The sequence below is a fragment of the Streptomyces sp. NPDC002698 genome, from assembly GCF_042888945.1.
Lineage (GTDB): Bacteria > Actinomycetota > Actinomycetes > Streptomycetales > Streptomycetaceae > Streptomyces.
In genome coordinates this window covers 1-57,429 of the sequence record NZ_JBIAQM010000041.1, presented here as the reverse complement: position 1 = coordinate 57,429, position 57,429 = coordinate 1, and the positions used below count along the sequence as shown (strand labels likewise).

Below are 57,429 nucleotides of genomic sequence, written 5' to 3'. Positions count from 1 at the left end.
GCCGGCGCGCTCATCATGATCGTGCTGTACTCGGGCAGCGCGACCGAGGTCGCCCTCGGGGCGCTCGTCGGCGGACTCCTGACCGGGTTCGCCATCTACCTGCTCGCGTGGAAGCGGGGCGTGCACGGCTATCGCCTGGTCCTCGTCGGCATCGGCGTCTCCGCGATCGTCACGGCGGTCAACGGCTACCTCCTCACCAAGGCCGACCTCGTCGACGCGGCCCGCGCCGTCGTCTGGATGACCGGCTCCCTCAACGGCCGGGACTGGGCCCAGGTCTGGCCGCTGCTCATCCTGTGCGCCGTCCTCGTCCCCCTCGTCCTCGGCAACGCGCGCGGGCTGCGGATGATGGAGATGGGCGACGACGTGTCGTACGCCCTCGGAGTGAGCGTCGAGCGGACGCGGCTGCTGCTGATGGTGGCCGCCGTGCTGCTCACCGCGGGTGCCACCGCCGCCGCGGGCCCCGTCGGTTTCGTGGCGCTCACCGCCCCGCAGCTGGCCCGGCGGCTCACCCGGTCGCCCGGACCGAACCTCATGCCGTCGATGTGCATGGGCGCGACCCTGCTCGTCGTCGCGGACTGGGCCTCGCAGCGCGCCTTCGGCGCCGATCAGCTGCCGGTCGGCGTCGTGACCGGCGTCCTCGGCGGTGTCTACCTGCTGTGGCTGCTGGTCACCGAGCGCAAGGCGGGCCGGATATGAGCGGCCAGGCGGACCCGGCCGTGCGGGAACCGAAGAACGCGGCGCGGGCGAACGACCAGGCGCACGAGAACACCCCAAGGAGCACTGTGAACCGCCTGTCCGCCGACAACGTCACCCTCGGCTACGACCAGCGCGTCATCGCGGAGAAGCTGTCGGTGGAGATTCCCGACAACTCCTTCACCGTGATCGTCGGCCCGAACGCCTGCGGCAAGTCCACACTGCTGCGTGCCCTCTCGCGCATGCTGAAGCCCTCGGCCGGACGGGTGCTGCTCGACGGACAGGCGATCCAGTCGATGCCCGCGAAGAAGGTGGCACGTACCCTCGGGCTGCTGCCGCAGTCGTCGATCGCACCGGACGGGATCACGGTCGGCGACCTCGTCGGCCGGGGCCGCTACCCCCATCAGGGCCTGCTGCGCCAATGGTCCGCGGAGGACGAGCGGGTGGTGCAGGAGTCGATGGCCTCGACCGGGGTCGCCGAGCTCGCCGACCGCTACGTCGACGAACTGTCGGGCGGCCAGCGCCAGCGCGTGTGGATCGCGATGGCGCTCGCGCAGCAGACCCCGCTGCTCCTGCTGGACGAGCCGACGACCTATCTCGACATCCAGCACCAGATCGACGTCCTCGACCTGTGCGCCGAGCTCCACGAGACCCAGGGCCGCACCCTGGTCGCCGTGCTGCACGACCTCAACCACGCGGCCCGGTACGCCACCCACCTGATCGCCCTGCGCGGCGGCGAGGTCATCGCCGAGGGCGCCCCGAACGACATCGTCACGGCCGAGCTGGTCGAGGAGGTCTTCGGGCTGCGCTGCCAGATCATCGACGACCCCGAGACCGGGACACCGCTCGTGGTGCCCGCGGCACGCAAGGCCAGGGTCCCCGCCGCCGCGGCCGCTAGAGAAGGGTCCTGAGCCGGAACAGGTCGCGCAGGCCCGCCTCCAGCTTCACCCGGCCCGAGCCCCAGGCCCTGGCGAAGTTCAGCTCGCCGTTCACCATCGACACCAGGTCGTCGCCGCTCATGGTCAGCCGGATCTGGGCCCGCTCGGGAGGCGGGCCCTGGAGCGTGTCGAGGACCTCGATCCGGCCGCCCCTGAGACGGCCGACGAAGGTGATGTCCAGGTCGGTGATACGGCAGCTCAGCGAGCGGTCCAGGGCCGCCGCGGCGCGTACGTTCCCGTCGGCGCCCGCCATGTTGTCCGAAAGCCTGTCGAGTGCGGTGCGGCACTCCTCTGTCGTCGCCATCGTGATCGACGGTACCGCAGCCCTTCGCGGTAGCGTCGGGGCATGAACGTCTCAGTCCCCGAGGGCGAGCCTCCCGAGGCCATGGCGGAGCACGAGCCCGGCCCGGCCGCGCAGGCGGAACCGGAACCCGCGTACGACCCCGCCGCACCGGCCCCGCTGAACATCCCGCGTGTCCCGACGGGCCACGCCGACGTCGACGCCCGGCTCGACCGCCTCGCCGACGCCGACCACCTCGCCACGGACGGACACCTCGAGGTGTACGAGGATGTGCACCGGGGGCTGCGCGACGCGCTCACCGCGCTCGACGTCCGCCCGGGAGTCCCGGCTCCGGCCGGCCGCCCGGTCGGCGCCCCGCAATGAGATCCTTCGGGACACCCGGGAAACGTCCCGGGCGATCCTTTCCATCGCCGTACGACCGCAGGAGCTGAACCGAACGTGGCAGGAGTGGCACGCCGCCGCCTCGACGCCGAGCTGGTCCGCAGGAAACTCGCCCGCTCGCGCGAGCACGCCGGACAGCTGATCGCCGCGGGCAGGGTCAGCGTGGGCAAGACCCTCGCGACCAAGCCCGCCACGCAGGTCGAGACCGCCGCGGCGATCGTGGTCAGCAAGGACGACAGCGACCCCGACTACGTCTCGCGCGGCGGACACAAGCTCGCCGGCGCGCTCGCCGTCTTCGGGCCGCAGGGCCTGAAGGTCGAGGGGCGGCGGGCACTGGACGCCGGCGCGTCCACCGGAGGCTTCACCGACGTACTGCTGCGCGCGGGCGCCGCCCACGTCGTCGCCGTGGACGTAGGTTACGGACAACTCGCGTGGTCTCTCCAGAGCGATGAACGCGTCACCGTCAAGGACCGTACGAACGTACGCGAGTTGACGTTGGAGGCGATCGATGGGGAGCCCGTGGACCTTGTTGTCGGGGATCTGTCCTTCATCCCGCTCGGACTGGTGCTGCCCGCCCTCGCGCGGTGCACGGCGCCGGATGCCGACCTGGTGATGATGGTCAAGCCGCAGTTCGAGGTGGGGAAGGACCGGCTGGGCAGCGGCGGTGTCGTGCGCAGTCCGGAGCTGCGCGCCGAGACCGTGCGCGGTGTGGCGGGACGGGCCCGGGAGCTGGGGCTCGGAGTGAAGGGCGTGACAGCGAGCCCGTTGCCCGGACCGTCGGGCAACGTCGAGTACTTTCTGTGGCTGAGTGCCGGGGCACCCGAACTCGACCCGGCCGACGTTGACCGTGCAGTGGCGGAGGGGCCGCGTTGACACAGACCCGAGCTCGTACTGTTTTCCTGCTGGCCCACACCGGGCGGCCGGCAGCCATCCGCAGCGCCGAGCTGGTCGTCCAGGGGCTGCTGCGTTCCGGGATCGGCGTACGGGTCCTCGCGGCCGAGGCGGCCGATCTGCCGCTGCCGGCCGAGGTGGAGCTGGTCCAGGAGGCCACTCCGCAGTGCCTCGACGGCTGCGAGCTGCTCATCGTCCTCGGCGGTGACGGAACGCTGCTGCGCGGCGCCGAGTTCGCCCGCGCCTCCGGTGTGCCGATGCTCGGCGTCAACCTCGGGCGGGTCGGCTTCCTCGCCGAGGCCGAGCGCGACGATCTGGACAAGGTCGTCGACCGGGTCGTCACCAGGGCCTACGAGGTCGAGGAACGCATGACCGTCGACGTGGTCGTGCACCGCAACGGCGACATCGTGCACACCGACTGGGCGCTGAACGAGGCGGCCGTGCAGAAGGTGTCCGCCGAGAAGCTCCTCGAAGTGGTGCTGGAGATCGACGGGCGGCCCGTCACCGGGTTCGGCTGCGACGGGATCGTCTGCGCGACCCCGACCGGGTCGACCGCGTACGCCTTCTCCGCGGGCGGGCCCGTGGTCTGGCCCGAGGTCGAGGCGCTGCTGATGGTGCCGATCAGCGCGCACGCCCTGTTCGCCAAGCCGCTGGTGACCTCACCGGACTCGGTGCTCGCCGTGGAGGTGCTGCCGCACGTTCCGCCGGGCGTCCTGTGGTGCGACGGACGGCGGACCGTGGAACTGCCGCCGGGCGCGCGGGTCGAGGTGCGGCGCGGAGCCGTGCCCGTGCGGCTCGCCAGGCTGCACCACGCGTCCTTCACCGACCGGCTCGTCGCCAAGTTCGCACTGCCCGTCTCCGGATGGCGCGGGGCACCGCACTAGGGCCTGTCTGACAATTCCCGTCTGCCCGGCGACGCCATGCACGCGCTCTCGCCGCACCGGCCCCAGACCCGAGTACGTCCAGTACGCAGGTCCGGGGCCGGCACGCCGAGAGCACGCTCCCCCAAGCTCTCGGCTTCGCTCGAGCAGGGGGGACCCCCATGACGCCGCCGGGCCGCCCTCCGGGCGACGACGCGAATTGTCAGACAGGCCCTAGCCACACCCCCCGGCACCCGGTTCCGCCCGGGTGCCGGGCCGCCTCCGCGCGGGCCGTCGGCGAACGAGATCACCTCCGGAAGGTAACGCTCGGTTCTCTTTGCGGGGGGCGGCGTCGCACGGCGCCGGGAAAACCTCGTATGGTCGGGGACGTGTTGGAGGAGATGCGGATACGGTCGCTCGGAGTCATCGACGACGCGGTCGTCGAGTTGTCACCCGGCTTCACCGCCGTGACCGGTGAGACCGGTGCGGGCAAGACGATGGTGGTCACCAGCCTCGGGCTGCTGCTGGGCGGGCGTGCGGACCCGGCCCTCGTGCGGATCGGCGCCAAGAGCGCGGTCGTGGAGGGGCGGATCAGCGTACCCGCGGGCGGGACGGCCGTCGTACGGGCCGAGGAAGCGGGTGCCGAGCTCGACGAGGGCATGCTGCTGATCAGCCGTACCGTTTCGGCAGAGGGGCGTTCACGCGCGCACCTGGGCGGACGCTCGGTGCCGGTCGGCGTGCTCGCCGAACTCGCCGACGAACTCGTCGCGGTGCACGGCCAGACCGACCAGCAGGGGCTGCTCAAACTGTCCCGGCAGCGACAGGCCCTGGACCGGTACGCGGGTGACGCGGTCGCCGTGCCGCTCGCCAAGTACGCGGGTGCCTATCGCCGGCTGCGGGCCGTCTCGGCCGAGCTGGACGAGATCACGACGCGGGCGCGGGAACGGGCCCAGGAAGCCGACATGCTGCGCTTCGGACTCGACGAGATCGCGGCCGTCGAGCCGCGCGCCGGCGAGGACGCGGAGCTGGCGGCGGAAGCGGAACGGCTCGGGCACGCGGAGGCGCTGGCATCGGCCGCCACCGCCGCGCACGCCGCGCTGGCGGGCAACCCCGAGGACCCGGAGGGAATCGACGCGGCCACGCTCGTCGCGGGCGCCCACCGGGCACTGGAGGCCGTACGGTCGCACGACTCGGCCCTCGCCACGCTGTCCGGGCGCATCGGGGAGATCGCCATCCTGCTCGGCGACGTCGCGGGCGAACTCGCGGGTTACGCCGACGACCTCGACGCCGACCCGCTGCGGCTGGCGGCGGTCGAGGAGCGCAGGGCCGCGCTCACCCAGCTGACCCGCAAGTACGGCGAGGACATCGACGCCGTGATCGCCTGGGCCGAGCGGAGTTCCGAGCGGCTCACCGAACTCGACGGCGACGACGACCGGCTCGGCGAGCTGACCGCCGAGCGGGACGCTCTGCGCGGCGAACTGGGCGGCCTGGCCCAGGCGCTGACGGACGCCCGCGCGGAGGCCGCCGAACGGTTCGCCGCCGCCGTCACCGCCGAGCTGGCCTCGCTCGCGATGCCGCACGCGCGCGTGTCCTTCGAACTCCGGCAGACGGACGACCCTGAGGGGGTGGAGGTCGGCGGACGCCCGGTGGCCTACGGCCCGGCCGGGGCCGACGAGGTGGAACTCCTGCTCGCCCCGCATCCCGGGGCGCCGCCGCGGCCCATCGCCAAGGGGGCGTCCGGCGGCGAGCTCTCGCGGGTCATGCTCGCGGTGGAGGTCGTGTTCGCCGGGACCGACCCCGTGCCGACGTACCTCTTCGACGAGGTCGACGCGGGTGTCGGCGGCAAGGCCGCGGTCGAGATCGGGCGCCGGCTGGCGAAGCTCGCCAAGAGCGCGCAGGTCGTCGTCGTCACGCATCTGCCGCAGGTGGCCGCCTTCGCCGACCGGCAGCTCCTGGTCGAGAAGACCAACGACGGCTCGGTGACCCGGTCCGGCGTGAAGGTGCTGGAGGGCGAGGAGCGCATCCGCGAGCTGTCCCGGATGCTGGCCGGCCAGGAGGACTCCGAGACGGCCCGGGCGCACGCGGAGGAACTGCTCGCGGCGGCCCGCGCGGACGCCTAGCAGGGGCGGTCCTGCCCCCTCGGCGGGGCTGGACCGCCCGCCTGGACCGCCCGGTTGGGCTGTCCGCCTCGACTGGTCCGCCTGGGCGGGGCCGCCCGGGCTCCGTGGTCGTGCCGCCTGCTTTTTCGCTCCCTCCGCCCCTGCCCTTCCCGTACCCGGGGCTCCGCCCCGGACCCCGCTCCTCAAACGCCGGAGGGGCTGAAATCTGCCCCGCAGCTGTAAAGGGCCGGGTGGAGGGGCTGGATTCGGCTCCGCACCTGTGAACGGCCGGGCAAGGGCTGAAATCTGCCCCGCATCTGTAAAGCCGGGCCGGGGAGCGCGGTCTCCCGGATGCGCCTCTCGGTACGCGGGTGCACCTTCCGTGCCGGTGCGGCGCGCCGGGGCGTTTCCGGTACCGAGGTGACATGTGATGCGCCGGGGTCTTCCAGAGGCCCAGGTGACTCGCGGGGGCCAAGGGGCTTGTTCGGTCTTGTGATCCCGTCCTCCCCGGAATGGACTATTCATCACTCGTGCGGGTGACGGTCGTCGCCGGGTTGCCTTGTCTGACGTGCCCTCGTCGTGACGGCGGTGCCGGAACGCCCGGGAGGCCTGGCATCCTTGGCGTAGTACGCGGTGCACGACGTGCGGTACCCCTCCTCCGCACGACCTTCTGTACGTTTCCCCGTGACCGTCCGACGCCGAACCAGGAGCCCCGGCCGCGTGAGCCACGTGAGCAGCCACTCAGCGCACGGCCAGTCGCCGCTGCGCACCGTGCAGGTGCTCGGCGGCGGAAGCGCGGGCAGCAGCGCGCACGTACGGTCGCTGGCCGCGGGTCTGGTCGCCCGAGGGGTCCGGGTCACCGTCTGCGCTCCCGCCGAGGCGGACCGCGTGTACGGGTTCACCGGGGTCGGCGCGCACCACGTTCCCGTGCCCCGCAGCAGCGACCCCGCCTCGGTCTCCGCGCTGCGGGCGGCCTGCGCGGACGCCGACCTCGTGCACGCGCACGGGATCCACGCGGCGCTCCGGGCCGTGCTGGCGCTCAGCGGGCGACGCGTTCCCCTCGTCGTCACCTGGCACACCCGCTCGGAGGCGGACGGCGCCCGGGCCCATGTCCTGCGGCTCCTCGAACGCCGGGTCGCCAGAGCCGCCGCGGTGGTGCTCGGGACCTCGTCGGACCTGGTGGACCGGGCCCGCAGGAGGGGAGCACGGGACGCGCGGCTCGCCGCCGTCGCGCTCCCGGCGCCGCGCCTGCCCGTCGAGCCGGTGGAACCCGACCGGTTCCGGCACAAGACGCGGGCCGAACTCGGTTCGACCGACCGCCCGTTGCTCATCGCGGTCGGCTCGCTCGACCGGTACCGCGGCTACCACACCCTCCTGGACGCCTCGCGCGCCTGGTGCCGCCTCGATCCCATGCCGCTGCTGGTGATCGCGGGGGAGGGGCCGCTGCGCGCCGTTCTCCAGCGCCGGATCGAGGACGAGGAACTGCCGGTCCGGCTCATCGGGCGGCGCGAGGACGTCACGGAACTGCTGGCGGCGGCCGACCTCGTCCTGCTGCCCAGCCGGTGGGAGTCGCGCTCGGTGCTGGCGCAGGAGGCCCTTCACGCGCGTGTTCCGCTCGTCGCGACAGCGGTCGGGGGCATCCCCGAGACGGTCGGCGACGCGGCCGAACTCGTCCCGTACGGCAACGCGAAGGCGCTCGCCGACGCCGTCCTGCGGCTGCTCGCCGATCCGGAGCGCCGGGAGGCGTTGCGGGAGAAGGGCGCCCGGCAGGCCGCCACGTGGCCGACCGAGGACGAGACGGTCGCCCAGGTGCTGAGCGTCTACGACGAGTTCACGCGGTTCCGGCCGCTGGTCTGACACCCGGGACCTGGGGCGACAGGCAGGCGGGCAGTCGGGCAGGCGGGCAGTCGGGCCGCCCTCAGGGAACGTGCCTGCGTGCCCGCAGCGCCAGGCTCAACGCCAGTACCGTCTGCGGGTCGTCCAGGTCCATGCCCAGCAACTCACCGATCCTGGCGAGGCGGTTGTACAGGGTCTGCCGGTTGAGATGCAGTTCGCGGGCGGTCTCCGCCTTGCGGCCCGCGTGCGCCAAGTACGTCTGGAGGGTGGGGAGAAGAGGCGGTTTGGAGCGGACGTCGTGGTCGCGGAGCGGGCCGATCGCGCGCTCCACGAAGGCGGCCAGGTCGGGGTGCTCGCGCAGTCGCCACAGCAGCAGGTCGATGTCCAGACGGCGTGCGTCGTACCAGGGCCGGTCCGACAGTCCCTGCGCGGCCGTCGCCGTCTCCGCCGCGTGCCGCAGACCCGCCGACGCGGCCGCCCAGCCCCCGGCGACCCCGACCACCACCACCGGCGGCTGCGCCCCGGGCCGCTGCATGCCCGCGCGTTCCACCCCGGCGCGCAGCGCCGCCGCGACCCGGTCCGCGACGGCCTGCCGCTCCGACTCCGAGCGCAGGCCCAGCAGCAGCGGGACCCGGCCCTCGACGGGACGTACGCCCAGCAGCACCGGGACGCCCACCGAGGCCAGCTCCTCGGCGACGGCGCGGGCCAGGACCGCCCAGCCGCCGCCGGGCGCGAGACCGTCGGCGAGTCGCATCACGACCGGCAGGAGCGGGCCGGAGCCGGGCTTGAAGCCGAGCACCCGGGCCTGTGCCGGCGCGTCCTCGGCCTCGATACGGCCCTCGGCCAGGTCGGTCAGGAAGTCGCCGCGCCCCCGGGCGGCCAGTTCCTCCTCCTGGCGGGCCTGCATCAGCACGACGGCCAGGATGCCGGCGGCCCGCTCGGCGGCGATCCGGTGCACCGGGGCGACCGGAGCGCCGACGGACAGCAGCACCAGGCGGGCCCGTACGGAGCCGGTGCCGGGGCCGCCGCCGGGCACGTCCACCAGGGTGGTTCCCGCGGGCGGCTCCTCCTTGTGCTGGCCGCGCAGCCCCTCCCAGACCTGGAGCGGGTCGGCGCCCGTGGAGCCGGACCCGGCCGCGTACAGGAGCTGTCCGTCGGCCGTCTCCAGGAAGACCGGGTTGTCGCTGAAGTCGGCCAGGATGCGCAGGACTTGAGGCACTCCGCCGCCGCCGAGCAGGGCCTCGGTGCAGCGCCGGTGCACTTCCTCGGCCTGCTGGAGCAGTGCGTAGTGGCCGTTGACGATCTCGGTGTGGATCTCCTCCGTGACCGTCACGAAGGGCACCTCGCGGTGCAGCTGGACCAGCGGCAGACCGGTGGAACGCGCCGTCTCCACGAGCGCGGCCGGGAGCCGGGTGAAGCGCGGGCCGAGTTCCACGACGAGCGCCGCGATCCCGCGCTCGGCCAGGGTGCGGACGAACGCGCGCTGGTCGGCCGGGCGGGTGCCGAGACCGTACCCGGTGGTCAGCAGCAGTTCGCCGCCCTTGAGCAGCGAGGCGATGTTCGGCACCTCGCCCGCGTGCACCCAGCGCACGGTCCGCTGCAGCCGGTCGGCCCCCGCGATGATCTCCGGCAGCCCGCTGCGCAGTCCGGGCAGCTCAAGGGCCCTCTGCACGGTGATTCCGGCGCCCTGGGTGTCGTAACGGCTGTCCATGGAGCGGACGCTACCCGCGGACGGCTCGCGGAGGCATCTCCGGGCCGGGGCGGGCGGCCGGGGGAGCCGCCGCGGGCGGTGTCCGGGTGAGCGCCGAGGTCAGGCGGCGGCCGGTACGGGGGTGATGTTGTGGTTGAAGCGGAAGACGTTGTCCGGGTCGTACTCGGCCTTCACCGCGGCCAGCCGCCTGAGGTTGTCCTCGCCGAGCCCGGCCGTGACGCGGTCCGTGCCCTCGTCCCCGATGAAGTTCAGGTAGACCGCGCCGGTGCTCCACGGCCGGACGTCCTCGCGGACCTTCCTGACCCAGGCGACACACCGCTCGTCGTCGGCCGGGTCCTCCCAGATCCCGAAGGGGTGCACGGCCCAGGGCGCGTCGCGGTAGGGGACCGGGAACCGGGACGGTCCGGCGGCGATCGCGCCACCCTGCGGGAACAGCACGTGCTGGGTGCCGGTGGGGACGGGCATGGCCTCGCCGAGGGCGCAGAAGACGTCCACGAAGTCGTCGGGCGCGCCGGTGACGTATTCGGCCGACCAGTAGTTCCGCAGGCCCGGCGGGTCGTCGAGCATGCACTGGAAGTCGGCGTAGGGCAGGGCGGTGACGATCTCGACCTCGTGCGGCAGAGCCAGCAGCGGCTGGGCGACCTTGCGCAGGTCCTCCTCGCCGCCCGCGTACGTCACGAGAGCGGCGCACAGCCGCGTACCGACCAGTTCCTTCGGCACGAACTCCTCGGGCGGGCCGGTCAGGTAGAGGACGCCGCCGCCCGCCTCCGGCGGCCCGTTCGCGATGATCTCGCGGTAGACACGCACGACGTCGGGGCCGGCGTCCGGCCGGAACATCACCAGGGCGATCGAGAACTCGGGCAGCGGGTGCAGCTTGAGGGTGAGCGCGGTGGCGACGCCGAAGTTCCCGCCGCCGCCGTGCAGGGCCCAGAACAGCTCCGGGTTCTCCTGGTCGGTGGCGCGTACCGGAGAACCGTCGGCGGTCACCAGCTCGATCCCGAGGAGATTGTCGACGGCGAGGCCGAAGGAGCGGTCCAGCCAGCCGCTGCCGCCGCCGAGGACGAAGCCGCCGACGCCGGTCGTGGAGACGCGGCCGCCGGTGGTCGCGAGGCCGTACGGCTGGGTGGCCCGGTCGAGATGGCTCATCACGGCTCCGCCCTCGACCCGGACCGTCTCGGACCCGGGGTGGACGGTGACCGCGTGCATGCGGCTGAGATCGATGACGAGACCGCCGTCGTTGAGCGACATTCCGGAGACGCTGTGACCGCCTCCGCGTACGGCGATCGGCAGATCCAGCTCACGCGCGAAGCGCACCGCGCGCGTCACGTCGGCCTCGCCCTCGCACCGCGCGATCACGGCGGGCCGCCGGTCGATCATCGCGTTGAAGATCGACCGGGCTTCGTCGTACCCCGGATCGTCGGGGGTGACCACATCGCCGGAGAGACCCGCGCGGAACGCGGCCAGTGCCGCGCCGGCCTTCGAAAGGGGAGCCATGGAAGCCGCCCCCTTCCATGAGGGGACAGGACTTCCTCCAGGCTAGGCGGGTACGGCGCATCGGGCGCGTCGGGGACGGGATCCCCCACGCGCCCGGCACGGCTCAGCCGCCGTACGCCCCGCTCGCCGTCAGCCGCAGGGCCGTGTCGATGAGCGGGACGTGGCTGAAGGCCTGCGGGAAGTTCCCGACCTGGCGCTGCAGACGCGGGTCCCACTCCTCGGCCAGCAGACCGAGGTCGTTGCGCAGGGCCAGCAGACGCTCGAAGAGCTTGCGGGCCTCGTCGACCCGGCCGATCATCGCGAGGTCGTCGGCCATCCAGAACGAGCAGGCGAGGAAGGCGCCCTCGTCGCCCTCCAGACCGTCCACGCCCGCGTATTCGCCGGAGGTCGGGTAGCGCAGGATGAAGCCGTCGGAGGTGGACAGCTCGCGCTGGATCGCCTCGATGGTGCCGATCACCCGCTTGTCGTCCGGCGGCAGGAAGCCCATCTGCGGGATGAGCAGCAGGGAGGCGTCGAGCTCCTTCGAGCCGTAGGACTGCGTGAAGGTGTTCCGCTCCTGGTCGTAGCCCTTCTCGCACACGTCCCGGTGGATGTCGTCGCGCAGTTCGCGCCATTTCTCCAGCGGGCCGTGCGCGTCCCCGGACTCGATGAGCTTGATCGTGCGGTCGACGGCGACCCAGGCCATCACCTTGGAGTGCACGAAGTGCCGCCGCGGGCCCCGGACTTCCCAGATCCCCTCGTCCGGCTGGTCCCAGTGGGTCTCCAGGTAGCGGATCAGCTTCAACTGGAGGAGCGAGGCGTAGTCGTTGCGGGACAGGCCCGTCATATGGGCCAGGTGCAGGGCCTCGGTGACCTCGCCGTAGACGTCGAGCTGGAGCTGGTGCGCGGCGCCGTTGCCGACCCGGACGGGCGCCGAACCCTCGTACCCGGGAAGCCAGTCGAGCTCGGCCTCGCCCAATTCCCGTTCCCCCGCGATGCCGTACATGATCTGGAGGTTCTCCGGGTCGCCGGCGACCGCGCGCAGCAGCCACTCGCGCCAGGCGCGGGCCTCCTCGCGATAGCCGGTGCGCAGCAGCGAGGAGAGGGTGATGGCCGCGTCGCGCAGCCAGGTGTAGCGGTAGTCCCAGTTGCGTACGCCGCCGATCTCCTCCGGGAGGGAGGTGGTGGGCGCGGCGACGATGCCGCCGGTGGGCGCGTACGTCAGGGCCTTCAGCGTGATCAGGGAGCGGACGACGGCCTCGCGGTAGGGGCCGTGGTACGTGCACTGGTCGACCCAGTCGCGCCAGAACTCCTCGGTCGCCTCCAGCGACTGCTCCGGCTCGGGCAGCGGCGGCGGCTGCTTGTGCGAGGGCTCCCACGACACGGTGAAGGCGATGCGCTCGCCCGGTGCCACGGTGAAGTCGGCGTAGGTGGTCAGGTCCTTGCCGTACGTCTGACAGTTCGTGTCGAACCAGACCGAGTCGGGTCCGGCGACCGCGACCGTGCGCCCCTCGTGCCGGCGCACCCAGGGCACGACACGGCCGTACGAGAACCGCATGCGCAGCGTGGAGCGCATCGGCACCCGGCCCGTGACGCCCTCGACGATCCTGATCAGCTGCGGCGCGCCGTCGCGTGGGGGCATGAAATCGGTCACCCGGACCGTGCCGCGCGGTGTGTCCCACTCGGATTCGAGGATCAGCGAGTCGCCGCGGTACCGGCGGCGCGAGGCCGCGGGTGGCTGCGCGTCGGCGGCGTGCGCGGGACCGAGCCGCCAGAAGCCGTGATCCTCCGTACCGAGCAGTCCCGCGAAGATGGCATGGGAGTCGAAGCGGGGCAGGCACAGCCAGTCGACTGTGCCGTCCCGGCAGACCAGCGCGGCTGTCTGCATGTCTCCGATGAGTGCGTAGTCCTCGATGCGCCCGGCCACGTGCATCTCCAGTCGAACGGCCACGGCGCCCCTTCGCGGGGCGGTCGCTCTTGCGGTCAAAGGGAACGTAGGTACTGCAAAAACAGTAGGCAATGGAGTCGGTAACTGCGGAACGTCGATGATGGAGGACGTCCGTCGCGCGTCGCTGCGAAACGCCGGTTGTCGGTGCGATGGGCGATGCGATTGTCGTTTCGAACGAACTGACAGGCCCTCTTTGGTTCCGGTTACGTACGGGATGGTGCCGTGTGCCGGAGGGGCTCGGCGGCGAGTGTCCGAGCAGGATACGACGCACGTGGATGATCCGCGTGCCGCTCCGGACAACCCGGCTGAGCCGATCGAGTGAGCGGTGTGTGAACCGTGTGCCGGGCCGGGTGCCCAGGTGTGCGCGGAGCGTGGCCGGAAGCGACCTCGTCCGGTCGCTGATACCCTGGTAGCCCGTGGACCGGTGGGCAAGAAACCCCCGAACCGCAGCGACGGCAACCCCCGGAAATCTCCGGGCCCCACGCCGGCACGCACCCCAGACCGACCACGGGAGCCCCCTCTTGGCCATGCCGCCCAGTGCTTTTCGAAACAGCACAGCCACGACGACCAAGCACATCTTCGTCACCGGGGGTGTCGCCTCCTCCCTCGGCAAGGGACTGACCGCCTCCAGCCTGGGCGCGCTGCTCAAGGCGCGGGGTCTGCGCGTCACCATGCAGAAGCTCGACCCGTACCTGAACGTCGACCCGGGCACCATGAACCCGTTCCAGCACGGCGAGGTGTTCGTCACCAACGACGGCGCCGAGACGGACCTGGACATCGGGCACTACGAGCGCTTCCTCGACGTGGACCTGGACGGCTCGGCCAACGTGACCACCGGTCAGGTGTACTCCACCGTCATCGCCAAGGAGCGGCGCGGCGAGTACCTCGGTGACACCGTGCAGGTCATCCCGCACATCACCAACGAGATCAAGCACCGCATCCGCCGCATGGCGACCGACGACGTCGACGTCGTCATCACCGAGGTCGGCGGCACGGTCGGCGACATCGAGTCGCTGCCCTTCCTGGAGACGGTCCGCCAGGTCCGTCACGAGGTCGGCCGCGACAACGTCTTCGTCGTGCACATCTCGCTCCTGCCGTACATCGGCCCGTCCGGCGAGCTGAAGACCAAGCCGACGCAGCACTCGGTCGCGGCGCTGCGCAACATCGGTATCCAGCCGGACGCGATCGTGCTGCGGGCCGACCGCGAGGTCCCCACCGCCATCAAGCGCAAGATCTCGCTGATGTGCGACGTCGACGAGGCCGCCGTGGTCGCCGCGATCGACGCCAAGTCGATCTACGACATCCCGAAGGTCCTGCACACCGAGGGCCTGGACGCCTACGTCGTCCGCAAGCTGGACCTGCCGTTCCGCGACGTGGACTGGGCGACCTGGGACGACCTGCTCGACCGCGTCCACAACCCGGTCCACGAGATCACCATGGCGCTCGTCGGCAAGTACATCGACCTGCCCGACGCCTACCTCTCGGTCACCGAGGCGCTGCGCGCCGGCGGTTTCGCCAACAAGGCCCGCGTCAAGATCAAGTGGGTCACCTCGGACGACTGCAAGACCCCCGCGGGCGCGGCCAAGCAGCTCGGCGACGTCGACGCGATCTGCATCCCCGGCGGCTTCGGCGACCGCGGCGTCTCCGGCAAGGTCGGCGCGATCCAGTACGCCCGCGAGAACCGCATCCCGCTGCTCGGCCTGTGCCTGGGCCTGCAGTGCATCGTGATCGAGGCCGCGCGGAACCTGGCCGACATCCCCGACGCCAACTCCACCGAGTTCGACTCCGGCACCGGCCACCCGGTCATCTCCACGATGGCCGAGCAGCTCGACATCGTGGCGGGCGAGGGCGACATGGGCGGCACCATGCGCCTGGGCATGTACCCGGCCAAGCTCGCCGAGGGCTCGATCGTGCGCGAGGTGTACGACGGCAAGGAGTACGTCGAGGAGCGGCACCGCCACCGCTACGAGGTGAACAACGCCTACCGCGCCGAGCTGGAGAAGAAGGCCGGCCTCCAGTTCTCCGGCACCTCCCCGGACGGCAAGCTCGTCGAGTACGTCGAGTACCCGCGCGACGTCCACCCGTACCTGGTCGCGACCCAGGCGCACCCCGAGCTGCGCTCCCGCCCGACCCGGCCGCACCCGCTCTTCGCGGGCCTGGTCAAGGCCGCGGTGGCACGCAAGACGGGCAAGTAGGGCCAAGCGGCACCAGGTTGTACGGTGACCGGGGTGCGGGTCCGCGGGAGTTCCCGCGGGCGCGTGCCCCGGTTCCGTCACCGGACCGGACTCTTTTTGCGTGTGGGAGGACAGGCCATGACGATCAAGGACACCCCCGAGGAGTGGGAGGTCCGGGCGACCGAGACCCCCTTCAAGGGCAACAAGACCTCGGTGCGCACCGACGACGTGGTCATGCCCGGCGGATCCGTCGTCCGCCGCGACTACCAGGTCCACCCGGGCTCCGTGGCCGTGCTCGCCCTGGACGACGAGGACCGTGTCCTGGTCCTGCGCCAGTACCGCCACCCCGTGCGCCACAAGCTGTGGGAGATCCCGGCGGGGCTGCTCGACATCCCCGGCGAGAACCCGCTGCACGCCGCCCAGCGCGAGCTCTACGAGGAGGCGCACGTCAAGGCGGAGACCTGGCGGGTGCTGACCGACGTCTACACCACGCCCGGCGGCTGCGACGAAGCCATCCGGATCTTCCTGGCCCGTGACCTCTCCCAGGCGGAGGGCGAGCGGTTCGAGGTCGAGGACGAGGAGGCCGACATGGAGCTGGCCCGCGTGCCCCTCGGTGAACTCGTCGGCGGTGTGCTCGCCGGCGACCTGCACAACAACTGCCTGGTCGTGGGCGTCCTCTCGCTGCTCGCCGCGCGGCACGGCGCCGGACTGGACGCCCTGCGCCCGGCCGAGGCGCCCTGGCCCGCGCGCCCGTTCGAGGCCTGACGTCCGCCTCCGGGGCGGCCGCGCCGTTCCGGAGGCCGGCCCCGGACGGGCCGCGTACGTCCGTCCGGGGGTAGCGGTCCTACGATCACCTGATCCGATCGGGGGATATCGCCGCCGCGCTCCGCACGGATCGTCGCAGAGCGTGAACTAGGCTCGGGAAAACGTCCGTACCGGAGTCCCGGCGGGCTTGCGCGTGCAGTGGAACGGGAGCGTGGCCCGTGGCGGATCAGGCGGTGGACGACGGCGGCACCAAGGTGTCGTCCCAGGGGCAGCGGCCGGCTGCCGGGTCCCCTCCTGCGAAGAGTCAGTTCCTGGGCCGTGCAAGAGAGTTGAAGGAACTTCGGGCGGACATCGAACGCGCCGGTCTCGACACCATCGCCGGCCGCAAGGCCCCGCGGGCCCGGGTGCTGCTCATCGCGGGCAAGCCCGGCTCCGGCCGGACCGCGCTGGCGGCCCGGCTCGCCGCGCAGGTCGCCGAGAGTTACCCCGACGGCATACTGCGCGCCCGCCTCACCGAACCCGACGGCACCCCGGTGCCCACCGAGGCCACCGCGCGGGAACTGCTCACCGCCCTCGGCCTGTCCGCACCCCCCGGAGCCGACGCCGACGACCTCGGCGAGCGGCTGCGCGAGGCCCTCGCGGTCCGCCGGGCGGTGCTCCTGCTCGACGACGCCGCCGACGCCGAGCAGGTCGACGCGCTGCTGCCCGACTCCCCGGACTGCCTGGCCGTCGCCGTCTCCGGCGGGCCGCTGACCGGGATCGCGGACGTCCGCCCCTGCACGCTCGGCGGCCTGGACACCAAGTCCGCCCTCGAACTCCTCGGCCACTTCACCGGCTCGGTCCGCATCACCGTCGACCCGCTCGCCGCCGAAGGACTGGTCGAACTGTGCGCGGGCCAGCCGGCCGCCCTGGTGCTGGCCGGCGGCTGGCTCGCCGCGCGCCCCGCCGCCGCCGTCTCCGATCTCGCCAAGCAGCTGCGCACCGAGGGCGAGGACGGCACACCGCTGGACCGCGTCTTCCGGCTCTCGTACGCCTCCCTGCCGGGCACCGCCGCGCGGATACTGCGACTGCTCTCGCTGGCCCCCGCGGGCCTCGTCGACCCGCACACCGCCTCCGCGCTGGCCGGCTGCTCGGTCCAGACGGCGCACACCACGCTGGACGAGTTCGTCGGCCTCGGCCTGGTGCGGGCGATCCCCTCGGAGCTGCCGCAGTACGAGGTTCCCGGCTGCCTCCACCCCCTGCTCCGGACGCTCGTCGACACCCATGACCGGGCCGCCGAGGTGCAGCTGGCCCGCGCCCGGATGCTGGAACGGACCGTACGGCTCCTGGTGTCCTGCCGTGCCATCACCGAGACCGACAGCTCGCCCGCCCGGGAGAAGCTCGCGGGGATGCCGCGCGCCCTGCGCTTCTCCGGCCCCGGGGCGGCCGAGGACTGGCTGCGGGTGCGCCGGCCCGCGCTGCTCGCCTCGGCGCGGCTGGCGGTCGCCGACGGGGAGCTGGACACCCTCGCCCGGCGGCTGATGGCCGCCCTGGTGCGGGCGATGGCGGCTCATTTCGGCACCCGGGCCGCGGCGGCCGACCTGTACGGCATCCACCGTCTCGTGCTGGATGTCGCCGAGCGCCGGAACCTGCCGCGCGAGAAGGCGGCGGCCCTGCTCAATCTCGCCGACCTCGACGCGCAGACCGGCCGCGGGACCGACGCCCTCGCCCGCTACCGGGCAGCGCTGGACGCCGGACGCGAGGCGAACGACCCGTACGCGACCGGCCGCGCGATGGAATCCGTAGGCGGTGCCCACCAGGAACTCGGGGACCACGACCGGGCCGCCGACTGGTACGGCAGGGCGCTCGCCCAGCGGCTCGCCCGGGACGAGCGCGTGGACGCCGCCCGGCTGTACGGGCGCATCGCCACCGCGCACACCTACGCGGGCCGCTACGGCGAGGCTCAGGTCAACTGGCGCGCCGCGGTCGCCTGGCACCGCAAGAACGGTGATGTCGCCTCCCAGGCAAGGGCGTTGAGCGAGATGGCCCGGGTCCAGGAGTACGCGGGACGCCCCGAGGAGTCGCTGCGCACCTGTCAGGAAGCCGTCGAGTGGGCGCGCCGCGCGGACGACGTCCGGCTGCAGGCCGCGCTCCAGGTCAGGCTGGCCGACACCCTGGACCGGCTCGGCGACCCGGCGGCCGCCCGGCTGCACCGGGCGGCGGCCGAGCGCATGCTGGGAGAGGAGCTCCTTGAGAGCACATCCGGCTCGGAACGCGACAGTAACGCCTACGAAATCCGCAGTGCATCCACTGAAGATTGATGCATTGAAAGGCTAGACAGAGGGAATCCCTTCATTAGACTGGCTCCGCCGCGTTCTTCCGTGGTGTCTCCCGGTGTGCTCCCGTACGTCGGGTATGACATGCATTGCCTGGCTTGCATCGCCTCGGCATGCATCCCCCAGAGCCCTCTGAGTCAAGGACCGTGATCGACGTGAAGGTCGGCATCCCCCGCGAGGTCAAGAACAACGAGTTCCGGGTGGCCATCACCCCCGCCGGTGTGCACGAGCTCGTGCGCCACGGCCACCAGGTCTTCGTCGAGCAGAACGCCGGTGTCGGCTCCTCGATCACGGACGAGGAGTACGTCTCCGCCGGGGCGCAGATCCTGTCCACCGCCGACGAGGTCTGGGCCACCGCCGACCTGCTGCTGAAGGTCAAGGAGCCCATCGCGGAGGAGTACCACCGCCTCCGCAAGGATCAGACGCTCTTCACCTACCTGCACCTGGCCGCTTCCAAGGAGTGCACGGACGCCCTCCTGGAGTCCGGCACCACGGCGATCGCCTACGAGACCGTCGAACTGCCGAACCGCGCCCTGCCGCTGCTCGCCCCGATGTCCGAGGTCGCGGGCCGTCTCGCCCCGCAGGTCGGCGCCTACCACCTGATGCGCGCCAACGGCGGCCGCGGCGTCCTGCCCGGCGGTGTCCCGGGCGTGCTGCCGGCCAAGGCCGTCGTCATCGGCGGCGGTGTCTCCGGCTGGAACGCCGCGCAGATCGCCATCGGCATGGGCTTCGAGGTGACGCTGCTCGACCGCGACATCAACAAGCTGCGCGAGGCCGACAAGATCTTCGGCACGAAGGTCAAGGCCGTCATGTCCAACTCCTTCGAGCTGGAGAAGGCCTGCCTCGAGGCCGACCTCGTGATCGGGGCCGTCCTGATCCCCGGCGCCAAGGCGCCGAAGCTGGTCACCAACGAGCTCGTCGCGCGGATGAAGCCCGGGAGTGTCCTTGTCGACATCGCGATCGACCAGGGCGGCTGCTTCGAGGACTCGCGTCCCACCACGCACGCCGAGCCGACCTTCCCGGTCCACAACTCGGTCTTCTACTGCGTCGCCAACATGCCCGGCGCGGTCCCCAACACCTCGACGTACGCGCTGACCAACGCCACGCTGCCGTACATCGTCGAGCTCGCCGACCGTGGCTGGACCGAGGCCCTGCGCCGTGACAACGCGCTGGCCAAGGGCCTCAACACCCATGACGGCAAGGTTGTCTACCGCGAGGTCGCCGAGGCCCACGGGCTGGAGCACGTCGCGCTGGAGAGCCTGCTCGGCTGAGTTTCCCGACGGCTCCCGGGGTGACTCCGGGAAGCCGGCATCGGCTGCCGACTCGGCGCCGGGAAAAGGCGATACGTCAACACAGGTCGTCAACACCGCACACCCGGCCGGACCTTGCCCGACAAGGTCCGGCCGGGTGTGCGTCGGGTCACTTCGCGGCACTCGTTCAAGTCGCCACGAACGTAACTCTTCGACCGATTCGCACACCGGTGAAACCTGCCGTGCGACGGCCTTACGCCCTTGACAGAGGGATGTTCGGTTGCCGACACATCGGGTCGGGTCCGGCGGATTGTGTTGCTGCGGAGCGGTGACACGCCATAGAGTCGCCAATCGTCGGCATGGTGCCACGCTGACCTATCGAGAAGTTCCCTGGTCACCAAGGAGGTAAGACGACTTGTGAATGAGTCGACATTTACTCCCGGGGGTGGTCAACCAGGAATGCCGGCGCGGGGCCAGAGCCCCACGGGGCTCGAGGCTGTCGGCTCCGTCGCTGTCCGCACCTTCGCAGCCCATCAGAGTCCCCGGATGACTCAGACAGCACACCCGAGCATGGATGGCCATCACGTGAACGCCATGGCCGGCAACGGAAGTGGCGAGAACCACACCCACTTCGCCGACTACGACGAACTGCCCGAGGGGCACTTCTACGACCCCGACGCCGAGTACGAGCCCGATCCGGAGTACGCGGCCACGCTCGCGCCCGACGCGGCCCGTCAGCGCCGTGAGCGCATCGGCCCGACGGGGCGCCCGCTGCCCTACTTCCCGATCCCGGGTCCGCTGACCAGTCACGGCCCCGCGACGATCATCGCGATGTGCAACCAGAAGGGCGGCGTGGGCAAGACCACGTCGACCATCAACCTGGGTGCCGCGCTCGCGGAGTACGGACGCCGGGTGCTGCTCGTCGACTTCGACCCGCAGGGCGCGCTGTCCGTGGGACTCGGCGTCAACCCGATGGAGCTCGACCTCACCGTCTACAACCTGCTCATGGAGCGGGGCATGGCGGCCGACGAGGTGCTCCTGAAGACGGCGGTCCCGAACATGGACCTGCTGCCCAGCAACATCGACCTGTCCGCCGCCGAAGTGCAGCTGGTGAGCGAGGTCGCCCGCGAGTCCACGCTCCAGCGCGCCCTGAAGCCGCTGTTGGCCGACTACGACTACATCGTGATCGACTGCCAGCCCTCGCTCGGCCTGCTCACCGTGAACGCGCTGACGGCGGCCCACAAGGTGATCGTGCCGCTGGAGTGCGAGTTCTTCGCGCTGCGCGGTGTCGCGCTGCTCACCGAGACGATCGAGAAGGTCCAGGAACGGCTCAACCCCGAGCTGGAGCTCGACGGCATCCTCGCCACGATGTACGACTCCCGCACGGTGCACAGCCGTGAGGTGCTCGCGCGCGTGGTCGAGGCCTTCGACGATCACGTCTACCACACCGTGATCGGCCGGACCGTCCGCTTCCCGGAGACCACGGTCGCCGGTGAGCCGATCACCACCTACGCCTCCAACTCCGTCGGCGCCGCCGCCTATCGCCAGCTCGCCAGGGAGGTGCTCGCCCGGTGTCACGCCGAGTGAGTCTGCCGGGGGCCGACGAACTGTTCCGTACCACCGGGGGCATGGCGCTCCAGTCGTCCACCCCCAACCGCCGGACCAACGGCGAGGCCCGGGTGCCGGCTCCGGCCGGCGAGAGCGACGCGGCGGCCGGGGAGGACGCGCCCCAGTCGGTGCCCGTCCAGGGCGGTGACGGCGAGGGCGACGAACATGTCGCCGCCGGCACCGAGTCGTCGGACGCGGGGGAGTCCCGCAGCCGGGCCGGCGCCCCGGACCGTTCGGGGCGCGGCCGGCCGGCGCAGGAAGGTTCTGCCGCCCCTTCCACGTCCGTGCAGTCGTCCCGCAAGCGGGGACGCGCCGCGAACCGCCGGCCCAGCGGGCGGGAACGGCACGACGAGAAGATCACGGTGTACGTGTCCGCCGAGGAGCTGATGGACCTCGAGCACGCGCGTCTGGTGCTCCGCGGCGAACACGGTCTCGCCGTCGACCGCGGGAGGATCGTCCGCGAGGCGGTCGCCGTGGTCCTGGCGGATCTGGAGTCCCGCGGGGACGCGAGCATTCTCGTCCGGCGACTGCGCGGGCGGTAGCGGTAGCCTTCGACGGTTATGACCTCGAACGTCCCGCCCCCGTCAGCCGCCTCCGGCGGCCGTCGGCGCGCGCTGGGGCGCGGTCCCGGCAGCGCGCCGGGACCGGTCGAGGCACCGCCTGAGCCTCCTTCCGTCCCGGCCGGCCCGTCGGCCGAACCCCCGAAAGCCCCCGCGGAGCCGCCCGAGACGCCCCGGGAGGGCGCCGGGAGGCCTGGCGGGCCCGGGACACCGGCCGAGCCCCCGGGAGCGCCTGTAGCCCCCACCGCGCCCTCCGCGGCGCCGGAAGGGCCGGCGGAGCCGCCCGCGGGTGGCGGAGAGGCGACCGGGGCGCCCACGGCACCCGGCGACCTCCCGCGGCCCGGTACGGACGGCGCGGGCGCTGGAGAGGCCCCCGCGGCCGACGAGGGCGCCGGCGGTGCTCCCGCCGATTCCGGGGGCGGTGTCTTCAAGGTGCGGCTCTCGAATTTCGAGGGGCCCTTCGACCTGCTGCTCCAGCTCATCTCCAAGCACAAGCTCGATGTCACCGAAGTGGCGCTGTCCAAGGTCACCGACGAGTTCATGGCGCACATCCGGGCGATGGGCCCGGACTGGGATCTCGACCAGACGACCGAGTTCCTGGTCGTCGCGGCGACCCTGCTCGACCTGAAGGCGGCCCGGCTGCTGCCCGCCGCCGAGGTCGAGGACGAGGCCGACCTGGCCCTGCTGGAGGCGCGGGACCTGTTGTTCGCGCGGCTGCTGCAGTACCGCGCGTACAAACAGATCGCGGACATCTTCAACGCGCGCCTCGACGAGGAGGCCCGCCGCTATCCCCGTACCGTCGGCCTGGAGGCGCAGTACGCCGAACTGCTGCCCGAGGTCGTCATCAGCATCGGGGCCGAGGGCTTCGCGAGGCTCGCCGTGAAGGCGATGCAGCCCAGGCCCAAGCCCCAGGTGTACGTCGACCACATCCACGCGCCGCTCGTCAGCGTGCAGGAACAGGCCCGGATCGTGGTGGCGCGGCTGCGGGAACTCGGCGAGGCGAGCTTCCGCTCGCTCGTGGAGGACACCGACGACACCCTCACCGTGGTCGCCCGCTTCCTGGCCCTGCTGGAGCTCTACCGGGAGAAGGCCGTCGCCCTGGACCAGGAGGAGGCTCTCGGGGACCTGGTGGTGCGCTGGACGGGCGGGGAGGCCGACGAGGGTCCGCGGGTGACGGACGAGTTCGACCGGCCGGCGGAAGCGGCGCGGGACGAGGCGGAGAACGGGGCGAGGAAAGCGGCGAAGGACGCGGCAGGGCGCGGGAGCGAGAAGGAGAAGGCGTGAGCGAGGAGAGCACCGGCACCCCCGCGGGGCCGCCCACCGTCGCCGGCCTCGATCTCGGGGCCGCCCTGGAGGCCGTCCTGATGGTCGTGGACGAGCCGGCCACCGAGGAACACCTGGCCAAGATCCTGGAGCGGCCCCGGCGGCAGGTCGCGGACGCGCTGCGCGCGCTGGCCGACGAGTACACCGTCCAGGGCCGCGGATTCGAGCTCAGACTGATCGCGGGCGGCTGGCGCTTCTACTCGCGTCCCGCGTACGCGAGCGCCGTCGAACGCTTCGTCCTGGACGGCCAGCAGGCCCGGCTCACCCAGGCGGCCCTGGAGACGCTCGCCGTCGTCGCGTACCGCCAGCCGGTGAGCCGGTCCCGGGTCTCCGCGGTCCGCGGAGTCAACTGTGACGGCGTGATGCGGACCCTCCTCCAGCGCGGTCTGGTCGAGGAGGCGGGCACGGAACCCGAAACAGGTGCGATCCTGTACACGACGACGAACTACTTCCTGGAGCGAATGGGCCTGCGTGGTCTGGACGAGCTCCCGGAGCTCGCGCCCTTCCTCCCCGAGGCGGACGCGATCGAGGCCGAGACGCTGGAAGGGGTCCCGTCGTTCGATCCGGATGCACCGGACGCAGACGCAGACGACACGACGACGACGGAACTTTGATGCGAAGCAGTGGCAGTGGCAGCGGCAGGAACAGCGGGCGCGGCAACCCGCGGGGAACCGGCGGGAGCGGCGGGAGCGGCGGATCGCGCGGCAGCGGCGGTTCGCGTGGGACCGGCAGTGGCGGTTCCCGTGGGACCGGCGGGGGCGGTGGCTCCCGTGGAACCGGCGGGAGCGGCGGCGGCTCGCGCGGCAGCGGCGGGAGCGGCTCGCGGGGAACCGGCGGGAGCGGCTTCCAGCCGAGGAGCTCGGCGCAGGGGCGCGACGACCAGCCGAAGCGTCCCAGCAAGCCCCGTCCCGAGGAGCGTCGCTACGACGTAGGCCCCGGCGGCACGCACGAAGGCCCGAAGTCCGGTCGCGGAGCCTCGGCGCGCGGTGGCGCCAAGGGCGGCCCCAAGCAGGGCCAGCAGCGCGGCGGCCGTACCGAGCCCGCGCGCTCCCGTGAGTACGAGACGCGGACCGAGGAGCGCAACCGGGACCGGTACGCGGGCAAGCCCGACATCAAGCTGCCCAAGACGTTCCCGGGCGCCGAGGAGGAGGGCGAGCGCCTCCAGAAGATCCTCGCGCGAGCGGGCTACGGCTCCCGGCGTGCCTGTGAGGAACTGGTCGACCAGGCCAGGGTCGAGGTCAACGGCGAGATCGTCCTGGAGCAGGGTCTGCGCGTCGACCCGGAGAAGGACGAGATCAAGGTCGACGGCCTGACGGTCGCGACGCAGTCGTACCAGTTCTTCTCGCTGAACAAGCCGGCCGGTGTCGTCTCCACGATGGAGGACAACGAGGGCCGCCAGTGCCTCGGCGACTACGTGACGAACCGCGAGACGCGGCTCTTCCACGTGGGCCGGCTCGACACCGAGACCGAGGGCGTCATCCTGCTCACCAACCACGGCGAGCTGGCGCACCGCCTGACCCACCCCAAGTACGGCGTGAAGAAGGTCTACCTCGCGCACATCGTGGGCCCGATCCCGCGCGACCTGGGCAAGCGGCTCAAGGACGGCATCCAGCTGGAGGACGGGTACGCGAAGGCGGACCACTTCCGTGTCGTGGAGCAGACCGGCAAGAACTACCTGGTCGAGGTGACCCTGCACGAGGGCCGCAAGCACATCGTGCGCCGCATGCTCGCCGAGGCCGGTTTCCCGGTCGACAAGCTGGTGCGCGTCGCCTTCGGCCCGATCACCCTGGGTGACCAGAAGTCGGGCTGGCTGCGCCGCCTGTCGAACACCGAGGTCGGCATGCTCATGGCCGAGGTCGGTCTCTGACCCCGGAAGCACCCTGAGGCCCGGGAGCCCCACGGCTCCCGCGGCCCGCGGACATCCCGCGCGCGAATCGGCCGGTCCCGGAACTTCTCCGGGGCCGGCCGATTCGTTTTCGCCTCCGGGAGACGTATCTGCGGGCCCGGCGGTCCTGCGAGGGGTACTAGGGGTACGAGGGCCGGGCCTCCCTGCGCACCTGGACCACAACTTCCCCGGTCGAAAGCCTTGTTGACACCCCGCGCTCCCTTTATAGTCGTAATGACCATGGTCAGGGTGACCATAAAAGGTCACCATGGGAAGCAGGGGACGCGGGAGTGGAGACGGGCAAGGGCCGCGCGCCGGGGGGTGAGGCGCCCGAGGGCTACGACAAGTACGCCTTCGAGCCCTTCGCCGTCACCGTCGATCTGGCCGTCCTGACCGTACGCGCGGGCGCACTCCAGGTCCTGCTGATCGAACGGGGCCGGGAACCGTACGCCGGCCGCTGGGCCCTGCCCGGCGGCTTCGTGCTGCCCCGCGAGTCCGCCGAGACGGCCGCACGGCGTGAACTCGCCGAGGAGACCGGCCTGTCGGACCTCTCGGGACTCCACCTGGAGCAGCTGCGCACCTACAGCGAACCCGACCGCGACCCCCGTATGCGGGTCGTCTCCGTCGCGTTCGCCGCACTGCTGCCCGACCCGCCCGAACCGCACGGCGGCGGCGACGCGGCGCAGGCCCGGTGGCTGCCGTTCGACGCGATCGGCCCGCTCGCCTTCGACCACGACCGGATCCTGGCCGACGCCCACGAACGCGTGGGCGCCAAGCTGGAGTACTCCTGTCTCGCCACGTCCTTCTGCCCGCCCGAGTTCACCCTCGGAGAGCTTCAGCACGTCTACGAGACGGTGTGGGGCACCACGCTCGACCGGCCCAACTTCCGGCGCAAGGTCCTCGCCACGCCGGGGTTCGTCGAACAGGTCCCCGGTGCCGCACGCCTCACCGGCGGCCGCGGCAAACCCGCCGCCCTCTACCGCGCGGGCGGCGCCAAGGTTCTGCACCCACCACTGCTGCGTCCCACCTCGTAAGGACGGCCCCGATGACCAGCACGACCCTGACCAAGCGCGCAGCCACCGGTTCCCTCATCGGCCTGGCCCTCGGAGACGCGCTCGGGTTCCCCACCGAGTTCAGCACCGTGCCCGCCATCCTCGAGAAGTGCGGCCCCTGGCGGCAGATGGCGCTGCCCAGGCCCGCGATCGTCACCGACGACACCCAGATGACCCTGGCGCTGGCCAACGGACTGCGCACCGCCATGGACCGCGGACTGCTGGGCCCGCTGCGGATGGAACGGCCGGTCCGCGAGGAGTTCGTGGACTGGTACCGGTCGCCCGAGAACAACCGGGCCCCCGGCCGGACCTGCCTGGTCGCCTGCAACCTCCTCAAGGACGAGAACCGCCGCTGGCAGGAGGCCAGCCAGACCGGTTCCAAGGGCTGCGGCGCCAACATGCGCGTGGCGCCCGTCGGGCTCGCCCGCGGACTCAGCGACGAACAGCGCGCCGGCGCCGCCCAGCTCCAGGCCGCGCTCACCCACGGCCACCCCACCGCGCTCGCCGCCTCGGACCTCACCGCGCACACCGTCCGGCTGCTCTCCCAGGGCGCCCGGCCCGCGGAACTGATCGGCCTGCTGCTCGCGTACGCGCACGAGAACCGGCACCGCTACCACTCCCGCTGGCTCGGCGACCTGTGGACCTTCTGCCACGACGCCACTCCCGAGGCGTACATCTCCCGCGGCTGGGACGAGTGCATCGCCGTCCTGGACAACCTCCGCCAGGCCGTGCGGACCGTGTCGCCCGAGGACGACCCCTGCCTGGCCACCGGTGAGGGCTGGATCGCCGAGGAGGCGTTCGCCACCGGCCTGCTGTGCTTCCTGATGTTCGTCGACGAACCCGTCACCGCGCTGCGCCGGGCCGCCTGCACCTCGGGCGACTCCGACTCCATCGCCTGCCTGACCGGGGCCTTCGCGGGCGCCCACCACGGCTCCGAGGCCTGGCCGACCGACTGGGCCGACCGCGTCGAGTACCAGAGCGACCTCATGTCGCTGGGGGCGCTCTGGGATGCTTGAGCCATGACAAACGTCCTCGGTCCCGGCGCCGACCTCGCGAGCGTGGTGGCTGGACAGCCCGACCCCGTGCTCTTCGCCACCGTCTCCGGAGCGCACCTGTACGGCTTCCCGTCCCGCGACTCCGACGTCGACCTGCGCGGTGTCCATGTGCTGCCGACGGCCGCCCTCGTCGGGCTGGGCGAGCCGGAGGAGACCCGGTCGCGCATGTGGTTCCGGGACGGGGTCGAGATGGACCTGGTCACCCACGACCTGCGCAAGTTCGTACGCCTCATGCTGCGGCGCAACGGCTATGTGCTGGAGCAGCTCCTGTCGCCGCTGGTCGTGCGCACGAGCGACGAACACCGTGAGCTGATCTCGCTCGCCCCCGATGTCGTCACCCGTCACCACGCCCACCACTACCGGGGGTTCGCGGCCACACAGTGGCGGCTCTTCGAGAAGAGCGGCGAACTCAAGCCGCTGCTCTACACGTTCCGTGTGCTGCTCACCGGCATCCACCTCATGCGCAGCGGGGAGGTGCAGGCCGATCTGCCCACGCTGGCCGGGCAGATCGCCTCTCCCGCGTACCTCGCGGACCTGATCGCCGCGAAGGCGGAACGGGAGCACGGGCCCGCGGACGTCCCGCGCGCTCGTGTGGAGGAGGACGTGGAGCGGCTGCACGTACTCCTCGACGAGGCACAGGAGGCCTCCGAACTGCCGGACGCCGCCTCCGCGTACGACGCTCTGCAGGCCTTCGTGGTCAGGGTCCGGCTGGACGGGTTCGGGGGAGGACAGGACATGGTCCCGGGAGGACCGGGGCCTGTCTGACCATTCCCGTCCGACAGGCCCTAACGGTCTCCGGCGGCGTCCCGGAGCACTGAGGCCCGGCGGGTCCGGATCAGGAAGTCCTCGACGCGCGCGGTGTCGGGCTCGGGCGGGAGCGGGCTGCCGACGGCCTCCTCCTCGGCCTCCGCCGCCAGCCGGACCATCCAGCGCTCGACCTCGCTCCAGGACACCTCGCCCCGCTTCACCGCGAGCAGCGGCTCGCGCTGCTCCCCGACCTCGATCGTCAGGGAGCCGGTGCGCAGCAGATCGCGCGCACTCGTGAGCAGGCGCAGCAGGTGCATGGCGTGCTTCCAGCGCGGGGCGCCGTGCGTACGGACGTCGGCCTCCAGCTTCTTGCGCTGGCCCAGGGCGTAGCGGGTGAACGTCTCGTGCGCCTGACGGGAGAGGAAGGCCCGGCGCAGGTCGAGGAGTTCGCGGCCGGTGTCGTCCGCGTACGTGACGAGCGGGGAGTGGAGGCACTCCAGGATGTTCGGGTTGGCGCGCAGCGCGAGCGCGCAGAACCGCTCCAGTTCCCAGCTGAACTGCTCCGGCGCCGGGCCCTCGACATGGGTCGGCGGTTTCTCGAAGCGCCAGAACCGCGCGGTCGGGGCGAGGAAGACGCCCCGGAGGTCGGTGTCACTGCCGTCGGTGGCCAGTCCGAAGGCGCGTGACCCCATCACACAGGAGTAGACCGTGTGGTCCCGCACCAGCGACAGCCCGGCCGCCGGGACCTCTGGCGCTGACGCGGGCGCGTCGGACGGCGCGGGCGGCACCGCCGGTGCCGGGGACACCGGCCGGGTCGGGGCCGCGTGGGGTACGGGGGCTTCGGAGCGCATGTCCGGAGCCTACGGGCCCTCTCACGCCAGCCGGATCGAGTTTCCCTGCACCGTGATCTTCTCCGCGGGCAGCGGACGCGGCGCGGGACCGGCCTTCACCGCCCCGTCCTCGACACCGAACTTGCTGCCGTGGCACGGGCAGTCGATCGTTCCGTCCGCCACCTTGTCCACCAGGCACCCCTGGTGGGTGCAGACCGCCGAGAAGGCCTTGAAGTCGCCCTTCGCCGGCTGGGTGACCACGACCTTCTGGTCCTTGAAGACCGTGCCTCCGCCGACCGGGATGTCACTCGTCGTGGCGAGCTGCTGCCCGCTGGACGCCTTCGGCGACTCGTCCGAGGAGCTGTTCTTGTCGCCGTACTCGCTGCACCCCGCGAGCAGCGCGGACGTCCCCGCGGCGAGGATCACGGTGCGCCGCGTCGAGCGGTCGGTCATGTCGTCACTCCGAACGTACGGAAGAACCAGAAGGCGGATGTCAGCCAGACGGCGGTGAGCACGGCGAAGACGAGTCCGCCGACGACGGGCAGCAGCCAGCCGGGCAGGCGCTCCGAGCGGAGCAGCAGCATCTTGGCACTGAAGGCACCGAAGAAGAAGCACCCCAGGAGCGAGTGCCACATGACGCGTGTGCTGTACGTCTGATAGCCCAACGCGTACAGACAGTGCACCGCGACCGGTACCGCCACCAGGAACGCGATCCGTCCCGACCACCGGTGCAGCCTCGCCGCCCAGCCCGGGCCCGGCAGCTTCCCGTACATCATGAGCGCCGAGACGAGCTGGACGAGGGCGAAGAAGAACGCCGCCGTCGCCAGCCAGGACTTCACGGCGCCCGTGCTGCTGAAACCGGCGATATTGAACGCCGTTCCCGTGGGGTCGTGGACCTTGCCGTAGACACCGAGGCCGACCGCGACGGCCGCGGCGACCAGGGCCGGGACGAGGTAGCGGGCCGCGTCGGCGCGGCCGTGGCCGGGCGGCGGGGAGGGGAAGCCCTGGGTGGCGGCGTTCGGGTCCACGGTCATGAACGGCTCCCGGTGGAAAGAGGCGGTCAGGGGGTGACAGGGCGGGCGATGATCTTCTGTCCGTCGATCGTCACGGCGCCGGTCTCCGGGTCGATCGACGGTGCCGCCGAAGGGGTGCCGTCGCGCTCGACGACGCCGACCTGCCGTCCGCCGGGCAGCACGATCCAGCCGCCGTCGACCTTCGCGCCGCGCACGGTGGCCGTCGCCCGGTACAGGCCGGAGGGCTTGACGGCCCTGTCCGCCGTGAAGGCGTACCGCTCCCCGCCGACGTCGGCGGTGCCGCGGATCAGCTTGTCGCCCCCCTGGAGGGTTCCGTTCAGCTCGTCGCCGTGACTGCCCGTGAGCTTCAGGGTCCCGTCGTCCTCGACGGCACCCTTCAGCCAGGACTCCTTGTCGTGCCCGTCGCAGAAGTACGCGATCGCCTTGCCGCCCCGCAGGGAGACCGCCACCGCCGAGGTGTCGTCGTCGGTACGGCCCGCGTAGTCGGCGTTGGGAACGGCGCCGCGGGACGGCGAGGGGCTCGGCGACGGCGACGGCGAGGCGGAGTCCGGTGGCGCGGTGGCCGACACCGAGACGCCCGGCGACGCCTCCCCGTACGGGTTCGAGGTGCTCTTCGTCCCCGTCGTCGCGTTGAGCGTCAGCAGGAACACGCCGAACACCAGCCCCGCGAGGAGGGTGAGAAGGGGCCCTGGTCGCTTCATCCGGTCCTCCCCCTGGGCGGTCTCCTGCCATGAGAGCGGACACGCGCGCCCGCGTCCAGAGGCGCACGGGCGCATTCTCGCCAGAAGTAGCGGAATGGGGCGATTCGGGTGACATCGACGCGCCCGGACGGCCGGTCCCGGCCGGATCCCGTACCCGGCCCCCGTCTCGTCAGGCGGGCGCCGCGCACCGGCGCCCCCGGGGGCTGACTACGCTGGTGTGACACGACGTGTACACAGATCAGCGAGGAGCATCACCGTGGCGGTACGAGCGGTCCGGGGAGCCGTCCAGCTGGAACGGGACGAGGCCGGCCACATGGACGAGCAGGTCAGCGAGCTGCTCACCGCCATCCTGGAGCGCAACGCGCTCACCACGGACGACCTGATCAGCATCTGGTTCACCGCGACACCCGATCTGCACAGCGACTTCCCGGCCGCGGCGGCGCGCAAGCTCGGCATCGTCGACGTCCCGCTGATCTGCGCGCAGGAACTGGACATCGAGGGCGCGATGCCCCGGGTGGTCCGTGTTCTCGCCCACATCGAGTCCGACCGGCCGCGCGCCGAGATCGTGCACGTCTACCTGGGCGCCGCGGGCGCGCTCCGCAAGGACATCGCCCAGTGAGGACCGCACTCGTCATCGGAACCGGGCTGATCGGCACGTCCGCGGCCCTCGCGCTCGCCTCCCGCGGCGTCGTCGTCCACCTCGCCGACCACGACCCGGAGCAGGCCCGTACGGCGGCCGCGCTCGGCGCCGGCACGGACGAGGCACCCGAGGGGCCCGTCGACCTCGCGATCGTCGCCGCGCCTCCGGCGCACGTCGCCGCGACCCTCGCGGACGCCATGCGGCGCGGTCTCGCCCGCGGCTATCTCGACGTCGCCAGCGTCAAGGGCGGTCCCCGCCGCGAGCTGGAGGCGCTCGGCCTCGACCTCACCCCGTACATCGGCACGCACCCCATGTCGGGCCGTGAGAAGTCCGGTCCGCTGGCCGCGAGCGGCGACCTCTTCGAGGGCCGGCCCTGGGTGCTCACCCCGACCCGGGACACGGACACCGAGGTCCTGAACCTCGCCCTGGAACTGGTCTCGCACTGCCGTGCCGTGCCCGTCGTCATGGACGCGGACGCCCACGACCGCGCCGTGGCGCTCGTCTCGCACATGCCCCACCTGGTGTCCAGCATGGTCGCCGCGCGCCTGGAGCACGCGGAGGAGACGGCGGTACGGCTCTGCGGGCAGGGCATCCGCGACGTGACCCGGATCGCGGCCTCCGACCCCCGGATGTGGATCGACATCCTCTCCGCGAACCCGGGCCCCGTCGCGGACCTCCTCGCGGACGTCTCCGCCGACCTCGACGAGACGGTCCAGGCCCTGCGTGCCCTCCAGTCCTCCGACGAGGCCAAGCGCCGCGAGGGCGCCGGCGGCATCGAGGACGTCCTGCGCCGCGGCAACGCGGGCCAGGTCCGTGTCCCCGGCAAGCACGGCTCCGCGCCGCGTGCCTACGAGGTCGTGGCCGTCCTCATCGACGACCAGCCCGGTCAGCTCGCCCGCATCTTCGCCGACGCGGGGATGGCCGGCGTCAACATCGAGGACGTACGCATCGAGCACGCGACCGGTCAGCAGGCCGGTCTGGTGCAGCTGATGGTGGAGCCGAAGGCGGTGCCGGTGCTCGGCGCGGCACTGCGGGAGCGGGGCTGGGCGCTGCGCCAGTGAGACGGCCGCCGGGAAGGGCCGGCGATACCGCCGCCGGGAAGGGCCGGCGATACCGCCGCCGGGAAGGGCCAGTAATACGGGGTCCGCGGGGCCGGTAACCTTGTGCGGGGCGCGATCGCGTCCCGCAGAGACCTCCACCCCGCACCAGGAAGGTGTTCCCACCGTGGACAACGGCGCCGCCCGTACCGCTCCGGCTGTGATTGTCGCCATCGACGGCCCCTCCGGCACGGGCAAGTCGAGCACCTCGAAGGCCGTGGCCGCGAAGCTCGGTCTGAGCTACCTGGACACCGGGGCGCAGTACCGCGCCATCACGTGGTGGATGGTCAGCAACGACATCGACATCACGGACCCCTCCGCGATAGCCGCCGCCGCGGGCAAGCCGGAGATCGTCTCCGGTACCGACCCGGCCGAGCCGACCATCACGGTCGACGGGACCGACGTCGCCGGCCCGATCCGTACGCAGGAGGTCACCTCCAAGGTCAGCGCGGTCAGCGCCGTCCCCGAGGTGCGTGCCCGGATCACCGAACTGCAGCGCACCCTCGCCGGGTCCGCGCCCGCCGGCATAGTGGTCGAGGGCCGGGACATCGGCACCACCGTGCTGCCCGACGCCGACCTGAAGATCTTCCTCACCGCCTCCCCGGAGGCGCGTGCCGCCCGGCGCAGCGGTGAGCTGAAGGGCGCGGACATCGACGCGACCCGTGAGGCGCTGGTCAAGCGGGACGCGGCCGACTCCAGCCGCAAGACCTCCCCCCTCGCCAAGGCGGACGACGCGGTCGAGGTGGACACCTCCGACCTCACGCTCCAGCAGGTCATCGAGTGCGTCGTCACCCTCGTCGAGGAGAAGCGGGCCGCCAAGTGACCGCACCCTCCGCGAGACGTGCCGAGGTCGGGCGCCGGATCGGCGTCGGCCTGATGTACGGGCTGTGGAAGCCGCGCGTGCTCGGCGCCTGGAAGGTCCCCGCGACCGGCCCGGCGATCCTGGCCGTGAACCACTCCCACAACATCGACGGGCCGATGGTCATGGGCGTCGCGCCCAGGCCCACACACTTCCTGATCAAGAAGGAAGCGTTCGTCGGCCCGCTCGACCCGTTCCTGCTCGGCATCGGCCAGCTGAAGGTCGACCGGGAGATCGCCGACCGGGCCGCCATCACCGACGCCCTCGGCGTCCTGGCGTCCGGCGGAGTCCTCGGGATCTTTCCCGAGGGCACCCGGGGCGAGGGCGACTTCGCCTCGCTGAGGGCCGGGCTCGCGTACTTCGCGGTGCGCAGCGGAGCCCCGATCGTCCCCGTGGCGGTGCTGGGAAGCTCCGAGCGGACCAGTCGGCTGACCAAGGCGCTGCCCCCGCTGCGCAGCAGGGTCGACGTCGTCTTCGGAGACCCCTTCGAAGCGGGCGACGGCAGCGGCCGGCGCACGCGACAGGCGCTGGACGAGGCCACCGGCCGGATCCAGAAGCAGCTCAGCGCCCACCTGGGCGAAGCCATGCGTCTGACCGGACGCAGGGAAAACGCCGGGCGCCCCGCCGGGCGTTAGGCGACACTTAGTAGTGGATCACCCGGTTTACGGGTGATCCACCGATCACCACGAATGAACGACGAGGTACGGACTTCATGAACGACCACATCCAGCCCGACGGCTCGGCAGAGCACGATCACGGGGCGCTTGGCGATGCCGAGTACGCGGAGTTCATGGAGCTCGCCGCGGAAGAGGGCTTCGACATCGAGGCCGTCGAGGGCGCGATCGAGGAGGCGGGCCACGGCCCGCTGCCCGTCCTCGCCGTCGTCGGCCGCCCGAACGTCGGCAAGTCGACCCTGGTGAACCGCATCATCGGCCGCCGCGAGGCCGTCGTCGAGGACAAGCCCGGTGTGACCCGCGACCGCGTGACCTACGAGGCAGAGTGGGCGGGCCGCCGCTTCAAGCTCGTCGACACCGGCGGCTGGGAGCAGGACGTCCTCGGCATCGACGCGTCCGTCGCCGCGCAGGCGGAGTACGCGATCGAGGCCGCCGACGCGGTCGTCTTCGTCGTCGACGCCAAGGTCGGCGCGACCGACACCGACGAGGCGGTCGTGCGCCTTCTCCGCAAGGCCGGAAAGCCCGTGATCCTGTGCGCCAACAAGGTCGACGGCATGAGCGGCGAGTCCGACGCCTCGTACCTCTGGGCCCTCGGTCTCGGTGAGCCGCACCCGGTCTCCGCGCTGCACGGCCGCGGCACCGGCGACATGCTCGACGCCGTCCTGGAGGCGCTGCCCGAGGCCCCGGCGCAGACCTTCGGCACCGCGGTCGGCGGACCCCGCCGCATCGCCCTCATCGGCCGCCCGAACGTCGGCAAGTCCTCCCTGCTGAACAAGGTGGCGAACGAGGACCGCGTCGTCGTCAACGAGATCGCGGGCACCACCCGTGACCCGGTCGACGAGCTCATCGAACTCGGCGGCGTCACCTGGAAGTTCGTCGACACGGCGGGCATCCGCAAGCGCGTCCACCTCCAGCAGGGCGCCGACTACTACGCCTCGCTGCGCACCGCCGCCGCCGTGGAGAAGGCGGAGGTCGCGGTCATCCTGATCGACGCGTCCGAGACCATCTCCGTGCAGGACCAGCGCATCGTCACCATGGCGGTCGACGCGGGCCGCGCCATCGTCCTCGCCTTCAACAAGTGGGACACCCTCGACGAGGAGCGCCGCTACTACCTGGAGCGGGAGATCGAGACCGAGCTCGCCCAGGTGGCCTGGGCGCCCCGGGTGAACGTCTCGGCCCGTACCGGCCGCCACATGGAGAAGCTCGTCCCGGCGATCGAGACGGCCCTGGACGGCTGGGAGACCCGCGTTCCGACCGGCCGTCTGAACGCCTTCCTCGGCGAGCTGGTCGCCGCCCACCCGCACCCGGTCCGCGGCGGCAAGCAGCCGCGCATCCTGTTCGGCACGCAGGCGGGCACCAAGCCCCCGCGGTTCGTGCTCTTCTCCTCCGGCTTCATCGAGCACGGCTACCGCCGCTTCATCGAGCGCCGGCTGCGTGAGGAGTTCGGCTTCGCGGGCACGCCGATCCACATCTCGGTGCGGGTGCGCGAGAAGCGCGGTACCAACAAGAAGAAGTGACGCCCACGGGCGAAGCGTGAGGGGCGGCTCCCCGGGGGAGCCGCCCCTCACGCGTCACCGCTCATGGATCTCGCCGCTCACAGGCCCCTGCGCGGGGCGGGCGGGAGTGCGGCCGGGATGTGATGCATGCCCGTGCCGTGCTGGCGCGCGCCCGGCTGCCAGACGGCCGTCGTCGCCGTGGTGTGCCCGTGCTGTGCGGTGATCTGCCGTGCGGTCTGCGCTCCCGCGCTGTACGAGCTGTACGTGCCCGACGAGCTGAACGAGTTCGGACCGCGCCCGAGGATCCCGAAGGCCTTGAACTCCAGGTTCTCCTCACCGTGACGGTCGCCGGGCAGGGTCCTGAACGCTCTGATCCACTCGGCGTGGAGCGCGTCGTAGATCGGCGTGGCCGATGAGCCGCCCTGATGAGGGTCCTGCACCGGTCGCGGCGCCGGCACCTCTCTGCTCGAACGGAGGGGGGAGCCGGAGGGGAGGACCGGCTGGAAGGGCCGGTGGCCGGGGACGTCGTAGGTGTGCACGTACGTGCCAACGACCCCACCGCCCAACGGATGCGGCCGGAGCGGTCATTTCGCGGCCCGTCCGGAGTGAGCGGCGCGCGCGGGGGCGCGGGGAACCGCACGGGCACCCCCGAGTGGCCGGCGCCGGCCACTCGCCCGTGGTTCCCCGCCCCGCTCCGTCGGCTGTCCCGCCGTCTTCAGATGCCGGCGAGCGGCATCGTCGCCGCGACCAGCTTGCCGTTGGCGGCCGCCTTGTCGAGGGCGTCGCGCAGCAGGTCCTCCCGGGGCTGACGGCCGATCGAACCGACCGGCGCCGCGAACAGGAGCACCTGCTGGAGCTTGTTCGCGGCGGCGCGCCAGCTGTCGGTGACCTGGAGCGCCTGGTGGGCCTGCCACCAGGCGACGGGCGAGCCGCCGCCGGTGCCCGGCTGGAGCACGGCGTGCAGCTGGCCCGCCGCGAGCAGCACGGACCAGCCGTGCAGGACCGGCGGCACCGAGTTCAGCTCGGTCGCGGGCATGAAGCCCTGCTCGATCAGCAGGGGCAGGAAGTCGTCGCCGATGTCGGTCGAGCCGGGTCGCACGATCGGGCCGGTCGGCTCGACGACGAGTGCCGGGTGCAGCTCGCCGTTGATCAGGACGAGTCCGCTGGTGACGCCGAGCACGGCCTGCTCGGGGGCGAGGGAGGGGTCGGTGGGCGCGCCGTCGGGGTGGATCGAGCGGACGGCGCCCTGGAGTTGTTCCTCGGTGACCTGCACGACCTGCGAGGGCAGGCAGGTGGCGTGGGCGAAGGCGAGGACGGCGGTCTCGTCGCCGATGAACAGGACGGTGCTGGTGCGCTCCTGTTCCGAGTCGCCCGGGGTGCGGCACGACGTGCAGTCGTAACTGCCGGGGGCGTTCTCTCCGGCGAGCAGCCGGTCGGCTTCTTCGTCGCCGATCTCGGCGCGTACGTCGTCGCTGACGTCGAGCATGCGCGGCACGGTGGCTCCTCGGGATGCGGTGCGTGGCGGTGCCGGGTGGCTCCCGGCCCATGAACCGGGGGTTCCCGGCTCATGAAGATGTCAACGGGTGATCTGTGGCCGGAGTCACGCCCGAGGGCGAACGGAATCGAACCATCCGACGCCCAGGGTGAAGGCGCCCCCGGAATCGGTTACTCCCAGTCAACTTCCGGAAGTACGGGGGAAGTTGAATGGGTGAAGTGGGTCACAGATCACAAGAGGCGAGGGTCGACAAATCCGGAAATCACCCAATGAAATGGGTGGCCGAAAATCGATGATACCCGCGGTAACCGCTAACTGGCCTCGAATGACAAGGAGTTGGTTGATATCGGGGCGCCGGGGTCCATAGATTCCTTCGCCGTGTGCAACGAGCACCGCTCGGGAACGTCCGCCGGCCGATCCGCTTCGGATCACAGCACGCCGCCGGTGGACGGGTCGGAGCGCGAGGGCCGCGTCCTACGCGCAGGTCACCGCGTCCCGTCCTGGGGGACCCCGGGTGTTTCGAGAGGGAAATACATGTCCGCATGTGCCGATAGCACTCACGAGAACGGTCACAAGGCTCGTACGGCGAACAGGACACGTACGACGGCGGTCCTCGCCGGGGCGGCACTGCTCGCCCCGTTCGGACTGCTCGCCGCTACCGGCGACGCCGCCGCGGCCGACAGTGGAGTGTGGGACCGCATCGCCCGGTGCGAGAGCGGCGGCAACTGGCACATCAACACCGGCAACGGCTACTACGGGGGGCTCCAGTTCTCCGCGGGCACCTGGCGCGCCTACGGCGGCACGGCGTACGCGCCGACCGCCGACAAGGCTTCCAGGAGCGCGCAGATAGCCGTCGCGACCAAGGTCCAGAGCGCACAGGGATGGGGTGCCTGGCCCACCTGCTCGGCCCGCGCCGGGGCCTACGGGAACGCGCCCGGCTCCTCGGGTTCCGGGCAGGCCGCCGGATCCGCGAGCACCGGGTCGGCCTCGAAGCCGGCGCGCGAGCCGGCCCGGAAGTCCGCCCCGGCGAAGCGGGAACCGGCGAAGACGCCGGCCCGCACGCCGGACCACGTCGGCCGCGGCTCGTCCCGCGGCGACTACACCGTCCGCGAAGGCGACACCCTGAGTGCCATCGCCGCGCGGCACGGGACCACCTGGCGGAAGATCTACGCCGCCAACCAGTCCGTCATCGGCGGTGATCCCGACCTGATCGTGCCCGGCCAGCGGCTCGACATCTGAGCCACGCTCCCCCTCGTGCCGGGCACGAGGGTCTGCCGTTCGGACCAGGGGGCGCCGAGGCGCGGTGCGCTGCCCCGCGTCCCGCCGCGTGATCCGGGCGACAGACCCCGGGCCCCACCCGGTCCTCCGACCGGGTGGGGCCCTGGGCGCGCCGGGCACGGGCTGGGCGGGCGAGCGGGACGCGCTGCTTAGCGTGGCCCGATGTCCTTCATGCCGACCAGGCGGATTCCGCCCAGCACCCGCATCGCGTCCCGGCTTCCGAACGGACGTGCGCGGTACGCGGCCGTGGTCGCCGCCGTACTGACCGCCCTCGTTCCCTGCGACGCGGACGCCGCGGCGCCGCCCCCGCTCCCGGGCCCCGGGTCCGTCCGGGCCGCCTCCGACTGCGCGAACGACCAGTGGCCCTGGACCTGTCTCGCCGAGTGCGAGAGCGGCGGCCGCTGGCACGCCAACACCGGGAACGGCTACTACGGCGGGCTCCAGTTCTGGCAGCCGACCTGGGTCCGGTTCGGCGGGCTCGCCTACGCTCCCCGCGCCGATCTCGCCACCCGCGCCCAGCAGATCAAGGTCGCCGAGAAGGTGCTGGCCGTCCAGGGCTGGGGTGCCTGGCCCGAGTGTTCCAGGTCGTACGGACTCCAGGGCCCCTTCCACGTGGTGAAGACCGGCGAGACGCTCGCGTCGATCGCCCGCAAGTACCGCGTGACGGGCGGCTGGCAGACGCTCTACAACGTCAACAAGAAGAAGATCGGCGGCAGCCCCGACCGGCTGGCCAAGGGCCTCCGGCTCGTCATCCCGAAGCCGGCGGGCGCCTCCCGTAGCGGGGGCCCCGCACTGTTCGGCCCGCCCCTGAACCCGGAGGCCCACCGGTCCGCGCCGCCGTCTCGGTGGCCTCTCCGCTGAACACGACCGCGCCACGGCGCAGTTCGTGGACGTACGTCGTCCGGCCCGCCCGCTCCCGCAGAGCCGGCGGCAGCCGCTGCTCGGCGATCACCACGCACGCGTCGAGAGCGCCCAGCAGCGCGTACGTCTGGGCCGCGACCGCCGGCGACATGCCCTGCGCGGGTTCGTCGGCGAGCACCACGCGCGCGCGGGCCGACAGGGCGCGGGAGAGGGCCAGCATGCGCTGTTCCCCGCCGGAGAGGGTGCCCGCCCGGCGGGGGAGGAGCGGCTCCAGCCGGGGGTAGGCCTCCAGCGCTGCCGCGAGGTCGGCCGCCCCGAGTTCCAGGTTCTCGCGGACGGTCAGGGAACCGAACACCGCCCGGCGCTCCGGGACGAGGCACAGTCCGCGCCGGGCCCGCTCGAACGCGGGCAGGCGCGTCACGTCGGCGCCGTCCCAGACGACGGCGCCGGCCGCCAGCGGCACGGTCCCGGCGAGGGCGCGCAGCACGGTCGTACGGCCGGAGCCGTTGCGGCCCAGCAGCACGGTGAGGCCGGGGCCGGGGGCGACCAGACTCACGCCGTGCAGGGCCTCCAGGGGGCCGTAGCGTACGCGCGCGCCGCGCAGGGCGATGCTCATCCGCCGTGCCTCGTGTCCAGGACGCGGTCGGCGGGCCCCGAGGCGACGATCCGTCCGGCCGCCATGACGTGCACGGTGTGCGCCAGGTCGGCGACCAGATCGAGATCGTGCTCGACGACCAGGAGGGCCATGCCGTCCGCGGCCAGCGCCCGCAGCACCCGGGCCAGCGCGGCCACCTCGCCGGTGTCGAGACCGGCCGCGGGCTCGTCGAGCAGCAGCACCCGGGGGTTCCCGGCGAGCGCCCGGGCCAGTTCGACGCGCCGGAGCGTCCCGGTGGGCAGCCCCGCCGCGGGCAGTGACCGCACCGGCCCGTCGAGCCCGAGCAGCCGCAGCGCCCGCTCCGCCGCCCCCGGATCCGCGGTCCGGCCCTGCTCGGCGCCCACGCGCACGTTCTCGGCCACGGTCAGCGACGGGAAGACCGCCAGCTGCTGGAAGGTCCGTGCGATGCCCAGCCGTGTCCGCGCGTGCGCCGCGAGCCGTGTGATGTCCCGCCCTCCGAGCAGCACCTGTCCGCCCGAGGGGCGCAGCGTGCCCGCGAGACAGTGGAACAGGGTGCTCTTCCCGGCCCCGTTGGGCCCCACGACCGCGGTGACCCGGCCCGGCGGGACGTCGAGAGTCGCCCCGTCGAGTGCGGTGAACCCGCCATAGGCGACGCGGAGCCGACGGGTGGCCAGCGGTCGCGGGTCCGCCCCGGCCCGCCGGGCGGCTCCGGAGATTGCCCGCCGTACCGGCTCCCTCCCGGCGACCGTCCGCCTTCCCGCGCCGGACCTGCCCGCGGACGCGACCTCGGCGGCGGTCCCCGGGCGCGGCCCGGCTTCCTGGCCGTCGTCGGCCGGTGCGGGTTCTGGGTGTGGTCCGGTTTCCCCGTCGGATCCCGCCGGTGCGGCGGGATCCGGGCGGGGTGCGGTTCGCCTGCCGCCGCCGGCCGGCGTGAGGCCCGGACGGCACCCCGGCTCCCGGTCGGGGCCGGTCGTCGCCGCGGCCCCCGCGGCGGCCGTCTCCCGAAGTGCCCGGGGCCGCCCCGCGCCGGCGGTGAGCAGGTGTCGGCGGACCCTGACGCCCAGGGGTGTCAGGGTCGCCCGGGGACGGAGCCGGAGCCGGGACGCCGCCGTGCGCAGGGCCTCGTACGGGCCCTCGGGGAAGCGGCCGACGAGGACGGCGAGGAGGCCGATCAGCGCGGCCGCCACCCCGCCCCGGGCCCCCGCGTCGAGCCCGACCAGCAGAGCCGCGGCGACGAGCGCGCCGAGGACACTGTCGGCGCCCAGCACGACGACCGCCGCGAACCAGAGCAGACTGCGGACCGGGTCGTACTGGCCGGCGTCGAAGGCACGCAGCCCCATGCCGAGCATGCCGCCGCCCAGCGCGGCCAGCGCGGCCCCCGCGACGAACGCGGTCAGTTTCAGCTCCGGGACGCGGACGCCCGCCGCCGAGGCGCCCGCCTCGTGGTCCCGCATCGCGGCCAGGGCCCGGCCCGTCCGGCCCCGGCGCAGGGTGTGCGCGGCGAGCAGGGCGGCGGCCAGCAGGACGAGTTCGAGCACGTAGTACGCGCGGTCGCCGCCGAATCCGGCCGGGCGGTCCAGGGACAGACCGGACACCGCGTACGGCTGCGCGAAGACGAACCGGCTGACCCCCACGCCCACCGCGAAGGTGGCCACCGCGAGCGCCAGACCGTGCCGTTCGATGGCCGGCCAGCCGGTCAGCACGCCGAGCGGGGCCACCAGCAGCACGGCCACCGCCAGCGCGGCCAGCTCGGGCAGCCGGGGCAGCCCCGGGAACCGGCCCGCGGCCAGCAGCGCCGTGAACAGGGCGCCCAGACCGGCGTACGCGGCCTGCCCCAGCGAGATCTGGCCGCCGCGGCCGGTGACCACGACCAGCGACAGCAGGACGACACCGAGCGCGGGCACCTGCACCGACGTGCGCAGGTCCGAGCCCGCGAACCCCAGGGGCAGCAGGAACAGCACGACGGCCACGGCCCAGGCCCCGGGCGGTGCCGGCACGCGGACCGCCGCCGGACGCGGGAGCGCGTCACGGGTGCCGATGCCGGGCAGTACGAGCGCGGCGACGAGCAGCGCGACCACGAAGAGGTTGGCGCCGACCGCCTGGAGCAACGGCTCCGCCCAGCCCGTGGGATGCAGCCGGGTCAGCTGACTCTGGGCCACCCCGATACCGAGCGCGACCACGATCGCCACCGGGAGGCTGCGCATCCGGGCCGCCACCGCGACCGCCATCACCTCGATGACGAGCAGCGGCAGGCCGTACGGGTCCAGCCGCACGTACGGCGCGAGGAGCACGCCCGTCAGGCCCGCCGTGAACGAGCCGAAGGCCCAGCCCGCCGCGGCCACCCGGTCCGCGTCGATACCGCCGAGCACCGCGAGCGGGCGGTCGTCGACGACCGCCCGCAGCTCCGTGCCGAAGCGGGTCCAGCGTGTCACCGCGCCCACCCCCGCGGCCAGCGCGACGGCCACCGCGAGCTGCCCCCACGGATCCGCCGACACGAGCGTCGGCGCGTCCGCCCGCGCGCCGGTGCCCCACACGAGCGCCGCCCCGCCGACCAGCAGCACGAAGACCCCGATGCTCGCGACCAGGGTCCGCGCCGGGTCGCCGCCGAGCACGGCCAGCGGCCGGAACACGAAGCGCTCCAGGGCCATCCCGATGGCCGGGGCCACCACCAGCAGGGTCACCGACGCGCCGAGCGCGAGCGGCCAGCCCCACTCGACCGTGAACTGGCGCAGCAGATACGCGCACACCATGGCGATCGCGCCGTGCGCGAAGTTGAGCACACCGGTGGCGCGGTAGGTGACGATCAGCCCGATCCCGGTGAGCGCCGCGGCACCGCCGATCGACAGACCGGCCAGGGTGAGGTCGTACGTCAGCGAGGACATCGGCGGGGACCTCAGTCGTCGGGACCGGCGGAGGGGCGCCCGGGGGCGGTCGGGCCGTCGGGCGTGGACGGGCGATCGGGCGCGGTCGGCCGTTCGGCGAGGGGCGGGCCCGCGGCGGCGGGGGAGGGCGGCCCGGCGGTGGAGGCGTCGTCCTCGGCGTCGGGCTCGCAGATCGGGCACGGTCCCAGGTCACCGCTCGCGAGGACGCGCGAGTCGGCCGGCAGGGCCTCCGGCTTCCCGGCGACCAGCGGGCAGTCCGCGCGGTGGTACAGGGTGCCGCCGGGAACCATGAGGAGGGCGCCGCCGACGGCCACGGGCCCGGCCGCCGCCGGCCCCGGCTCCTCGGCGCCGGCGGCCACCAGCAGCCCGTACAGCTCCTCGACGCGCGCCGCCGCCGAGGCGTTCCGGCCCTGGGCGAGCAGCACCGCGCCGGCGATGAGCAGCGCGGCACCGGGCACCGTGCAGGAGGCGAGGTAGGGCAGCTGACGTTCCGCGTACCGCTCACCCGAGACGCCGTACCAGCCGATGACGCACAGCACCGTACCGGCGGCCAGCGCGGCCCAGCCGGCCCACTGGACGGGGTGCACGCTCCGCAGCCGAGCTGTCCGCATCCGGACTCCCACACGTCGGGTATCTGTCCATGTCAGCCGATGGCTTGCACTATGCCTTCTGGAAGCTGACCCTGAAAGCACCGGGCGCTTTTGGCCCGGACCGACACCCGGTGGTGAGCCAGATGGTTCTCGGGAGCGACCTCAGGCGGGGGAACGTCGGGGGAGTGGCGGTGGCGGCGGTACTCGTCCTCGCCGCGGCCCTCACGGCGTGCAGCGACGACAGCGGCGGCGGGAGTTCCGCGTCGCCCACACCCACGGCGGAGCAGTCCACCAGCGTGCCGTCCGCCACGGCTCCGGCCGACCCGGCGGCGGCCCAGCAGGAGATCAGGCAGAACTGGGAGAAGTTCTTCGACCCTGCCGTCTCCGCGAAGGATAAGCAGGCCGTCCTGCAGAACGGCGACCAGATGGCCCCGCTGCTCCAGGGCTTCAACGGTGACCAGCGCGGTCAGCAGGTGAAGGCCGATGTGGAGAAGATCGAGTTCACCTCGCCGACCGAGGCGGACGTGACCTACACGCTGACCCTGAACGGCGCCACCGCCCTGCCGAACGCCTCCGGGACGGCCGTCGAGCAGAACGGCACCTGGAAGGTCTCCGTCAAGACGCTCTGCGCGCTGGTGCAGCTGAGCGGCAACGGGTCGTCGAGTCCCGTCCCGGGCTGCTGATCAGCGGTGCGGCGCACAGCGACGGGCGCCGCCGTCGCGGGCCTGCTGCTCCTGCTCGGCACGGCCTGCGGCAGCCGGCTCCCCGAGAGCGACTTCGAGAACCGCGCCACGCCCACGCCCCGGGAATCCGCCGCGCCGATCCGCGTCGGCATCATCAGCAGCGCCACCAGCCCCGTCGGCGCCTCCGCGTTCACGGGACCGCGTGACGGCGCGAAGGCCTGGTTCGACCGGCTCGACGCCCGGGGCGGCATCGGCGGACGGCCGGTCGAGGTGCGGCTGTGCGACGACGGCGGCAGCGGCGTCGGCAACAGCGCCTGCGTGCACCGGTTGATCGACCAGGACAAGGTCGTCGCCCTCGTCGCCACGACCGCGTTCGACTACGCGGGCGCCTCCCAGGTGTCCCGCGCGGGCGTGCCCGACATCGGCGGCCAGCCCATCGGCGCCGCGTACGACACCTATCCGCACCTGTACGGGATCTACGGCAGCCTCGCGCCGCGCGACGGCACGCCCGGCTGGAACGGCGAGCTCTACGGCGGCACCGAGGTCTACCGCTACTTCAAGCGCGTCCACGGCGCCCGCACGGCCGCCGTCGTCTCCTACAACCAGTCCGCCTCCGCCGCCTACGCCCGGCTGGTCACCCAGGGACTCAGGGCCGAGGGCTACCGGGTCGTCAGCGAACAGGTCGACTTCGCGCTGCCCGACTTCCGGGCCGCCGCGGCCGACCTGAAGGCACAGGGCGCCGACCTCGTCTTCGACGCCGTCGACACCCACGGCAACGCCCAGCTGTGCAAGGCCATGGACGATGTCGGCGCCCACGTCACCGCCAAGGTGACCAACGTCCAGAACTGGACGTCCACCGTGCCCGAGGACTACAAGGACGCGCCGCGCTGCCGCAACGCGCTGTGGGCCACGGGGTCGAGCCGGAACCACGAGGACACGGGCGACGCCGCCGTACGGGAGTTCCGCGACGCCACCAAGGGCCTGCCGGCCCGCTCCCAGTGGCAGCTCGAGGGCTGGGCGGCGGCACGGTGGTTCACCGACGCGGCGAAGTCCTGCGTCCGGACGGGCATCACCCGGGCGTGCGTCGACGCGTTCATGAACCGGGGCACGCCCTACACCGCGGGCGGGCTGCTGCTCCCCGTCACCTACGAGCGCCTGGCCGAGCCGCCCGGAACGCGTCGGACCTGCCTCTCGGTGGCCCGCTGGCGCGACGGCAGGGGCTGGGTCACCCAGGGCGACATGAACACGAACTGCTTCGACGTACCGCAGATCGCCTACCGCCCCTGAAGAACGTCCCCGGCGCCTGCGGACAGTACCTGTCCGCAAGCGCTGGCAGACTCGGCGGCATGTTGGAGACATCCGCACGACTGCTGCGCCTGCTCTCACTGCTCCAGGCCCACCGCGAGTGGTCGGGCGCGGATCTCGCCGGGCGGCTGGGCGTCACCGCGCGCACCGTCCGCCGTGACGTGGAGCGGCTGCGCGAGCTGGGCTATCCCGTCAACGCCAGCCCGGGTACGGGCGGCGGTTACCAGCTCGGCGCCGGGGCCGAGCTGCCGCCGCTGCTCCTGGACGACGACGAGGCCGTCGCGGTGGCCGTAGGGCTGCGCACGGCGGCCGGGCAGGGCATCGAGGGCATCGGCGAGTCCTCCGTCCGCGCGCTCGCCAAGCTGGAACAGGTCCTGCCGAGCCGCCTGCGGCGCAGGGTCGGCGCGCTGAACGCCTTCACCGTGCCGATGCTGCGCGGCCCGGGGACCTCCGCCGTCGACCCCGCCGTCCTCACCGAACTGGCCAACGCCTGCCGTGACAGCGAGCGGCTGCGCTTCGAGTACCGCGATCACGGGGGCTCCTCGACGCGCCGTACCGTCGAGCCGTACCGGCTGGTGTGCACCGAGCACCGCTGGTACCTGGTCGCCTGGGACGTCGACCGCGACGACTGGCGTACGTTCCGGGCCGACCGCATCACGCCCCGGCCGCCGCACGGACCGCGCTTCACGCCCCGTACGCCACCGGCCGAGAATCTGGCCGAGTACGTCTCCAAGGGCGTCTCCACCGGCGCCTACGCCACGAACGCCGTCGTCCGGCTGCTGGTGCCGCTGGAGCAGGCCGCCGCGCGGATCTCACCCTCGGCCGGGACCCTGGAGGCCTCGGGGAAGGACAGCTGCCTCCTGCGCACCGGGGCGCCGAGCCTCGACATCATGGTCATCCACGTGATGCTGATGGGCTTCGAGTTCGAGATCCTGGAGCCCGCCGAACTCGGCGACGCGATCAGGACGGCCCGGGACCGGTTGTCCCGGGCACTGGAGAGGCCGGGGCCGGTTGTCCCGGGCGCCGGAGAGACAGGGCCCCGGGAAGCCGGTGCCTGAGCGGGCCCGGGGGCTGGGAAGCAGGCCTGGGAAGCCGGGTCCCGAGGGGGTGCCGGCACGGTCCGCGTGCCGTGACGGAAGTCCCGGGTGCCGGCCGAGGAACGTGCGGGGGTTCTGTGGGCGAAGCGTGTATTTCCTATGCGGCGTCAGCTTCCGCGGAGCGTGCCGTAATCGGAGCGGACCGGATAGGGAAATCCGCCGCCGAGCACGCGCCGACCCACCGCTCCGCCCATTTCACCGGGCTATTCGGGACGCCCGGACGACGACTCCGAATTACGTTCGAAGGCGTGCGGAACACCGAAGGAACCCCTCATACGGGGGATCGAGTTCGGCGAAACACGTGTCGTGATCCTGTGACAGAAGTGTGACCGGCGGGGGACAGGTGACGCTTCGTCGCCGATCGGGCTTCCACCGCCGGGGCGTGCCGCCTAACGTGGCGGTCATGGCACCCATTCCCCCCTCTCACACAGAGCCGCAGGACAGTCCGGAGAGCTATGTCGGGATGGAGGTGGGCAGTGCGCGGGAGCGCGCGCGGGAGCACGGCTGGCCGACGGTCCGCGCGTTGCCCCACGGCGCGATCATCACCATGGAGTACCTGGTGGGGCGGCTCAACTTCGAGGTCACGGACGGCACGGTGACGCGCTGCTGGAAGGGCTGAGCGCCCTGCCCCGGCGGACCGTGGCCCGTTCGGCGTGCGGAGTGCCGAGCGCGGCCGGGTGCCGCGCCACGACGTGCGAAGGCCCCCGGCTCGACGAGCCGGGGGCCTTCGCGGTGCGGGGAGAGGCTGTGCGTACCGGCCCCGCAGTTCTCAGCCACCCGTCAGCGGGCTCTCAGCCACCCGTCAGCGGGCTCTCAGCCACCCGTCAGCGGGCGGGCCGTCGCGGCGGCCGCGCGCGCCGGACGGTCCGGGTGGGGCGGGCGGTCCGGGTGCGTCGGACGGCGACTGCCCGCCGGTGTCACCGGGGTGCGTTCCGAGCGGGCGGTGTGCGGGCCCGGCGCCAGGTGGGCGGGGGATCTGGGCGGACGGGAGGCGACGGCCCCGCGGGCCGGCATCTCGCTGTCCACCGAGACGGCCTGCGGGGACAGGACCGGTGCGGGGACCGGGGAGGGGGCCGGCGCGGGCACGGCGCGGCCGCGACGGGTGCGGGTGCGCCACAGGTCGCGAAGCGAGAAGATCCCGGCCTCGGAGCGCGCGATCAGCGGCTCGCACCAGGGCAGCGCCAGCAGGATCAGCAGACCCGCGGCCCAGCCCAGCAGGACATCGCTCAGCCAGTGCGTACCCAGGTAGACGGTGGTGAGGCCGACGCCCAGCGAGGTCACGGCGGACAGCGCCGAGAGCCAGCGTCTGGCTCTCGGGGTCGACGCCAGATAGGCCAGGATTCCCCAGGTCACGACGGCGTTGGCGGTGTGGCCCGACGGAAATATATCGCCGCCCAGGCCCATCTCGTTCGAGCCGATGGTGATGGCGTAGTGCGGGCCGAGACGGCCCATGCCGAGCTTCGCCGCGCCGACCGTGAGGTTGAGCAGCAGCAGGGACGCGCCCAGGGTGAGCAGGGGGCGCAGTGTGTGCTGGCGCCAGGAGCGCCAGCCCAGCCACGAGGCGACCATCACCGCGGTGGGGCCGCGCTGGCCGAGCACCACGTAGTAGTCCAGGAACGCGTGGATCTCCGGCCACTGCTGGTAGGGCCGGAAGAACATGACCTGCCAGTCGAACCGGACCAGCCACGACGTGATCGCCACGGCCCACACGATCGCCAGGTAGAAGGCCAGGGTCGCCGCGAAGAGGACAACCCTGTGCCGACTCATCTTCGGCACATCGATGTGGGCCGGTCGTTCCGGCTCACGGTCCAGCCGGGCGAAGACCCGGTCCAGACGGGTGAGGTTTCGTTCGGTACGCACTCAATCGACGTTACAGCGAGTGAGCTGCGTTCCAGGCCGATTCACTCGGTTTGTGATGACGATGTGATGTGGGATTCCTCTCAGGATCATGTTTATTTCCAACGAATCTCTAATCCCGTGACCGTGGAGCCTTCAATTCCATTGATCTCCGAGGGTCTTCGATTTTATGGCACTTTTATATTCGTTCACCGGGTGATGGTGTGGAATTCGCCGCCCGCTCACCGGTCCCGCGCGGGGTGCCGCCGGGCGGGTCAGGGAGGCCCCGAGCCGTTCAGCCAGAAGGCCCCGTAGACCGCCGAGGCCACCGCGACACCCCCGACGACCAGTGCCGACCTGGAGGTACGCAGCCCCGCCAGGGCCCTGGCGGGAGGGAACAGGAGCGGGAAGGCCGGGAGCAGCAGGCGCGGCTTCGAGCCGAAGTAGCTCGACGCGCACAGGGCGAGCGCGACGACGATCCCCGTGTAGACCAGGAGGGCCGGTGGCTGTCCCTGGCGTACGCATGTCACGTAGAGCGACAGGACGAGCACGACTCCGGCGACCAGGGCGGCACCGGCGAGGGCGGACGGGAAGGAGGTGAACTTCTCGGCGACGAAGCGCCCGAAGGCGTAGCCGCCGTCGAAGCCGTTGCGCCACCCCGCCTGGACGTCGAGATAGCCGAGCGGGCCCCCGCCCGTGCGATGCCCCACCCACAGCACGTAACCGGCGGCGCCGAGCGGCGCGACGACCATGGCGAGGGCGCGCCGCCACGGACGCGCGCCGTCCGTCCGGGGCACGCTTCCGCCGCGCCGGTGTTCTCCCACGAACGAGCTAATCGCCGCCACCCACAGGGCCGCGACCACCGCGATCCCCACCGGCCGGGTCAGCCCGGCGAACGCGGCGAGCAGTCCCGCGGCCGGCCAGCGGCCGGTCAGCACCGCGTACAGCGACCACGCGGCGAGCGCGGTGAACAGTGACTCGCTGTACGCCATCGACTGCACGATGCCGACGGGCAGGATCGCCCACACCAGCGCCGCGCACACCCCGGCCCGCCGGCCGTGGACGTGGTCGGCGACCGCGAAGATCCCCCAGGCCGCGGCGAGCGAGGCCACCGCGGAGACCAGCAGTCCGGCGTCCGCGTACGACAGCGGTGTCACCGCGTGGCCGATCCGCTCCAGCCAGGGCAGCAGCGGGAAGAACGCGAGATTCGCGTGCACGTCACCGTTCGGGAGGCGGACCTCGTAGCCGTAGCCGAGCTCGGCGACCCTCGTGTACCAGAGCGAGTCCCAGCGCCCCGACAGCAGCCGGTGGGCGCTCTCCCCGTTCGCCGCGCTCCACACGGCGAGCGTGACGAGGCCCAGGGCGCGCACCGCCGCGTAACCGAGGAGCGCGGGTGCGGCTCGGCGCAGGGCGCTCCCGCGGGGCGTCGCGGCGGGATTCTCCGGATCGGTCACGGGCCCGATTATCGGCGGACCGCGGAACCGGCAGGCCGTACGGGGTGTGACGACGTGCGGGCGGCGTGGCGTACGCCACACACCCGGCCGGCGAACGTGAGAGGTCCGCCACGTGTCACGGGCGAGAACTCGCGTACGCTGACGGCTCACTCGCCTTTGTTGCGTGGGCCCGGGATTCCGCTCTCCGGGCCGCAGCCCCAGGGAGTCCCCACCCTGCGGATCCGCAGAACGCGAGGGAATCTCTGGAGGTACGTACATGTCCGGGACGACCACGGCCGCTGCGCGATGCCGTCGGGAGGCCGGAGCCGGTGCCAACCGCTGGGTCGTCCTCGTCGTCCTGTGCGTCAGCCTGCTGCTCGTCGCCGTCGACGCCACCGTTCTCCACGTCGCGGTGCCCGCCGTCACCGAGGACCTGAAGCCCGGCGCGATAGAGCTGCTCTGGATCGTCGACATCTATCCGCTCGTCTGCGCCTCGCTCCTCATCCTCTTCGGCACGCTCGGTGACCGGATCGGCCGACGACGGGTCCTCCTCCTCGGTTACGCCCTCTTCGGAGTCGCCTCCGGCATCGCGGCCTTCTCCGGGAACGCGCAGCTTCTGATAGGCGCCCGCGCCCTGCTCGGCATCGGCGGCGCCATGATCATGCCCGCCACGCTGTCGATCCTGCGCGAGGTCTTCCCCGACCGGCGCGAGCGGGCGCTCGCGATCGGCATCTGGAGCGCCGTCGCCGCCGTCGGCGCGGCGGTCGGACCGCTCCTCGGCGGCTTCCTCCTGGAGCACTTCTGGTGGGGGTCGGTCTTCCTCGTCAACATCCCGCTGATGATCGTCAGCCTGCCGGTGGGACGGCTGCTGCTGCCCGAGTCCCGCGGCGGCCGCGAGGGCCCCTGGGACGTGGTCGGCGCGCTCATGGCCGCCGCCGGTCTGTTCGGCGTCGTCCTCGGCGTGAAGCGCCTCGGCGGCGGCGAGGCGCCCTTCAGCCCCTTCACCCTCGTACCCCTGCTCGTCGGCGCCGTGCTGATGGCCGTCTTCGTGCGGCGGCAGCGGCGGCGCGCGCATCCCCTGGTCGACCTGCGCATGTTCGCGCGCCCCGCCTTCAGTACGTCGGTGGGGTGCATCGTCCTCGCCATGCTCGCTCTGGTGGGCCTGGAACTGATCGCCGCGCAGTACCTCCAGCTCGTGCTCGGTCTGTCGCCGCTCCAGACCGGGCTGCGGCTGTTGCCGCTCACCATCGCGGCGATGGCCGCCGGTCTCGCCGGGGCGAAGCTGCTGCGCAGGTTCGGGCCGCGCGCGATGGTGTCCTTCGGGTTCTGTCTCACCGCGGCGGCCGTCGTCACGCTCACCGCGATGGGCGGGAACGACAACGCGGCGCTGCTGCTCTTCGGCTTCGTGCTGCTGGGCTTCGGCCTGGAGACCACGCTCTTCGGGGCGTACGAGTCCATGCTCAGCGAGGCGCCGCAAACACAGTCGGGCGGCGCCGCGGCGATCGGCGAGACCTCGTACCAGCTCGGCGCGGGGATAGGGATCGCGCTGCTGGGGAGCGTGATGAACGCGGCGTACGCGCCCGGGCTGTCGTCCGTCCCCGGGGTCCCGGCGGCCGATTCGGCGGCGGCGGGACACTCGCTGGGCGAGGCGTACCAGGTCGCCGACCGGCTCGGCGGCGCGTCCGGCGGTGCCCTGCGGCAGGCCGCCCGGGACTCCTTCGTGCACGGACTGCACGTGACCCTGCTGGTGAGTGCCGGCCTGTTGCTGCTCGGCGCCGTGATGGCGCTGCGGCTGCCGCGGGTCATGGAGTGCGGCACCGCCGCGACAGGTAGCGCGGCGACGGGTACCGCCGCGATTCCGGCTCCCGCCTCGGACGCCGTCGCCGTCCCGGCCTCCGCGCCGGGCCCCGCAGGCATTCCGGTTCCCCGTGACGCCGCCGGGACCGCCGAGAGCCGCGTCTCCGCCTAAGGGCTGTCCCGTAATCCCCGGTGGATCAGCGCGCGGCGTCAGATGCGGTGCATCGCAAGGCGGAGGGTCGTCCTCATACCGGGTGTATTCGGGCGATCCGACAACGCGGCGAGGTGCCGTAGCTGTCGTCGTGCGCCCGCCGGGGATTACGGGACAGCCCTTAGGTTCCCCGTCCGCTCCGGGGCAGGGCTTCCGGCCCGCGGGCCGGTGCCGCACCCCCGACCCGGAGGCACTGGTCGCCCCGCGTCGCCCGCCGGGCGGGCCGGGCGGGCGCGGAGCTCCCGGGTGCGGTGCGGAAGTGCCCTGGACTTGCGGGAGACTGCGTCGTAACGTCGGGCCGAGATCCTTGACTAGCGGTGCTAGTTATCACCCTGCCGGAGGCTGTCGTATGTCCGCGTCCTCGAAGCTGCCGCCCTTCGATCCCGCCGACCCGCTCGGGATCGACGACCTGCTGGACGCGGAGGAGCTGGCCGTCCGCGACACCGTGCGGAGCTGGGCCGCGGACCGGGTGCTGCCGTACGTCGCCGACTGGTACGAGAAGGGCGAGCTGCCCGGCATCCGGGAACTGGCGCGGGAGCTGGGCGGGATCGGCGCCCTCGGCATGTCGCTCCAGGGGTACGGGTGCGCGGGGGCCAGCGCCGTGCAGTACGGCCTCGCCTGCCTGGAGCTCGAGGCGGCCGATTCCGGGATCCGTTCGCTCGTCTCGGTTCAGGGTTCCCTGGCCATGTACGCCATCCACCGGTTCGGCAGCGAGGAGCAGAAGCGGGCCTGGCTGCCGGGCATGGCGTCCGGCGAGATCATCGGGTGCTTCGGGCTGACCGAGCCCGACCACGGATCCGACCCCGCCTCCATGCGGACGCACGCCAAGCGCGACGGCGGGGACTGGGTCCTGAACGGGCGCAAGATGTGGATCACCAACGGTTCCGTCGCCGGTGTCGCCGTCGTCTGGGCGCAGACCGACGACGGCATCCGAGGATTCGTCGTGCCCACCGACGCGCCCGGATTCTCCGCCCCGGAGATCAAGCACAAGTGGTCCCTGCGGGCGAGCGTGACCAGCGAGCTCGTCCTCGACGACGTGCGACTGCCGGCCGACGCCGTCCTGCCCGACGTCGTCGGCCTCAAGGGCCCGCTCGGCTGCCTCTCGCACGCGCGGTACGGGATCGTGTGGGGCGCCATGGGCGCGGCGCGGTCCAGTTTCGAGTCCGCGCTCGCGTACGCGAGGACGCGTGAGCAGTTCGGGCGCCCCATCGGCGGCTTCCAGCTCACCCAGGCCAAACTCGCCGACATGGCCGTCGAACTGCACAAGGGGATCCTGCTCGCCCATCACCTGGGCCGCCGCATGGACGCGGGACGGCTCCGCCCCGAGCAGATCAGCTTCGGAAAGCTCAACAACGTACGCGAGGCCATCGAGATCTGCCGTACCTCGCGCACGATCCTCGGTGCCAACGGGATCTCGCTGGAATACCCCGTGATGCGGCACGCCACGAACCTGGAGTCGGTGCTCACCTACGAGGGCACCGTCGAGATGCATCAGCTCGTGCTGGGCAAGGCGCTCACCGGGCTCGACGCCTTCCGGTGACGGTCCCGCGTGTGAAGCACCGGCCGGGCAGGGCCGGTGAGCGGCCCTGCCTCAGCTCTGGTTGAAGAAACCGTCCGTCTGACGGCCCGCGGCCTCGCCGCTGACGATCTCCGTATGCGCGGGGGTCAGCAGGAAGACCCGGGTCGCCACCCGCTCGATGGTGCCGCGCAGGCCGAAGGTCAGGCCGGCCGCGAAGTCCACCACGCGCTTGGCGTCGGCGGCCTCCATGGACGTGAGGTTGATGATGACCGGGATGCCGTCCCGGAAGAGTTCGCCGATACCGCGTGCGTCCCGGAAGCTGTCCGGGGTGACCGTGCCGATCCGGCGGCCCTTCTCCTCCGCCGTCTCGGAAGCAACCTTCACGCGAGGGTCGGTGACCCAGGCGTCGCCGGAGTCCTGACCCTCGGCGTAGTCGTCGTCGTAGTAACGCTCGTCATCGTTGTCGTCGACGAGGCCAAGCCAGGCACTCGCCTTGCGCACCGATCCCATGGACGCCTCCTCTCACAGCGGTCTTTCGTGCTTCCGCATCCCCATGGTCGTCCATGATGCGGATGTCGCGCCAAGTGGATAGACGCCGCGTGGGGGTTTCGTGACGGTACTGGTGCACAGCGAATCCGTCGAGAGCCCGCGCCCCCCAAGGGTCGTACGGGGTAAGGCTGCTGACTGAGAGTGAAATATGATTTCTCGCGGCGACCGGGTGACGAGCGGGGCGTACGGGTGAACGGGAGGGTCGATACGATGCCCGACCGCAATGTCGTACGGGTCACGGGGGAGTGTCGTGTTCGGAATCGTGAGGCCCTGCAGCCACCGTCTCGGTGAGGGGCTCAAGACGCAGTGGATGGCGCATCTGTGCGGGCTCTGTCTCGCGCTGCGAGGGGACCACGGTCAGTTGGCACGGGTGGTCACCAACTACGACGGCCTGCTGATATCGGTTCTGACGGAGGCTCAGGCCGAGCGGGCGACGGGATGGCGTCGCACGGCGGGCCCCTGTCCGCTGCGCGGCATGCGGACCGCCTCCGTCGCGCAGGGCGAGGGCGCGCGGCTCGCCGCCGCCGTCTCGCTGGTCCTCGCCTCGGCGAAGGTGCGCGACCATGTCGCCGACGGGGACGGACTCCTCGCGCGAAAGCCGGTCGCGCTCGCCGCGCGCCGGGTGGCCGAGAGCTGGGGCAGGGCCGGGGCGCGAACGGGAACCGCCGTCGGCTTCGACACGGCCGTGCTCGTCGACGCCGTGGACCGGCAGGTCGGGATCGAGGCGCTGGCCGGGCCGGGAACGCCGTTGCTGACCGTCACGGAACCCACCGAGACCGCCACCGCCGCCGCCTTCGCGTACACCGCCGTCCTCGCGGGCCGCCCCGGCAACGCCGCTCCGCTGGCCGAGGCCGGGCGGCTCTTCGGACGGCTCGCTCATCTGCTGGACGCCGTGGAGGACAGGGAGACCGACGCCGCGTCGGGAGCCTGGAACCCGCTCGCGGCCACCGGGACCTCGCTCACCGAGGCCCGTCGGCTCGCCGACGACGCCCTGCACGGGATACGGCTCGCCCTGCGGGAGGCCGAGTTCACCGACGGCAGGCTGGCGCACGTACTGCTCGTCCACGAACTGGGCCGCTCGGTGGACCGCGCGTTCGGGACGTCGGGGTGCGGGCACGCGGAGGACGGATCACACGGACCGCACGGCGCCCTCGGCTCTCCCGGGTCCGGCCGTCTCCTCGACGCGCCGGGATCCGCCGTCCTGCTCGGACCCGAGGGTTCCTTCGGGCCGCCCCAGCACGGCGGGAATCCGTACACCGGTGGCGGCAACCCCTTCGGCGGCGGCCCTTCCGTCCAGCCCCCCAACCCCGGCAAGCGCGGATTCTGGGCCGGCTGCGCCGCCGCCGTCGGACTGTGCTGCACCTGCAAGATGTGCTGCGCCGACCAGTACGAGGGCCCGTGGTCGCGCAAGAAGCGCGAAGGGTGCCTGAACGGCTGCGACTGCGACTGCGGTTGCTGCGAGGCGTGCAAGTGCTGCGAGTGCTGTGAGTGCTGTGACTGCGGGGTGTGACGGGCGGAAGGCGCACGGGGGCGGAGCCGCCGACGATTTCGTCCTCGCGCCCCCGCGATGCCCTGCGGACCGGAGGAGTTCGCGGACCGGGTGATGCCGCCGCTCCAGGACCGCGGACCGTTCCGCACTGAACAACCGAACAACTGAATAACCGAATGGACGGGCATCGCGTCGCGTCCGCACCTCGGCCTGGCCGAGCCGCTCGTGTGGAAGGGTTGATCACATGACGACGGACGCACCCGAGGACTGGAAGCACTGGCAGGAGCACCGCGTGGCGACGGTTTCGGCGCCGTACGGACCGCTCGCGCTCACCGGAACCCACTGGATCGAGGACTATCCGGAAGGGCGACTTCCGGACATCCCCGGGCATTGGGCCGTCAAGGGCGGCCAAGTGACCCTGACGGCGGCCGCCGAGGACGGGCTCACGGTCGACGGCGAGCCCTTCACCGGCGGCATCGTGCTGGACGCCGACTACGGACCGGCCGGCGGAGCCCGGGTCGGGCGCGGGGAGCGGCGGTTCGTCGTCCTGGCGCGCGAGGGGATGTGGGGCGTACGCGACTACGACCCCGACGCGCCCGCCCGGAAAGCCTTCGCCGGCATCGAGGCGACGCCGTACGGCGAGCGCTGGGCGGTGCCCGGACGGTTCACCCCGTACGGCGAGAGCCGTACCGTGCGCGTCGAGAACGCCGACGGGGTGACCCGCGGGCTCGCCCTCGGCGGAGTCCTCGCCTTCACCCTGGACGGGCAGGACCTCACCCTCCAGGTGTCGGTCGAGAGCGACGGCACGCTGTGGGCCGTCTTCGCCGACACCACCAGCGGGGACGGCAGTTACCGCTTCCGGTTCCTGCGCCCCGCGGCGCCCGACGCCGAGGGGCGTACGACGGTGGACTTCAACCGGACCGTGCTTCCGCCGTGCGCGTTCGCCGACCATTTCGTCTGCCCGTTCCCGCCGCCCGGAAATACGCTGCGCGTGGCCGTCGCCGCGGGGGAGCGCCGATTGGCCCGAGGGCCCCGGGACTCCTGAAAACGCGCGGGAACTCCTGCGCCTTCAGTGGTCCGATGATCAACCTCCGCTGGATGAGGGCAAGTTGAACGCTGCACGGCCGAAAGGCGCCCTTGCGCCTGTCGGCCGCACAGCCGAATACTCCCCCTCAGCGCTTGTCAGGAGCATGGCTTGTTCGGAATCCGGACGGGCGGCTCCCGGCTGCGCCTCACGGGCCCCGACCCCACGACGCGAGGGCCCCTTACTTCCCTTCGGAGGAATGAAACGTGAGGATCAAGCGCACCACCCCCCGCAGCGGCATCGCGAGACGGAGTCGGCTGATCGCCGTGACCACCGGACTCGTCGCCGCGGCAGCGTTCGCGATCCCCAGCGCGAACGCGTCCGACGTCCAGACCTTCAGTTCCACTCAACTGAGCAGTGTCAACAAGTCGGTACTCCAGTCCGACATCGCGGGCACCGCCTGGGCGGTCGACGCCAAGACGAACCGCGTGGTCGTCACCGTCGACAGCACGGTCTCGAAGGCCGAGATCGCGCAGATCAAGAAGGACGCCGGCGCCAACGCCGACGCCCTCACCATCAAGCACACCGCGGGCAAGTTCAACAAGCTGATCTCCGGCGGCGACGCCATCTATGCGAGTAGCTGGCGCTGCTCGCTCGGCTTCAACGTCCAGGACAACAGCGGGAACTACTACTTCCTGACCGCCGGTCACTGCACCGACGGCGCGGGCACCTGGTGGTCGAACTCCGGGCACACGACCACGCTCGGCACCACCGCGGGCTCCAGCTTCCCGACCAACGACTACGGCATCGTGCGCTACACGAACACGTCCGTCACCAAGTCGGGCGCGGTCGGCAGCCAGGACATCGCCAGCGCGGCCACGCCCTCCGTGGGTACCACCGTCTACCGTCGCGGCTCCACGACCGGCACCCGCAGCGGCCGTGTCACCGCGCTCAACGCGACGGTCAACTACGGTTCCGGCGACATCGTCTACGGCATGATCCAGACCACGGTCTGCGCCGAGGGCGGTGACTCCGGCGGCCCGCTCTACGCCGGCAGCGTCGCGTACGGTCTGACCTCCGGCGGCAGCGGCAACTGCAGCTCCGGCGGTACGACGTTCTTCCAGCCCGTGACCGAGGCCCTCAGCGCCTACGGGGTCCACGTCTACTGACCGGCGCGTACGACAACCCCCCACAGCCAGACCTGCGGTCAGCGACAGGCGAGCCCCCGCACGCAACCGGCGTGCGGGGGCTCGCCCTCGCTCCGGTGACGGGTCTACCTTCGAAGCGCGCGCTCCGCACGCCCGGTGCGCCACGTCGGACCCTGGGGGCCGTGATGGTCGAGGAACTGGTGGTGGCGGGAGTCTCCGTCGTGTCCGTGGGGCTGGTCTACACGATGGCCGCCGCCCGTGTCGTCAAACAGTACGAACGGGGCGTGGTGCTGCGGCTCGGCAAGCTGCGCTCCGAGGTCCGCGGCCCCGGCTTCACCATGGTCGTGCCGTTCGTGGACCGGCTGCGCAAGGTCAACATGCAGATCGTGACCCTGCCCATCCCGGCCCAGGAGGGCATCA

Annotated in this window: 51 protein-coding genes and 1 pseudogene (1 of these 52 only partly in view); 36 read left to right on the top strand and 16 right to left on the bottom strand. The window is 72.3% G+C overall.

All coding sequences use genetic code 11. The features are described 5' to 3' along the window. Nucleotides 1-696, top strand: the 3' portion of a protein-coding gene (locus tag ACFYW9_RS35575) for a FecCD family ABC transporter permease (protein ID WP_389159275.1). It extends 381 nt beyond the left edge of the window; 696 of the gene's 1,077 nt are visible here — the last part of the coding sequence; its start codon lies beyond the left edge, outside the window; the stop codon is at nt 694-696. Beyond that, a complete protein-coding gene (locus ACFYW9_RS35570; protein ID WP_389159266.1) occupies nt 693-1,604 on the top strand; it encodes an ABC transporter ATP-binding protein in 912 nt (303 codons plus the stop codon). The genes ACFYW9_RS35575 and ACFYW9_RS35570 overlap by 4 nt, the downstream gene beginning before the upstream one ends. On the opposite strand, the gene ACFYW9_RS35565 is transcribed toward ACFYW9_RS35570, so the two are convergent. Further along, a complete protein-coding gene (locus ACFYW9_RS35565) occupies nt 1,588-1,935 on the bottom strand; it encodes an SCP2 sterol-binding domain-containing protein (RefSeq protein WP_351864303.1) in 348 nt (115 codons plus the stop codon). The two genes, ACFYW9_RS35570 and ACFYW9_RS35565, sit on opposite strands and share 17 nt — an antisense overlap. A 42-nt stretch (nt 1,936-1,977) precedes the next feature. Here ACFYW9_RS35565 and ACFYW9_RS35560 point away from each other — a divergent pair, with 42 nt between their 5' ends. From ACFYW9_RS35560 to ACFYW9_RS35540, 5 genes are all read left to right on the top strand, one after another. Continuing rightward, on the top strand, nt 1,978-2,295 hold the full coding sequence (locus ACFYW9_RS35560; protein ID WP_389159264.1) for a hypothetical protein: 318 nt from the start codon (nt 1,978-1,980) through the stop codon (nt 2,293-2,295). Between the two features lie 75 nt (nt 2,296-2,370). Further along, entirely contained in the window at nt 2,371-3,186 is an 816-nt protein-coding gene (locus tag ACFYW9_RS35555) for a TlyA family RNA methyltransferase (protein WP_389159262.1), read from the top strand. Next, the gene (locus ACFYW9_RS35550) at nt 3,183-4,088 is read left to right on the top strand and encodes an NAD kinase (protein ID WP_326788629.1); all 906 of its coding nucleotides are present in this window, start codon (nt 3,183-3,185) and stop codon (nt 4,086-4,088) included. The genes ACFYW9_RS35555 and ACFYW9_RS35550 overlap by 4 nt, the downstream gene beginning before the upstream one ends. A 353-nt stretch (nt 4,089-4,441) precedes the next feature. Beyond that, on the top strand, nt 4,442-6,184 hold the full coding sequence (recN, locus tag ACFYW9_RS35545; protein WP_389159260.1) for a DNA repair protein RecN: 1,743 nt from the start codon (nt 4,442-4,444) through the stop codon (nt 6,182-6,184). A gap of 699 nt (nt 6,185-6,883) precedes the next feature. After that, nucleotides 6,884-8,020, top strand: coding sequence for a glycosyltransferase family 4 protein (locus ACFYW9_RS35540; protein WP_389159258.1), 1,137 nt, complete (start codon nt 6,884-6,886; stop codon nt 8,018-8,020). A 61-nt stretch (nt 8,021-8,081) separates the two neighbouring features. Here ACFYW9_RS35540 and ACFYW9_RS35535 read toward each other — a convergent pair whose 3' ends face one another. The 3 genes from ACFYW9_RS35535 to ACFYW9_RS35525 all read right to left on the bottom strand — a co-directional run bounded on the left by ACFYW9_RS35535 (nt 8,082) and on the right by ACFYW9_RS35525 (nt 13,110). Further along, nucleotides 8,082-9,710, bottom strand: a complete 1,629-nt coding sequence (locus ACFYW9_RS35535; RefSeq protein WP_389159256.1) for a PucR family transcriptional regulator — start codon at nt 9,708-9,710, stop codon at nt 8,082-8,084. A gap of 99 nt (nt 9,711-9,809) precedes the next feature. Then, entirely contained in the window at nt 9,810-11,204 is a 1,395-nt protein-coding gene (locus ACFYW9_RS35530; protein ID WP_351864287.1) for an FAD-binding oxidoreductase, read from the bottom strand. A gap of 103 nt (nt 11,205-11,307) precedes the next feature. Next, the gene (locus tag ACFYW9_RS35525) at nt 11,308-13,110 is read right to left on the bottom strand and encodes a glycoside hydrolase family 15 protein (protein ID WP_351864335.1); all 1,803 of its coding nucleotides are present in this window, start codon (nt 13,108-13,110) and stop codon (nt 11,308-11,310) included. A gap of 548 nt (nt 13,111-13,658) precedes the next feature. Between ACFYW9_RS35525 and ACFYW9_RS35520 the strand changes: the two genes are divergently transcribed. From ACFYW9_RS35520 to ACFYW9_RS35465, 12 genes are all read left to right on the top strand, one after another. Next, entirely contained in the window at nt 13,659-15,326 is a 1,668-nt protein-coding gene (locus tag ACFYW9_RS35520; protein WP_339128483.1) for a CTP synthase, read from the top strand. Nucleotides 15,327-15,443: 117 nt separating this feature from the next. Next, nucleotides 15,444-16,070 carry an NUDIX hydrolase gene (locus ACFYW9_RS35515; RefSeq protein ID WP_351864284.1) on the top strand — a complete coding sequence of 209 codons (627 nt, stop codon included), beginning with the start codon at nt 15,444-15,446 and terminating at the stop codon, nt 16,068-16,070. A 218-nt stretch (nt 16,071-16,288) separates the two neighbouring features. Beyond that, complete coding sequence (locus ACFYW9_RS35510) at nt 16,289-18,370, top strand: tetratricopeptide repeat protein (RefSeq protein WP_389159253.1); 2,082 nt, start codon at nt 16,289-16,291, stop codon at nt 18,368-18,370. Between the two features lie 161 nt (nt 18,371-18,531). Beyond that, nucleotides 18,532-19,656: an alanine dehydrogenase gene (gene ald / locus ACFYW9_RS35505; RefSeq protein ID WP_328668044.1), complete on the top strand. Its 1,125-nt coding sequence runs from the start codon at nt 18,532-18,534 to the stop codon at nt 19,654-19,656. Nucleotides 19,657-20,094: 438 nt separating this feature from the next. Further along, entirely contained in the window at nt 20,095-21,222 is a 1,128-nt protein-coding gene (locus tag ACFYW9_RS35500) for a ParA family protein (protein ID WP_365876908.1), read from the top strand. Continuing rightward, nucleotides 21,207-21,785 carry a hypothetical protein gene (locus ACFYW9_RS35495; RefSeq protein WP_351864276.1) on the top strand — a complete coding sequence of 193 codons (579 nt, stop codon included), beginning with the start codon at nt 21,207-21,209 and terminating at the stop codon, nt 21,783-21,785. The genes ACFYW9_RS35500 and ACFYW9_RS35495 overlap by 16 nt, the downstream gene beginning before the upstream one ends. An 18-nt stretch (nt 21,786-21,803) precedes the next feature. Continuing rightward, nucleotides 21,804-23,087: a segregation/condensation protein A gene (locus ACFYW9_RS35490; RefSeq protein ID WP_389159250.1), complete on the top strand. Its 1,284-nt coding sequence runs from the start codon at nt 21,804-21,806 to the stop codon at nt 23,085-23,087. Next, nucleotides 23,084-23,740: an SMC-Scp complex subunit ScpB gene (gene scpB, locus ACFYW9_RS35485; RefSeq protein ID WP_351864271.1), complete on the top strand. Its 657-nt coding sequence runs from the start codon at nt 23,084-23,086 to the stop codon at nt 23,738-23,740. Before ACFYW9_RS35490 ends, scpB begins: the two co-directional genes overlap by 4 nt. Next, a complete protein-coding gene (locus tag ACFYW9_RS35480) occupies nt 23,740-24,993 on the top strand; it encodes a pseudouridine synthase (RefSeq protein WP_389159248.1) in 1,254 nt (417 codons plus the stop codon). Before scpB ends, ACFYW9_RS35480 begins: the two co-directional genes overlap by 1 nt. 308 nt (nt 24,994-25,301) lie before the next feature. Then, nucleotides 25,302-26,045 carry an NUDIX domain-containing protein gene (locus tag ACFYW9_RS35475; RefSeq protein ID WP_389159246.1) on the top strand — a complete coding sequence of 248 codons (744 nt, stop codon included), beginning with the start codon at nt 25,302-25,304 and terminating at the stop codon, nt 26,043-26,045. Nucleotides 26,046-26,056: 11 nt separating this feature from the next. Continuing rightward, complete coding sequence (locus ACFYW9_RS35470) at nt 26,057-27,079, top strand: ADP-ribosylglycohydrolase family protein (protein WP_389159244.1); 1,023 nt, start codon at nt 26,057-26,059, stop codon at nt 27,077-27,079. Nucleotides 27,080-27,082: 3 nt separating this feature from the next. Then, entirely contained in the window at nt 27,083-27,883 is an 801-nt protein-coding gene (locus tag ACFYW9_RS35465; RefSeq protein ID WP_389159242.1) for a DNA polymerase beta superfamily protein, read from the top strand. Nucleotides 27,884-27,903: 20 nt separating this feature from the next. Here ACFYW9_RS35465 and ACFYW9_RS35460 read toward each other — a convergent pair whose 3' ends face one another. The 4 genes from ACFYW9_RS35460 to ACFYW9_RS35445 form a co-directional block, all read right to left on the bottom strand. After that, nucleotides 27,904-28,557 (bottom strand): DNA polymerase beta superfamily protein, encoded by a 654-nt coding sequence (locus ACFYW9_RS35460; RefSeq protein WP_389159274.1) that lies wholly within the window; start codon nt 28,555-28,557, stop codon nt 27,904-27,906. 180 nt (nt 28,558-28,737) lie between these two features. Next, nucleotides 28,738-29,148, bottom strand: coding sequence for a Rieske (2Fe-2S) protein (locus ACFYW9_RS35455; RefSeq protein ID WP_351864253.1), 411 nt, complete (start codon nt 29,146-29,148; stop codon nt 28,738-28,740). Next, a complete protein-coding gene (locus tag ACFYW9_RS35450) occupies nt 29,145-29,729 on the bottom strand; it encodes a DUF6529 family protein (RefSeq protein ID WP_389159240.1) in 585 nt (194 codons plus the stop codon). The genes ACFYW9_RS35455 and ACFYW9_RS35450 overlap by 4 nt, the downstream gene beginning before the upstream one ends. A gap of 26 nt (nt 29,730-29,755) precedes the next feature. Beyond that, nucleotides 29,756-30,430, bottom strand: a complete 675-nt coding sequence (locus ACFYW9_RS35445; RefSeq protein WP_389159238.1) for a hypothetical protein — start codon at nt 30,428-30,430, stop codon at nt 29,756-29,758. Between the two features lie 256 nt (nt 30,431-30,686). On the opposite strand from ACFYW9_RS35445, the gene aroH reads away from it, so the two are divergent. The 5 genes from aroH to der all read left to right on the top strand — a co-directional run bounded on the left by aroH (nt 30,687) and on the right by der (nt 35,217). Then, nucleotides 30,687-31,049 carry a chorismate mutase gene (gene aroH / locus ACFYW9_RS35440; RefSeq protein ID WP_351864246.1) on the top strand — a complete coding sequence of 121 codons (363 nt, stop codon included), beginning with the start codon at nt 30,687-30,689 and terminating at the stop codon, nt 31,047-31,049. Continuing rightward, nucleotides 31,046-32,131: a prephenate dehydrogenase gene (locus tag ACFYW9_RS35435; protein WP_326788650.1), complete on the top strand. Its 1,086-nt coding sequence runs from the start codon at nt 31,046-31,048 to the stop codon at nt 32,129-32,131. Before aroH ends, ACFYW9_RS35435 begins: the two co-directional genes overlap by 4 nt. A gap of 163 nt (nt 32,132-32,294) precedes the next feature. Further along, nucleotides 32,295-32,990, top strand: coding sequence for a (d)CMP kinase (gene cmk / locus ACFYW9_RS35430; protein ID WP_351864243.1), 696 nt, complete (start codon nt 32,295-32,297; stop codon nt 32,988-32,990). Continuing rightward, on the top strand, nt 32,948-33,661 hold the full coding sequence (locus ACFYW9_RS35425) for a lysophospholipid acyltransferase family protein (RefSeq protein WP_389159235.1): 714 nt from the start codon (nt 32,948-32,950) through the stop codon (nt 33,659-33,661). Before cmk ends, ACFYW9_RS35425 begins: the two co-directional genes overlap by 43 nt. Before the next feature lie 77 nt (nt 33,662-33,738). Further along, complete coding sequence (gene der / locus ACFYW9_RS35420) at nt 33,739-35,217, top strand: ribosome biogenesis GTPase Der (protein WP_351864238.1); 1,479 nt, start codon at nt 33,739-33,741, stop codon at nt 35,215-35,217. 77 nt (nt 35,218-35,294) lie between these two features. Here der and ACFYW9_RS35415 read toward each other — a convergent pair whose 3' ends face one another. Both ACFYW9_RS35415 and ACFYW9_RS35410 read right to left on the bottom strand, forming a co-directional pair. Then, the gene (locus ACFYW9_RS35415) at nt 35,295-35,636 is read right to left on the bottom strand and encodes a hypothetical protein (protein WP_326788653.1); all 342 of its coding nucleotides are present in this window, start codon (nt 35,634-35,636) and stop codon (nt 35,295-35,297) included. A gap of 275 nt (nt 35,637-35,911) precedes the next feature. Beyond that, a complete protein-coding gene (locus tag ACFYW9_RS35410; RefSeq protein ID WP_351864235.1) occupies nt 35,912-36,691 on the bottom strand; it encodes a hypothetical protein in 780 nt (259 codons plus the stop codon). A gap of 534 nt (nt 36,692-37,225) precedes the next feature. On the opposite strand from ACFYW9_RS35410, the gene ACFYW9_RS35405 reads away from it, so the two are divergent. Beyond that, nucleotides 37,226-37,930: a transglycosylase family protein gene (locus ACFYW9_RS35405; RefSeq protein WP_389159232.1), complete on the top strand. Its 705-nt coding sequence runs from the start codon at nt 37,226-37,228 to the stop codon at nt 37,928-37,930. Nucleotides 37,931-38,131: 201 nt separating this feature from the next. Then, nucleotides 38,132-38,830 carry a transglycosylase family protein gene (locus ACFYW9_RS35400; RefSeq protein ID WP_351864228.1) on the top strand — a complete coding sequence of 233 codons (699 nt, stop codon included), beginning with the start codon at nt 38,132-38,134 and terminating at the stop codon, nt 38,828-38,830. On the opposite strand, the gene ACFYW9_RS35395 is transcribed toward ACFYW9_RS35400, so the two are convergent. The 3 genes and pseudogenes from ACFYW9_RS35395 to ACFYW9_RS35385 form a co-directional block, all read right to left on the bottom strand. Next, nucleotides 38,718-39,446 (bottom strand): ATP-binding cassette domain-containing protein, encoded by a 729-nt coding sequence (locus ACFYW9_RS35395; RefSeq protein ID WP_389159230.1) that lies wholly within the window; start codon nt 39,444-39,446, stop codon nt 38,718-38,720. The two genes, ACFYW9_RS35400 and ACFYW9_RS35395, sit on opposite strands and share 113 nt — an antisense overlap. Then, nucleotides 39,443-42,328, bottom strand: a complete 2,886-nt coding sequence (locus ACFYW9_RS35390) for an ATP-binding cassette domain-containing protein (RefSeq protein WP_389159228.1) — start codon at nt 42,326-42,328, stop codon at nt 39,443-39,445. Before ACFYW9_RS35390 ends, ACFYW9_RS35395 begins: the two co-directional genes overlap by 4 nt. Nucleotides 42,329-42,474: 146 nt before the next feature. Next, nucleotides 42,475-42,939: pseudogene (locus ACFYW9_RS35385) on the bottom strand (hypothetical protein); the annotation flags it as partial. A gap of 122 nt (nt 42,940-43,061) precedes the next feature. On the opposite strand from ACFYW9_RS35385, the gene ACFYW9_RS35380 reads away from it, so the two are divergent. From ACFYW9_RS35380 to ACFYW9_RS35365, 4 genes are all read left to right on the top strand, one after another. Next, nucleotides 43,062-43,601: a hypothetical protein gene (locus ACFYW9_RS35380; protein WP_389159226.1), complete on the top strand. Its 540-nt coding sequence runs from the start codon at nt 43,062-43,064 to the stop codon at nt 43,599-43,601. A gap of 6 nt (nt 43,602-43,607) precedes the next feature. Next, nucleotides 43,608-44,888: an ABC transporter substrate-binding protein gene (locus tag ACFYW9_RS35375; RefSeq protein WP_389159224.1), complete on the top strand. Its 1,281-nt coding sequence runs from the start codon at nt 43,608-43,610 to the stop codon at nt 44,886-44,888. 59 nt (nt 44,889-44,947) lie between these two features. After that, nucleotides 44,948-45,964: a helix-turn-helix transcriptional regulator gene (locus ACFYW9_RS35370; protein WP_389159222.1), complete on the top strand. Its 1,017-nt coding sequence runs from the start codon at nt 44,948-44,950 to the stop codon at nt 45,962-45,964. 442 nt (nt 45,965-46,406) lie between these two features. Beyond that, nucleotides 46,407-46,622 (top strand): proteinase inhibitor I78, encoded by a 216-nt coding sequence (locus ACFYW9_RS35365; protein WP_351864215.1) that lies wholly within the window; start codon nt 46,407-46,409, stop codon nt 46,620-46,622. Between the two features lie 194 nt (nt 46,623-46,816). On the opposite strand, the gene ACFYW9_RS35360 is transcribed toward ACFYW9_RS35365, so the two are convergent. Continuing rightward, nucleotides 46,817-47,863, bottom strand: a complete 1,047-nt coding sequence (locus ACFYW9_RS35360) for a phosphatase PAP2 family protein (protein ID WP_351864212.1) — start codon at nt 47,861-47,863, stop codon at nt 46,817-46,819. Between the two features lie 251 nt (nt 47,864-48,114). Further along, entirely contained in the window at nt 48,115-49,293 is a 1,179-nt protein-coding gene (locus tag ACFYW9_RS35355) for a glycosyltransferase family 39 protein (RefSeq protein ID WP_389159219.1), read from the bottom strand. A gap of 256 nt (nt 49,294-49,549) precedes the next feature. Between ACFYW9_RS35355 and ACFYW9_RS35350 the strand changes: the two genes are divergently transcribed. Both ACFYW9_RS35350 and ACFYW9_RS35345 read left to right on the top strand, forming a co-directional pair. Then, nucleotides 49,550-51,241: an MFS transporter gene (locus tag ACFYW9_RS35350; RefSeq protein ID WP_389159217.1), complete on the top strand. Its 1,692-nt coding sequence runs from the start codon at nt 49,550-49,552 to the stop codon at nt 51,239-51,241. A 388-nt stretch (nt 51,242-51,629) separates the two neighbouring features. Then, a complete protein-coding gene (locus tag ACFYW9_RS35345) occupies nt 51,630-52,820 on the top strand; it encodes an acyl-CoA dehydrogenase family protein (RefSeq protein WP_326788664.1) in 1,191 nt (396 codons plus the stop codon). 51 nt (nt 52,821-52,871) lie between these two features. On the opposite strand, the gene ACFYW9_RS35340 is transcribed toward ACFYW9_RS35345, so the two are convergent. After that, on the bottom strand, nt 52,872-53,309 hold the full coding sequence (locus ACFYW9_RS35340) for a cell division protein SepF (RefSeq protein WP_389159214.1): 438 nt from the start codon (nt 53,307-53,309) through the stop codon (nt 52,872-52,874). 289 nt (nt 53,310-53,598) lie between these two features. On the opposite strand from ACFYW9_RS35340, the gene ACFYW9_RS35335 reads away from it, so the two are divergent. The 4 genes from ACFYW9_RS35335 to ACFYW9_RS35320 form a co-directional block, all read left to right on the top strand. Next, a complete protein-coding gene (locus tag ACFYW9_RS35335) occupies nt 53,599-54,858 on the top strand; it encodes a DUF5685 family protein (RefSeq protein WP_389159212.1) in 1,260 nt (419 codons plus the stop codon). Nucleotides 54,859-55,081: 223 nt separating this feature from the next. Next, on the top strand, nt 55,082-55,882 hold the full coding sequence (locus ACFYW9_RS35330; RefSeq protein ID WP_389159210.1) for a DUF1684 domain-containing protein: 801 nt from the start codon (nt 55,082-55,084) through the stop codon (nt 55,880-55,882). A gap of 245 nt (nt 55,883-56,127) precedes the next feature. Continuing rightward, nucleotides 56,128-57,030 (top strand): S1 family peptidase, encoded by a 903-nt coding sequence (locus ACFYW9_RS35325; RefSeq protein ID WP_389159208.1) that lies wholly within the window; start codon nt 56,128-56,130, stop codon nt 57,028-57,030. A 164-nt stretch (nt 57,031-57,194) separates the two neighbouring features. Further along, nucleotides 57,195-57,429: SPFH domain-containing protein (locus ACFYW9_RS35320; protein WP_389159206.1), on the top strand; the 235-nt coding region annotated here is incomplete at its 3' end.

Coding starts and splice junctions, on each gene's coding strand:
- ACFYW9_RS35570 (WP_389159266.1), top strand. CDS start 693: ATGAGCGGCCAGGCGGACCCGGCCGTGCGGGAACCGAAGAACGCGGCG.
- ACFYW9_RS35565 (WP_351864303.1), bottom strand. CDS start 1,935: ATGGCGACGACAGAGGAGTGCCGCACCGCACTCGACAGGCTTTCGGAC.
- ACFYW9_RS35560 (WP_389159264.1), top strand. CDS start 1,978: ATGAACGTCTCAGTCCCCGAGGGCGAGCCTCCCGAGGCCATGGCGGAG.
- recN (WP_389159260.1), top strand. CDS start 4,442: ATGGTCGGGGACGTGTTGGAGGAGATGCGGATACGGTCGCTCGGAGTC.
- ACFYW9_RS35535 (WP_389159256.1), bottom strand. CDS start 9,710: ATGGACAGCCGTTACGACACCCAGGGCGCCGGAATCACCGTGCAGAGG.
- ACFYW9_RS35530 (WP_351864287.1), bottom strand. CDS start 11,204: ATGGCTCCCCTTTCGAAGGCCGGCGCGGCACTGGCCGCGTTCCGCGCG.
- ACFYW9_RS35520 (WP_339128483.1), top strand. CDS start 13,659: ATGCCGCCCAGTGCTTTTCGAAACAGCACAGCCACGACGACCAAGCAC.
- ACFYW9_RS35515 (WP_351864284.1), top strand. CDS start 15,444: ATGACGATCAAGGACACCCCCGAGGAGTGGGAGGTCCGGGCGACCGAG.
- ACFYW9_RS35500 (WP_365876908.1), top strand. CDS start 20,095: ATGCCGGCGCGGGGCCAGAGCCCCACGGGGCTCGAGGCTGTCGGCTCC.
- ACFYW9_RS35490 (WP_389159250.1), top strand. CDS start 21,804: ATGACCTCGAACGTCCCGCCCCCGTCAGCCGCCTCCGGCGGCCGTCGG.
- ACFYW9_RS35480 (WP_389159248.1), top strand. CDS start 23,740: ATGCGAAGCAGTGGCAGTGGCAGCGGCAGGAACAGCGGGCGCGGCAAC.
- ACFYW9_RS35470 (WP_389159244.1), top strand. CDS start 26,057: ATGACCAGCACGACCCTGACCAAGCGCGCAGCCACCGGTTCCCTCATC.
- ACFYW9_RS35465 (WP_389159242.1), top strand. CDS start 27,083: ATGACAAACGTCCTCGGTCCCGGCGCCGACCTCGCGAGCGTGGTGGCT.
- ACFYW9_RS35460 (WP_389159274.1), bottom strand. CDS start 28,557: ATGGGGTCACGCGCCTTCGGACTGGCCACCGACGGCAGTGACACCGAC.
- ACFYW9_RS35455 (WP_351864253.1), bottom strand. CDS start 29,148: ATGACCGACCGCTCGACGCGGCGCACCGTGATCCTCGCCGCGGGGACG.
- ACFYW9_RS35450 (WP_389159240.1), bottom strand. CDS start 29,729: ATGACCGTGGACCCGAACGCCGCCACCCAGGGCTTCCCCTCCCCGCCG.
- ACFYW9_RS35445 (WP_389159238.1), bottom strand. CDS start 30,430: ATGAAGCGACCAGGGCCCCTTCTCACCCTCCTCGCGGGGCTGGTGTTC.
- der (WP_351864238.1), top strand. CDS start 33,739: ATGAACGACCACATCCAGCCCGACGGCTCGGCAGAGCACGATCACGGG.
- ACFYW9_RS35405 (WP_389159232.1), top strand. CDS start 37,226: ATGTCCGCATGTGCCGATAGCACTCACGAGAACGGTCACAAGGCTCGT.
- ACFYW9_RS35400 (WP_351864228.1), top strand. CDS start 38,132: ATGTCCTTCATGCCGACCAGGCGGATTCCGCCCAGCACCCGCATCGCG.
- ACFYW9_RS35395 (WP_389159230.1), bottom strand. CDS start 39,446: ATGAGCATCGCCCTGCGCGGCGCGCGCGTACGCTACGGCCCCCTGGAG.
- ACFYW9_RS35390 (WP_389159228.1), bottom strand. CDS start 42,328: ATGTCCTCGCTGACGTACGACCTCACCCTGGCCGGTCTGTCGATCGGC.
- ACFYW9_RS35380 (WP_389159226.1), top strand. CDS start 43,062: ATGGTTCTCGGGAGCGACCTCAGGCGGGGGAACGTCGGGGGAGTGGCG.
- ACFYW9_RS35370 (WP_389159222.1), top strand. CDS start 44,948: ATGTTGGAGACATCCGCACGACTGCTGCGCCTGCTCTCACTGCTCCAG.
- ACFYW9_RS35365 (WP_351864215.1), top strand. CDS start 46,407: ATGGCACCCATTCCCCCCTCTCACACAGAGCCGCAGGACAGTCCGGAG.
- ACFYW9_RS35350 (WP_389159217.1), top strand. CDS start 49,550: ATGTCCGGGACGACCACGGCCGCTGCGCGATGCCGTCGGGAGGCCGGA.
- ACFYW9_RS35345 (WP_326788664.1), top strand. CDS start 51,630: ATGTCCGCGTCCTCGAAGCTGCCGCCCTTCGATCCCGCCGACCCGCTC.
- ACFYW9_RS35340 (WP_389159214.1), bottom strand. CDS start 53,309: ATGGGATCGGTGCGCAAGGCGAGTGCCTGGCTTGGCCTCGTCGACGAC.
- ACFYW9_RS35330 (WP_389159210.1), top strand. CDS start 55,082: ATGACGACGGACGCACCCGAGGACTGGAAGCACTGGCAGGAGCACCGC.